51 protein-coding genes and 1 pseudogene (2 of these 52 only partly in view) are annotated in these 57247 nt (G+C 57.4%); 15 read left to right on the top strand and 37 right to left on the bottom strand.

Translation table 11 applies throughout. From position 1 onward, the window contains the following. A protein-coding gene (locus B9Z48_RS17150) for a hypothetical protein (protein WP_108380016.1) crosses the window boundary here: on the bottom strand, positions 1 to 928 show its 5' portion. It extends 404 nt beyond the left edge of the window; the window shows 928 of its 1332 coding nt (coding positions 1–928); it begins with the start codon at positions 926 to 928; its stop codon lies beyond the left edge, outside the window. Between the two features lie 248 nt (positions 929 to 1176). Between B9Z48_RS17150 and B9Z48_RS17145 the strand changes: the two genes are divergently transcribed. Together B9Z48_RS17145 and B9Z48_RS17140 are read left to right on the top strand one after the other, a co-directional pair. After that, the gene (locus tag B9Z48_RS17145) at positions 1177 to 3396 is read left to right on the top strand and encodes a glycosyl hydrolase (RefSeq protein WP_158273306.1); all 2220 of its coding nucleotides are present in this window, start codon (positions 1177 to 1179) and stop codon (positions 3394 to 3396) included. A 76-nt stretch (positions 3397 to 3472) separates the two neighbouring features. Next, positions 3473 to 4795, top strand: a complete 1323-nt coding sequence (locus B9Z48_RS17140; protein WP_108380012.1) for a hypothetical protein — start codon at positions 3473 to 3475, stop codon at positions 4793 to 4795. A 360-nt stretch (positions 4796 to 5155) separates the two neighbouring features. Here B9Z48_RS17140 and B9Z48_RS21590 read toward each other — a convergent pair whose 3' ends face one another. The 16 genes from B9Z48_RS21590 to B9Z48_RS17070 all read right to left on the bottom strand — a co-directional run bounded on the left by B9Z48_RS21590 (position 5156) and on the right by B9Z48_RS17070 (position 19912). Beyond that, entirely contained in the window at positions 5156 to 5293 is a 138-nt protein-coding gene (locus B9Z48_RS21590) for a hypothetical protein (protein ID WP_158273305.1), read from the bottom strand. 192 nt (positions 5294 to 5485) lie between these two features. Next, positions 5486 to 5695 (bottom strand): hypothetical protein, encoded by a 210-nt coding sequence (locus tag B9Z48_RS17135; RefSeq protein WP_108380010.1) that lies wholly within the window; start codon positions 5693 to 5695, stop codon positions 5486 to 5488. An 83-nt stretch (positions 5696 to 5778) separates the two neighbouring features. Further along, entirely contained in the window at positions 5779 to 6864 is a 1086-nt protein-coding gene (locus B9Z48_RS17130) for an ABC transporter ATP-binding protein (RefSeq protein ID WP_108380008.1), read from the bottom strand. 1 nt (position 6865) lies between these two features. Continuing rightward, the gene (locus B9Z48_RS17125; protein WP_108380048.1) at positions 6866 to 8182 is read right to left on the bottom strand and encodes a GH1 family beta-glucosidase; all 1317 of its coding nucleotides are present in this window, start codon (positions 8180 to 8182) and stop codon (positions 6866 to 6868) included. A gap of 25 nt (positions 8183 to 8207) precedes the next feature. Further along, positions 8208 to 9050: a carbohydrate ABC transporter permease gene (locus B9Z48_RS17120; protein ID WP_233261173.1), complete on the bottom strand. Its 843-nt coding sequence runs from the start codon at positions 9048 to 9050 to the stop codon at positions 8208 to 8210. Then, on the bottom strand, positions 9047 to 9970 hold the full coding sequence (locus B9Z48_RS17115) for a carbohydrate ABC transporter permease (protein ID WP_108380006.1): 924 nt from the start codon (positions 9968 to 9970) through the stop codon (positions 9047 to 9049). The genes B9Z48_RS17120 and B9Z48_RS17115 overlap by 4 nt, the downstream gene beginning before the upstream one ends. Further along, positions 9970 to 11211 (bottom strand): ABC transporter substrate-binding protein, encoded by a 1242-nt coding sequence (locus B9Z48_RS17110; RefSeq protein ID WP_108380004.1) that lies wholly within the window; start codon positions 11209 to 11211, stop codon positions 9970 to 9972. Before B9Z48_RS17110 ends, B9Z48_RS17115 begins: the two co-directional genes overlap by 1 nt. A gap of 226 nt (positions 11212 to 11437) precedes the next feature. Next, positions 11438 to 12190, bottom strand: a complete 753-nt coding sequence (locus B9Z48_RS17105; protein WP_108380002.1) for an SDR family oxidoreductase — start codon at positions 12188 to 12190, stop codon at positions 11438 to 11440. A gap of 4 nt (positions 12191 to 12194) precedes the next feature. After that, positions 12195 to 12968 carry a tripartite tricarboxylate transporter substrate binding protein gene (locus B9Z48_RS17100; protein WP_146186319.1) on the bottom strand — a complete coding sequence of 258 codons (774 nt, stop codon included), beginning with the start codon at positions 12966 to 12968 and terminating at the stop codon, positions 12195 to 12197. A gap of 235 nt (positions 12969 to 13203) precedes the next feature. Further along, complete coding sequence (locus B9Z48_RS17095; protein WP_108379998.1) at positions 13204 to 13521, bottom strand: hypothetical protein; 318 nt, start codon at positions 13519 to 13521, stop codon at positions 13204 to 13206. Beyond that, complete coding sequence (locus B9Z48_RS17090; protein WP_108379996.1) at positions 13518 to 14882, bottom strand: acyclic terpene utilization AtuA family protein; 1365 nt, start codon at positions 14880 to 14882, stop codon at positions 13518 to 13520. The genes B9Z48_RS17095 and B9Z48_RS17090 overlap by 4 nt, the downstream gene beginning before the upstream one ends. A 191-nt stretch (positions 14883 to 15073) precedes the next feature. Beyond that, positions 15074 to 15301, bottom strand: coding sequence for a hypothetical protein (locus tag B9Z48_RS21585; RefSeq protein WP_158273304.1), 228 nt, complete (start codon positions 15299 to 15301; stop codon positions 15074 to 15076). 80 nt (positions 15302 to 15381) lie between these two features. Continuing rightward, positions 15382 to 16086, bottom strand: coding sequence for an ABC transporter ATP-binding protein (locus B9Z48_RS17085; RefSeq protein WP_089953789.1), 705 nt, complete (start codon positions 16084 to 16086; stop codon positions 15382 to 15384). Positions 16087 to 16088: 2 nt separating this feature from the next. Continuing rightward, positions 16089 to 17873: a branched-chain amino acid ABC transporter ATP-binding protein/permease gene (locus B9Z48_RS17080; RefSeq protein WP_089953786.1), complete on the bottom strand. Its 1785-nt coding sequence runs from the start codon at positions 17871 to 17873 to the stop codon at positions 16089 to 16091. Continuing rightward, a complete protein-coding gene (locus tag B9Z48_RS17075; protein ID WP_089953783.1) occupies positions 17866 to 18717 on the bottom strand; it encodes a branched-chain amino acid ABC transporter permease in 852 nt (283 codons plus the stop codon). Before B9Z48_RS17075 ends, B9Z48_RS17080 begins: the two co-directional genes overlap by 8 nt. A gap of 1 nt (position 18718) precedes the next feature. Then, the gene (locus B9Z48_RS17070; protein ID WP_108379994.1) at positions 18719 to 19912 is read right to left on the bottom strand and encodes an amino acid ABC transporter substrate-binding protein; all 1194 of its coding nucleotides are present in this window, start codon (positions 19910 to 19912) and stop codon (positions 18719 to 18721) included. Between the two features lie 214 nt (positions 19913 to 20126). Here B9Z48_RS17070 and B9Z48_RS17065 point away from each other — a divergent pair, with 214 nt between their 5' ends. Genes B9Z48_RS17065 through B9Z48_RS17050 form a run of 4 tightly spaced genes read left to right on the top strand, consistent with a single transcriptional unit; the run spans position 20127 to position 23827 of the window. Further along, positions 20127 to 20936: a citryl-CoA lyase gene (locus B9Z48_RS17065; protein WP_108379992.1), complete on the top strand. Its 810-nt coding sequence runs from the start codon at positions 20127 to 20129 to the stop codon at positions 20934 to 20936. Between the two features lie 18 nt (positions 20937 to 20954). Then, positions 20955 to 22586, top strand: a complete 1632-nt coding sequence (locus tag B9Z48_RS17060; RefSeq protein WP_108379990.1) for a class I adenylate-forming enzyme family protein — start codon at positions 20955 to 20957, stop codon at positions 22584 to 22586. Then, positions 22583 to 23479 (top strand): dioxygenase, encoded by an 897-nt coding sequence (locus tag B9Z48_RS17055; RefSeq protein WP_108379988.1) that lies wholly within the window; start codon positions 22583 to 22585, stop codon positions 23477 to 23479. Before B9Z48_RS17060 ends, B9Z48_RS17055 begins: the two co-directional genes overlap by 4 nt. Before the next feature lie 42 nt (positions 23480 to 23521). Next, positions 23522 to 23827 carry a YciI family protein gene (locus B9Z48_RS17050; protein ID WP_108379986.1) on the top strand — a complete coding sequence of 102 codons (306 nt, stop codon included), beginning with the start codon at positions 23522 to 23524 and terminating at the stop codon, positions 23825 to 23827. A 21-nt stretch (positions 23828 to 23848) separates the two neighbouring features. Here B9Z48_RS17050 and B9Z48_RS17045 read toward each other — a convergent pair whose 3' ends face one another. After that, complete coding sequence (locus B9Z48_RS17045) at positions 23849 to 24469, bottom strand: response regulator (RefSeq protein WP_089953768.1); 621 nt, start codon at positions 24467 to 24469, stop codon at positions 23849 to 23851. A 190-nt stretch (positions 24470 to 24659) separates the two neighbouring features. Here B9Z48_RS17045 and B9Z48_RS17040 point away from each other — a divergent pair, with 190 nt between their 5' ends. The 4 genes from B9Z48_RS17040 (at position 24660) to B9Z48_RS17025 (ending at position 29325) form a co-directional block, all read left to right on the top strand. Next, the gene (locus B9Z48_RS17040; protein ID WP_108379984.1) at positions 24660 to 26375 is read left to right on the top strand and encodes a long-chain fatty acid--CoA ligase; all 1716 of its coding nucleotides are present in this window, start codon (positions 24660 to 24662) and stop codon (positions 26373 to 26375) included. Positions 26376 to 26416: 41 nt separating this feature from the next. Then, positions 26417 to 27430, top strand: coding sequence for an LLM class flavin-dependent oxidoreductase (locus B9Z48_RS17035; protein WP_199233541.1), 1014 nt, complete (start codon positions 26417 to 26419; stop codon positions 27428 to 27430). A gap of 31 nt (positions 27431 to 27461) precedes the next feature. Next, on the top strand, positions 27462 to 28481 hold the full coding sequence (locus B9Z48_RS17030) for a methionine synthase (protein ID WP_108379982.1): 1020 nt from the start codon (positions 27462 to 27464) through the stop codon (positions 28479 to 28481). Between the two features lie 91 nt (positions 28482 to 28572). After that, positions 28573 to 29325 (top strand): 2OG-Fe dioxygenase family protein, encoded by a 753-nt coding sequence (locus tag B9Z48_RS17025; RefSeq protein WP_108380042.1) that lies wholly within the window; start codon positions 28573 to 28575, stop codon positions 29323 to 29325. A 767-nt stretch (positions 29326 to 30092) separates the two neighbouring features. Here the strand turns inward: B9Z48_RS17025 and B9Z48_RS17020 are convergent. The 3 genes from B9Z48_RS17020 to B9Z48_RS17010 are packed head-to-tail and all read right to left on the bottom strand — an operon-like array spanning position 30093 to position 33625. Next, entirely contained in the window at positions 30093 to 31085 is a 993-nt protein-coding gene (locus B9Z48_RS17020) for a glycerophosphodiester phosphodiesterase (protein ID WP_089953760.1), read from the bottom strand. A 26-nt stretch (positions 31086 to 31111) separates the two neighbouring features. Then, a complete protein-coding gene (locus B9Z48_RS17015) occupies positions 31112 to 33025 on the bottom strand; it encodes a PhoX family phosphatase (protein ID WP_089953757.1) in 1914 nt (637 codons plus the stop codon). A gap of 6 nt (positions 33026 to 33031) precedes the next feature. Continuing rightward, positions 33032 to 33625: a lysophospholipid acyltransferase family protein gene (locus tag B9Z48_RS17010; protein ID WP_089953755.1), complete on the bottom strand. Its 594-nt coding sequence runs from the start codon at positions 33623 to 33625 to the stop codon at positions 33032 to 33034. Between the two features lie 202 nt (positions 33626 to 33827). On the opposite strand from B9Z48_RS17010, the gene B9Z48_RS17005 reads away from it, so the two are divergent. Further along, on the top strand, positions 33828 to 35027 hold the full coding sequence (locus tag B9Z48_RS17005; protein WP_089953752.1) for a CaiB/BaiF CoA-transferase family protein: 1200 nt from the start codon (positions 33828 to 33830) through the stop codon (positions 35025 to 35027). Between the two features lie 373 nt (positions 35028 to 35400). Here the strand turns inward: B9Z48_RS17005 and B9Z48_RS17000 are convergent, their stop codons facing one another. The 6 genes from B9Z48_RS17000 to B9Z48_RS16975 all read right to left on the bottom strand — a co-directional run bounded on the left by B9Z48_RS17000 (position 35401) and on the right by B9Z48_RS16975 (position 44330). Then, complete coding sequence (locus B9Z48_RS17000) at positions 35401 to 36366, bottom strand: tripartite tricarboxylate transporter substrate binding protein (RefSeq protein WP_089953750.1); 966 nt, start codon at positions 36364 to 36366, stop codon at positions 35401 to 35403. A gap of 11 nt (positions 36367 to 36377) precedes the next feature. Further along, positions 36378 to 38066, bottom strand: a complete 1689-nt coding sequence (locus B9Z48_RS16995; protein ID WP_108379980.1) for an amidohydrolase family protein — start codon at positions 38064 to 38066, stop codon at positions 36378 to 36380. A gap of 378 nt (positions 38067 to 38444) precedes the next feature. Beyond that, positions 38445 to 39485: a S1C family serine protease gene (locus B9Z48_RS16990; RefSeq protein WP_158273303.1), complete on the bottom strand. Its 1041-nt coding sequence runs from the start codon at positions 39483 to 39485 to the stop codon at positions 38445 to 38447. A 731-nt stretch (positions 39486 to 40216) separates the two neighbouring features. Further along, a complete protein-coding gene (locus B9Z48_RS16985) occupies positions 40217 to 41878 on the bottom strand; it encodes a long-chain fatty acid--CoA ligase (RefSeq protein ID WP_089963408.1) in 1662 nt (553 codons plus the stop codon). A gap of 637 nt (positions 41879 to 42515) precedes the next feature. Next, positions 42516 to 43151 carry a flavin reductase family protein gene (locus B9Z48_RS16980; protein ID WP_089963409.1) on the bottom strand — a complete coding sequence of 212 codons (636 nt, stop codon included), beginning with the start codon at positions 43149 to 43151 and terminating at the stop codon, positions 42516 to 42518. Positions 43152 to 43562: 411 nt separating this feature from the next. Continuing rightward, positions 43563 to 44330, bottom strand: coding sequence for an SDR family oxidoreductase (locus tag B9Z48_RS16975; protein WP_089963411.1), 768 nt, complete (start codon positions 44328 to 44330; stop codon positions 43563 to 43565). 175 nt (positions 44331 to 44505) lie between these two features. Here B9Z48_RS16975 and B9Z48_RS16970 point away from each other — a divergent pair. Further along, positions 44506 to 45379, top strand: a pseudogene (locus B9Z48_RS16970) (acetamidase/formamidase family protein); the annotation flags it as partial. 56 nt (positions 45380 to 45435) lie between these two features. Next, entirely contained in the window at positions 45436 to 46197 is a 762-nt protein-coding gene (locus B9Z48_RS16965) for an SDR family NAD(P)-dependent oxidoreductase (RefSeq protein ID WP_108379976.1), read from the top strand. A 100-nt stretch (positions 46198 to 46297) separates the two neighbouring features. On the opposite strand, the gene B9Z48_RS16960 is transcribed toward B9Z48_RS16965, so the two are convergent. From B9Z48_RS16960 to B9Z48_RS16940, 5 genes are read right to left on the bottom strand one after another with little or no spacing between them, the layout of a single operon-like run. Continuing rightward, positions 46298 to 47338, bottom strand: coding sequence for an aldo/keto reductase (locus B9Z48_RS16960; protein WP_108379974.1), 1041 nt, complete (start codon positions 47336 to 47338; stop codon positions 46298 to 46300). After that, entirely contained in the window at positions 47335 to 47706 is a 372-nt protein-coding gene (locus tag B9Z48_RS16955) for a TIGR04076 family protein (protein WP_108379972.1), read from the bottom strand. Before B9Z48_RS16955 ends, B9Z48_RS16960 begins: the two co-directional genes overlap by 4 nt. Then, entirely contained in the window at positions 47703 to 48743 is a 1041-nt protein-coding gene (locus tag B9Z48_RS16950) for a TRAP transporter substrate-binding protein (protein ID WP_089963422.1), read from the bottom strand. Before B9Z48_RS16950 ends, B9Z48_RS16955 begins: the two co-directional genes overlap by 4 nt. 55 nt (positions 48744 to 48798) lie before the next feature. Further along, positions 48799 to 50088, bottom strand: coding sequence for a TRAP transporter large permease (locus B9Z48_RS16945; protein WP_108379970.1), 1290 nt, complete (start codon positions 50086 to 50088; stop codon positions 48799 to 48801). Further along, on the bottom strand, positions 50085 to 50582 hold the full coding sequence (locus B9Z48_RS16940; protein WP_089963427.1) for a TRAP transporter small permease: 498 nt from the start codon (positions 50580 to 50582) through the stop codon (positions 50085 to 50087). Before B9Z48_RS16940 ends, B9Z48_RS16945 begins: the two co-directional genes overlap by 4 nt. Before the next feature lie 70 nt (positions 50583 to 50652). Between B9Z48_RS16940 and B9Z48_RS16935 the strand changes: the two genes are divergently transcribed. After that, positions 50653 to 51393: a GntR family transcriptional regulator gene (locus B9Z48_RS16935; RefSeq protein ID WP_089963428.1), complete on the top strand. Its 741-nt coding sequence runs from the start codon at positions 50653 to 50655 to the stop codon at positions 51391 to 51393. A gap of 60 nt (positions 51394 to 51453) precedes the next feature. On the opposite strand, the gene B9Z48_RS16930 is transcribed toward B9Z48_RS16935, so the two are convergent. From B9Z48_RS16930 to B9Z48_RS16910, 5 genes are read right to left on the bottom strand one after another with little or no spacing between them, the layout of a single operon-like run. Continuing rightward, positions 51454 to 52224, bottom strand: coding sequence for an SDR family NAD(P)-dependent oxidoreductase (locus tag B9Z48_RS16930; protein ID WP_108379968.1), 771 nt, complete (start codon positions 52222 to 52224; stop codon positions 51454 to 51456). Between the two features lie 12 nt (positions 52225 to 52236). Continuing rightward, a complete protein-coding gene (locus B9Z48_RS16925) occupies positions 52237 to 52743 on the bottom strand; it encodes a TRAP transporter small permease (protein WP_089963431.1) in 507 nt (168 codons plus the stop codon). After that, on the bottom strand, positions 52740 to 54038 hold the full coding sequence (locus B9Z48_RS16920) for a TRAP transporter large permease (protein WP_108379966.1): 1299 nt from the start codon (positions 54036 to 54038) through the stop codon (positions 52740 to 52742). Before B9Z48_RS16920 ends, B9Z48_RS16925 begins: the two co-directional genes overlap by 4 nt. 17 nt (positions 54039 to 54055) lie before the next feature. Then, the gene (locus tag B9Z48_RS16915; protein WP_089963435.1) at positions 54056 to 55108 is read right to left on the bottom strand and encodes a TRAP transporter substrate-binding protein; all 1053 of its coding nucleotides are present in this window, start codon (positions 55106 to 55108) and stop codon (positions 54056 to 54058) included. 15 nt (positions 55109 to 55123) lie between these two features. Then, positions 55124 to 55885: a GntR family transcriptional regulator gene (locus B9Z48_RS16910; protein WP_108379964.1), complete on the bottom strand. Its 762-nt coding sequence runs from the start codon at positions 55883 to 55885 to the stop codon at positions 55124 to 55126. 48 nt (positions 55886 to 55933) lie between these two features. On the opposite strand from B9Z48_RS16910, the gene B9Z48_RS16905 reads away from it, so the two are divergent. Then, positions 55934 to 57247 carry the 5' portion of a flagellar biosynthesis protein FlgA gene (locus B9Z48_RS16905; RefSeq protein ID WP_158273302.1) on the top strand. The gene runs 81 nt beyond the window's last position, so 1314 of the gene's 1395 nt are visible here — the first part of the coding sequence; its start codon is at positions 55934 to 55936; its stop codon lies beyond the right edge, outside the window.

Here is a 57247-nt window from a genome sequence, read left to right as displayed (position 1 = left end):
ACCCTGTGACAACGGCTTTTGTGCCGCTCCATCGGTTGTGTCGGATACCGCCATATAAGTCTGTTTTGGCATTGAGTTGGTAACGAGCCATTAACATCACAATTGATTGATGATTGCCATCTACCAACAATGGCTTATTGTCTTGTCCTATAAATGGCTGTTGGGTTGTTGTGGCCACAAACGGTGCGTGACCCCATGAAAGGGCTTGTCCATTTTTGGCTGATTGGGCAACGGCATCCAATACCAATGGCCCTTTCACATATTTTGCGTACAGCTCATAAAACTCAGGCTTGTTGACTTGCCACTTTGAATCACCTGCGTCGTAAGTGGCCTCCAAATGAAGATCACCATTGGCCACATCCATCAAGGGTAAACCCAGGCGTATTGCGCGCTGTAGCAAACCATAACCAGCGCCGCTTGAAGCCCATGAATCAGCAATACCGACGTTGGTTCCGTAGGGGTAGTCCGCCAAACTCCAGCTGCGGGTTGGAAATGCGCCAATTTGGACACTGCCGTAATTCTCATGAAGCAATGTTCCGTTTTGCTCGTACCAAATGCCTGGAATGTCTTCTTTGCCATCTCGCCAGCGTTGACTGAACAAACCCTTCACTTTGAAACCGTGGCCTAAATCAAATTCCTTGGTGCCCAAGTATGGTTGGAACAATGTGACATTGCCCTGTTTGGTACCAAATGGCTTTCCGGGAGCCAAAGCATCCGCCCAGGGCCGGTGCCGCGATTCACCGGCGTTCAATTGGCAATCCGCACACTGGTTGCTGGCTCTTGAAACCTCTGCTTTGGCAAAGCCCGTCAAAGTGAACGGGCCAAAGTCAACGGCCATGGCATTTGTTGACAAAGTCATGCTCAATCCCATGGCAGTGAGTACCAATGAAAAACGCAAGGGAGAGTTGGGTTCGGATTTTGGGTTCATTTGTCGGTTCCTTTTGAAAGCGCTTTCATTAGCTTATCCATCGAAAGTCAGAGTGTCAAATTTTTTTTGTTCGGGGTAAACCCTTGGCATATGATTTATTTTCGATTTATTAATGGAAAACCCCTAATTGTCTTGAAAGCGCTTTCATTAAGATGGCTGATAACTCATCATTTGAATCAATAGAAATGACGAAAATCATCAAACACTTGTGCTTGGTCGCATCAGGCTTGTTGGTCTGCAGCGCAAGCATGGCTCAATCCACAATGCCTTTTGGCGCGGGTCAAGTGTTGCTTGCGCCTCGTACAGCTGACAACGCTGCGCCCAAAGCGATCGGGCTGGCCGACTCGATGAAAGGCCAAGCTGTACCCACCAACCAGTGGTACTCGGGCCTTGTATTCAGTCCCAAAGCTGAAGTGCTTTTTGCACAACCCTACACCGTACGTGCTGCGGCAACTGGTTTTGAGTTGGCATTGCCCAAGCGGCAAGTCATTTCAACTGAACGCAAAGACACAGAGATCCATTACCCCCACCGTGCGCCGTTGGTTATCACACCTCTAGATTTCAAGGCCTCTCAGGGTAAGTTGGCTAAAGCCAGTGATTGGGCCATTGACATCAGTATGGGTGTTGGATCTGATCGCTTTGACTTCACTGTGGCGCACGGTAGCCCTTACGTATATGGCCGCATCAGTCGTGGCTCCGTATCCTTTCAAACCTCAGCAGCAGCGCAGCGTACCCAACTCAGCTCAGACCAGCGCGTTCTCACTTTGCTCAGCGAAGGTCAAACCTATGCCATTTTTGGACCAAGTGGTGTGCGATGGGAGCAATTGGGTCAACAGTGGGTGGCCCACTTGCCTATGGACAAAGGCTATTTCTCGGCTGCAGTGCTGCCCGACAATTCGCCCGAGACTCTCGCGATATTTATCCGCCATGCACATGCTCACATCACCCAAACCCAAGTGTCATGGCATTACACCGAAACCAACAATTCACTGCGGACTGATTACAGCGTCACCACACAAGCCATGGAAGGCACTGAGACGAAGACGTTGTTAGGCCTTTACCCACATCACTGGCACCAAAACCAATCTGTTATCGGAAAACTTAAGGGTCAATACCAGACCATTCGCGGTGCCATCCGCTTGTTGCCCGCTAACCAGTTTTCCACCGAGCTGACCTATCGCGGTTTTGTTCCTTTTTGGCCAGGCCTCAAAGATCATCCACGCAACGACGAACTCAAGGCCGTCTTGAAAGCAGACGTCAGCAATGCCCGGCGCAACATGCTTCAGATTGGCAATGGCCCCTATTGGCAGGGCAAAGGGCTGCAACGAATCAGCAAAGTCCTGGATGTAGCCGAACAACAAGGCGATACCGAAGCCGCCAAGCGTTTACAGAACTTGCTCAAGGGCCGCATTGAGCAATGGTTCTCGGGCAAGGACAGGCAAACCTACTTCCATTTGGACAAAACATTGGGCACGGTGCTGGCCTATCCCGAGGAGTATTTCGCGGTCGAACAAATGAACGACCACCACTTTCACTACGGCTACTGGATACGCACCATGGCCGACTTGGCGCTGCGCGATCCCGAGTGGGCCTCAGATACCCAATGGGGCGCAATGACCAACTTGCTCATTCAAGACATTGCAACTGCGGAACGGGGTAAAAAAGACTTTCCTTTCCTTCGCACCTTTGATATTTACGAAGGGCACTCCTGGGCCTCGGGCATTGGCTTGGGCGACTTGGGCAACAACCAGGAATCATCATCCGAAGCCATCAATGCTTGGTCAGCACTGATCTTGTGGGCGGAAATTCGAGGCGACAAAGCGCTGCGCGATTTGGGAATCTACCTGTACACCACCGAAATTGAAGCCATACGCCACTACTGGTTTGATGTGCACAACCTGGTTTTTGCACCCGAATACATGAACAAAGAAGTCAGCATGCTCTTTGGTGGGGCTTACAAACACAACACCTGGTGGACAGATGAACCCCGCCAGATCAAAGGCATCAACTTGCTGCCGATCTCGACATCTTCCACATACCTGGGCTTAGACCCAGCACATACCAAGCGAAGCCTAGCGACTTTGCCGGAAGACACACGCATTTACGAGTCCCGCGGCAAACGCGCCAACCCCACCGACATGTGGCAAGACTTGTTTGCCAAGTACATGGCCCTGACCGACCCCAAGGCCGCCTTGGCCATGTGGGACCGCTGGGGCGCTGTGGAACTGGGCGATACCCGCACCCATGCACTGCACTTCATGTTGAGTCTGGAAAAAATGGGCGTGCCCGATTTCAGCGTCAGCGCCAACCACGCTTTGTATTCGGTCTTCAAACGCTCAGATGGCCTGAGGACCTACCTGGCCTACAACGCTGGCTCGCAAGCCAAGACCGTGACCTTCAGTGATGGGCAAGTTCTGCAAGTGCCACCCCGAAGCCTGGCGCAGGCCAGCAAAAAAGTTTCCCCCTGATCCCCTTTTTCAACCCCCAGCGCAATCTATTCATCAAAAATGAAAGCGCTTTCAATTAAACCTAAAGGAGACCTTCATGCGATCATTCCCCACCAAAATTTCCGCTTGCGCCATCGCAGCAGCCGCATTGCTTTCAGCGTGCGGCGGGGGTGGCACCACACCAGGCGCCAACAACAACTCAGCGGTAAGCGGCAGCACAGGTGCATGCACGGCAGCACCTTGCATCAACTTTGCAGAGACCACATTGGGTATGGTCGACTTTGGCACTTTGGGCATTGCAGTTGCAAATGATCCAGCAGATGCCACCAACAAGGTCGCGAAGTTGACAAAAACCACTGGTTCCGAGACATGGGCTGGTGTAACTGTTCACCTCGGCGGAGCAGGCAACTCCGTGACTCGCATAGACCCCGCTCTGGGTATCACCTTGCGTGTTTATTCTCCTGCAGTGGGTAAAACCATCATGGTGAAAATTGAAGATGCATCCAATGACACTCTGAATGTTGAAGCAAACGCTACCAGCACCAAGGCGGGCGAATGGGAAACCCTGACGTTCACCTATGCATCAGCAAACCCTGCAATCACATACAACAAGGTCAGCGTCTTCCCTGGTTTCAATACGAAATTAAACGAGGTCTATTACATCGACGAATTGAAGTACACAGCGAAGGCCGCAGATGTTGTGACACCCCCAACAACCGGCGGAACAGTATTGACCTTATCTTCTGGATTTACCAGCGCTGTACTCACCGCAGAGGGCGGGGCCATCAAATCAGCAGGTGGCAGCAACTTTGACGGTTTTAGTTGCAATGGCAACGTTGAGTCGTGCGGCACTTTTGCAGGTGGGTCTGGTGCTGACAGTTATATGGGCTTTTACTATCAAACATCTAGCGCGGCATCTGCTCTTTACAGCCAAATTGAAGTATTTGCACCCAACATCACTGCTTTGAGTACAACTGCCGATACAGACGGGGTCACCGTCACCAACCAAACAAAAGTCAATTTCACCTTCAACCAAAACCCCGAATGGTTCAGCGGTGCCAACAATAAATTTGGCGTTGTCATCACTTTGGGTAAACGTTATGCCGTAGGAGAGGGTTGCCATATTGAGCTTCATGGGGTGAAAACACCGACCTCGGTGGATGCCACAGCCTATACGATGAACCTTCGTGATGACTTCCGCGTTGCGCAGGACTGCGGTACGGGCATTGCACAAACCGATGTTGCTGCAGCTTTGTCGGCATCACCTGTTATCAGCAGCGTTAAGTTCCTTGGGGCTGGTGGTGGTGCGGCAATCATTGGCCGTAACAGCGTGTCCAGCGGTGCCAACTTGACAACCGCAACAGGCGGTGGTGTTTATCCCACAACCGTTGTTCTCAAAGGTGGCATCACCATTGATTGATTTTTATTGATGGATAAACTGGGCTGATGACAGCCCCGTTTGTTTCACCGTTAGAAACCGCAATGGCCAATTGGACATTGCGGTTTTTTTAGTTTTTGCGATACACCCGAATGTCATCCACCTCCATGGTCGCAGGCAAATTGGCGTTCGCCACTGGACCACCCAACACACCGCCAACGGCCACATTGAGCAACAGATATTGGTCTCGGTCAAAGGGCCATTGGGCTCAGTTGCGATTGCGTGGGTTGTTGTAGGTGAAGGAGTACACGCCGTTCACACACACGACCACCTTGTCCGCGTCCCTGGTCATTTGGTAAGTGTTGAAGTCGGTGCAGGTTGTGGGCTAAGGGGTGGTTTGTCCTATACTGCCGCCGCCGCGTTGTTAGCCGCTGTGTGCACGGTGCCCAACACTTGCTGTTTGTCTGTGATCGAAAAAACCTTTTGTTCCATGATCTCGATCTCACCGTCGGCGGGCCATGCGCCTCCGGTGCCCAGCATCCAGATGGCGGGCCAAGTGCCATGGTGCAGAGCAGTTTGGACCGCATTTCAAAACAGCCACAGGTCCAACTGGCTTTGCCGCGTGTCACGAGGCGGGCCGAGCTGAAGTTTTGATTGCCGTAATCCGTAGCATTGGTCAGGCGCTCTTGGCGGGCGGTGATGAGCAGTTTGCCGTCAACCACGCGGTAGTTTTCAAGCCTTTTGCGCGCTGTAGTACTGCAACTCCCCGCTCCACCAACCACGTTGGTTGTAGTCGGTGTCATAACCCCATTTGCTGCTGTCGGGCAGGCCAGGCGTGTTGAACTCGTCTTGCCAGACCAAGGTCCAGCCTGACAAAGCGGTGGTGGTGTTGCCCGTGTCGGGATTGGACGGGCTGTTTGGGGCGTTGGTGCTTGTTTCCAAACCACCGCTACACGCTGCAAGCGTCGACAGCAGGCCTCCAAAAAAATAGCGTTTGGCGGCTGTACTGCACACTGAAATGCATTTTATGTCGGTGTCAGTCGCCTGTTTTGGGCGTCGAACAGATGCACTTGTGTGGGGTCTAAATGCAGGCCAATGGTTTCGCCCATGCGGTGGCTGATTTGCTGTTGTGTCAACTTGACCGTGATCAGCTCAGAGTGCCATGGCAGCCTCACATAGACGATGGATGAATCGCCCAATTGTTCGGCGAACTCGATCACGCCTTGCAGCCCCATCCCGGGCTCGCACAGACGAATAGCCTCTGGACGAACACCCAATAAGACACCAGACAAGGCTTGCGTGATGTTCAAACCCGCATCGCTGCAGGCCATGCTGGTTTTGCTGTCAAATTGGATGCGGCTGAGGGGTGCATCCACGGTGTAGCGCAAGAGGTTGATTTTGGGAGAGCCCAAGAACTGCGCCACAAAGGTATTGACCGGCTTGCGGTACAAATCCATCGGCGCACCCACCTGCTCAATCTGCCCTTGGTTGAACACCGCAATGCGGTTGCCCAACGTCATGGCCTCGGTCTGGTCATGCGTGACGTAGATCATGGTGGTTTTCAGATCGGCGTGCAGCTTGGCCAGTTCAATGCGCATTTGCACGCGCAATGAGGCGTCCAGATTGGATAAAGGCTCGTCAAACAAAAACACTTTCGGTCGGCGCACGATGGCACGGCCAATGGCCACGCGTTGTCGTTGGCCGCCCGACAATTGTTTGGGGTAACGCTTGAGCAAAGCGGTCAGCTGCAAGCGCTCTGCCGTGTCTTGAACGAGCTTGGCGGTTTCGCCTTTGGAGGTGCCTGACATCCGCAGGCCAAAGCCCATGTTTTCTTCGACAGTCATGTGCGGGTAAAGCGCATAACTTTGGAACACCATTGCCGCACCACGTTCAGAAGGGCCTTTGGTGCTGACGTCTTCGCCGCCGATGTGGATGCTACCGCCGGTCATGGTTTCAAGTCCGGCAATCATGCGCAGCATGGTGGATTTGCCGCAGCCCGACGGGCCTACAAACACCATGAATTCTCCATCCTGGACTTGCAAATCCAGGCCTGGAATGACCACGGTTTCACCAAAGTGTTTGGTGACGCCTTTGAGTTCGATCGATGCCACGTTATGTCCTACTCAAAAAATTTCGATACCAGAGTGCACTGTTTTTGAGTGTTCGTTGCTGTGTCTCAAAGTCCACGTGAACCAAGCCAAAGCGCTTGGCGTAGCCGCTGGCCCATTCAAAGTTGTCCATCAGGCTCCAGGCAAAGTAAGCACCCACCGGTACACCTTGCACCATGGCATCGTGAGTAGCGGCAATGTGGTCGCGGATATAGGCCAATCGCTGCGCGTCATCCACCACGCCGTTGACCAATTGGTCTTTGAAGGCCGCACCGTTTTCTGTGACCCACAGGCGTTTCGGTTGGTAATCGTGATGCAAACGGCACAGCAATTCGGTCAGTCCGTGGGGATATACCTCCCAGCCCATGTCGGTGACGGTGTTCCCAGTGCTGGCCACATCCCAAGGATTGCCACACGAGGAAAAATTGCGAGTGTAGTAGTTGACGCCCAAAAAATCGTTGTTTTGAGCAATGGTTGCCAAATCACCGGGTTGCGATTGCGGCGCGTCGGCACCCAAATGTTCGATCACGTCCTGTGGGTAGACGCCTTTGTACAAAGCATCCATGTACAGGCGCAGGATCAGGCCATCATCCAATCGCGCCTTGGCCACATCCTGAGGATCGTCACTGGCGGGGTAAATGGGTGACAGGTTCAGCACAATGCCCATCGCGGTGGTGAGCCCCAGTTCACGCATAGCTTGCAATGCCATGCCATGGCTGAGCAACAGATGGTGCATCGCTTGCATGGCTTGTTTTCTGGACTGAATGCCTGGCGCAAAAATTCCTTGCTCGTAACCCAAGATGGCAATGACCCAAGGCTCGTTGTGCGTACAAATGCTGTGCACGCGGCGGCCAAATCTGCGGGCCACTTCTGTCGCGTAGCGTGTGAAATGTGCGCAGATCTCTCGGTTGTCCCAGCCGCCTTGGTCTTGTAGCGATTGCGGCAAATCCCAATGGTTCAGTGTCAAGTGCAACTCAATGCCGCGTTTTTCAAGTGCCGCAATCAACTGGTCATAAAAGGCAAAGCCTGCTTCATTCCAAGCGCCTTGACCATCGGGTTGTACGCGTGGCCAGGACATCGAAAATCGATATGCATTGACGCCCAAACTGGTGATCAACTCAACGTCCTCTGGCCACCTTGTGTAATGTTCGCAGGCTACGTGGCCATTGCTGGCATCTGCTATTTTTCCTTCAATGTCACAAAAGGTGTCCCAGATCGATGGGCCTTTGCCATCGCTGTCGTGCGCGCCTTCTATTTGAAAAGAGGATGTGGCGACACCCCACTTGAAGTCTTGAGGGAAATGGTCACGAGAGACGGTCATGGTGCTCATGTTCAGAGTGGTTGATTTAGCCGCGCACAGCGCCTGAAGTCAGGCCTTCGATCAGTCGGCGCGATGAAAATATGAAGATGATCAGCAATGGGATGACTGCAATGGCCGATCCCGCCATCAATGCACCCCATTCGGTGTCGACCGGACTTTGCACGCTGCGCAGCGCCAACGGAAATGTGTACATCTCGGGTGAGCGCATCACGACCAAGGGACCAATGAAGTTATTCCACGAGGCAATGAATGCAATCAGGCCCAGCGTGCCGAATGCAGGTCCTAGCAAAGGCACGACCACACTCCAGTAAATTCTGAATTCACCACAGTTGTCCATGCGGGCCGCTTCAATCAGCTCTTTGGGAATGGCTGAACTGATGTACTGCCGCATCAAGAAGATACCCATGGCAGGGGCTGCACCCGGCAGATACAACGCACGAGGCTGATCGATCCAGTTGAGCGCATCCATGATCAAGAAGGTGGGGATCATGCCCAGAAACGATGGCACCAACATCGTGCCCATGACCAGTGCAAATAACAGTTTTTTATAACGGAACTCGTACACGGCAAAGGCAAAACCGGCCATGGAGCAAAACAAAAGGGTCAGTGCCGTCCCCATCAAGCCCACATACAGCGACCACCCCAAGTTTTTCCAAAATGGAATTTTGGCCATCAAAATCTTCATGTTTTCAAAAAAGTGATCACCAAAAAACAAGGGGGGTGGAACACTGAAAATGTCCGACCGCGATTGCGTGGCAAACACGAACATGAAGTAAAAAGGGCCCAGCATCAACAAGGCACCCAGCACAATGAAGATCCAACCCGTCACACCCAGTGTGGATTTGGCTTCTGACATGGCTTGGCTCATGCTTGCCCTTCTTTGTTTTTGAATACTTTGTTCGTGACCAAGGTCATAACCAAGATGATGACGAACAGCATCCATGAAATCGCGCTGGCCAAACCAAAGTCATTGAAATCAAATGCCGTTCGGTACATGTACATGGCGGTGGTCATGCCGGCATATTCAGGACCACCTTTGCCACCCGTCAAAATGAATGGCTCTTCAAAAAGCTGCAGTCCACCAATGACGGTCAAAGTGACCCCGAAGAACATCATGGGCTTGAGCTGGGGCAGGGTGATGTAGAAAAATTGTTGCCAGTTTTTAGCCCCATCCATGCGGGCTGCTTCATACAAATCGCGTGGAATACTTTGCATGGCCGCCACGTACAAGATGACGTTGAAACCCAAATAACGCCAGAACACCACGGCGGAGACGACGGGTTTGACGGCTTCTGGACTGCCCAGCCAATCAATGTTTTTCTCGGGCATGACTGCGCTCAGCCATGGCCATTTCGCCATTTCAGCCAAGGCTGCATTGACCATGCCGTAGTCGGTTGAAAACAAGGTGCTGAACATGATGGCGATCGCCACCGTCGATGTGATGTAGGGCAGGAAATACGCGCCCATGGCGGCATTGCGCCAGCGACCCATTTTTTCGTTGATCAAATAAGCCAAGGGAATGGCGACAAGGTGTTGCGGCATTCCCGATACGAGAGCCATCCACAAGGTGTTGCCCAAGGAGGTCCACACCAAAGGGTCCTCGATGGCAAATATCAAATTTTCCAGGCCCACATATTTCATTGATTCGAGTCCCTGCACCGGATCCCACATGTGAAACATCAGCACGAAGGAAAAAACAATGGGAAACAGTCCGAATACCAAAAACAGCAACAAAAATGGGCTGATCAGCACATAAGGTGCCAACGCGGGTGTCAGCACGGGCTTCATCAACGACTCGCTCGTCTTTGCACCAAGCGGTGTGCGTCTTTAAGCGCTTGGTCTATGGGCTTGTTTTTGGTCAATACCAAATCCAATTCAGCATTGACTATTTCTTCAGCCAAGCTGTCGTTTTTAAAGACCATGGTTGGCTTGATTTGCGACGCGGTGTTTCTCCATTCGGTTCGGGCTTTTTGCCCGCCCAAAAAAGCCACGGGTTGATTGAAAAATTCTCCGTTTTGGGCTTCAATCAAGGCTGGGAATGCATTGAATTTTTCAAAAGCCATTTGCTGCTGCTTGCTGTTCAAAGTCAGGTGTTGGATCAAATCCCAAGCCAATTCCTTGTTCACCGCTTTCTTGGGAACTGCATAGAAGGTCCCACCCCATGAAGTGGCAATGCGTTCAGGCAACACCGTGGAACGCCAAAGTCCACTGGTGTTGGGGGCCAACCAATTTTGCAAATGGCCACCCAACCAGGCCCCCATCATTTGAACAGACACGGTACCGCGTTTGAGCGACTCACCCCACTCGTTGGACCAAGCATTGATTTTGGCGTCTAAACCTTGCGCTCTGATTTGTTGAGCGATCTCGAACCCGCGTTTAAATCGAGGTGCTGTATCGATGACGGATTTGCCTTGGTCATCAAAGTAAACACCATGTCCTGCGGGGATGCCTGTTCTGATCACGATGTCTTTGACATCACGTGCATGTGCTACCAGATAAGCACCACTGTCTTTTTTGATTTTTTGACCGCTTTGGATAAAGCTATCCCAAGTCTGAGTCAGGTCCGATTCTTTGACATTTGCCTTGGTCAATAAATCATGTCGGTAAAACATGGCCCCTGGACCAATGTCGGTCGGAACGGCCACTTGCCCGAGGGAGGCAGAGCGGCCTTGAGCCAGGGCGTAGGGCACCATTTTTGACGCATACTGACCCAGTTGAAAAGGTGCTTTGTTCAAGTCCTCGAGTCCGCCACTTTGGGTGAATCGACCCAAGTAGCCATATTCAATGGTCATGACATCGGGCAAGCCTGTCGATGTTGCCAGCGCAGTCGTCATGGCTGTGTGGTGGTCTGCATACTCGCGGCTAACCACTTTTACTTCCACATTGGGGTTTTTCTTTTGCCACTCTTGAAGTGACGCTTTGATGATGTCATCTACTGCTGGAAATGCTGCAACCGTGATGCTCGTTTTTTGTGCCATCGCCATGCCCATCGACAAGACGCAAAGCACAAAAATTGCTGTTCTTTTCATGAAAACCTTTCTTTATGAAAGCGCTTTCATTTTTAAATACAACATCTGAGATGTCAAGTCGATCAAGGGTTTCCACTGTGTTTCTTTCAGCTTACTCACTTGTGAGTCGCTGTTTCAATTTGGAGCGTGATGGATCTATATTCCGATGTTCATCACGACCCTTTACAAGCAAATGAGACCGTGTATGGGTGGTCCTTGAACGGATCATTTGCACGAGCAGGTGAATTTAAAGCCCACCCGCCACATCCACGATGCTGCCGTCGACGTAGCTGGCATCCGGGCCGGCAAGCCACATGGCCACCTTGGCCACTTCTTGCGCAGTGCCGGATCGCCCCATGGGGACGGCCGTTTTGGCCATGTTTTGCATTTGCGCTACGCCGCCGTGCACATTGTGAATCTCCGTTTCAATGAGACCGGGGCGAATGGCATTGACGCGTATGCCCTGTGTGCCCACCTCTTTGGCCAATGCAAGGTTAAAACTGTCCAGTGCGCCTTTGGAGCCGGCGTAAGCTCTACCGCCCGATAAACCACCCAGGCGGGCTGCTACCGATGACATGTTCACAATGGCACCTCCAGTGCCGCCGTTCGCAGTGGACATGCGAAGCACCGCTTCACGCGCACAGAAATAGGCACTGAAGACGTTGGCACCATAAAGTTGATGGAGATTTGTTTCATCGACTTGCGTGATCAAAAAACTGGCCAGGATGCCTGCATTGTTGATGAGCGCATGCAGTGGCCTCAGGGCCTCGTCGAACTCACGAAACATGCGCTGAACTTCCGATTGTTGGCTCACATCAGCCAGCAAACAGACGACTTTCACGCCCCTTGCCTGCAGCTCTTCGGCCAAGTCCATGGCCTCGGTTTGGCTTTGCTTGTAATTGAGGCCAATGGACCAGCCTTGTTGTGCAGCCTGTTCGGCGATGGCCCGCCCAATGCCCCGACTGGCACCCGTGATCAAGATGTTTTGGGGATGGCTCATCGTGTCACTCCGGTTGTATGTTGGCTTCTTTGACCAGGCGAGTCCATTTGTTGACTTCGCTGCCCATGAATGTCTTGAGTTGATCAGGTGTCATCACCATGGCTTGAATGCAAATATTGGACAGCTTGTCCTGAGACTCCTTGGTTTTGAGTGCTTGACCCATGGTGGCGTTCAATTTGTCTACCACATCTTTGGGCATGCCGGCTGGCCCCAAGAGGGCGAACCAGGCCGTGATGTCAAAAACCGGCATGGATTCGGCCAGGGATGGCCAATCGGGCACCAGCGGGGAGCGCTTGAGGGCTGTGATGCCCAAGGGGCGTAATTTGCCGCCCTTGGCTTGAGCCATTGAATTGCCCAAATCCACAAAGGTGTAGTCCACCACGCCTGCCATGACGTCGTTCATGGCCAAAGGAATGCCCTTGTAGGCCACACCCAAGGAGTCCACTTTGCCCAACTTGTTGAGCACAGCAATGCTCACTTGCGAACTCGAAGAGCCATAACTCGCGTTGACTTTGCCCGGACGCTGTGTGGCGTACTGGATGAATTCCTGGATATTTTTGGCTGGATGATCGGCCTTGACCATCAAGACCAGCATGTTTTCGCCGACGGCAGCGATGGGGGAGAAGTCCTTGAGGGGATCATAGGGAATGCTTTTGAGCAAGGCGACGTTGGAGGCGGCCGCCGAATTGGATGAAAACAACAAGGTGTAGCCATCGGGTGCAGATCGGATGACCTCCATGGCGGCTATGGAGCCACCGGCCCCCAGGTTTGTTTTCAACAACAAAAGCCTGGCCCAGTAAATTTTGCATTTGCAAAGCCATCAGCCGTGCAGCTTGGTCCGTGGCGCTGCCCTCAGGCAATGGCACCACAAATTTGACAGGTTTGAAAGGTTTAAAAAGTTAAGTCTGATGCCAAGCAGATCCAGATGCAAGCCAAAACGCCAGACCCAGCGTGACCATTTTTATGAAACTGCGTGTTTTCACCATGTCTGCTCAATATTTTTAAAAAGGTTTTTATGGTCGAAGAATTTGCAGGGTCAGCAAGTGAAAAGACAAAGATTTGCCATGCATGTCGAGGTTCAAAGAGTCGTTGACACCCCCATCCAACACGTTGTCGAGCACAAAATTCATGGCACCCAAGTTGGGCAAAACATAGCGGCGCACTTGACTGGGCTTGCGAGCCCCGAAATGAAGTGCCACTTTTTCTGCAGTGACCTGATGGACCAACCAATCAAAGTCTTCCTCCTTGTAAGCAATCAAGCTGATGTTGGCATGGTTGCCTTTGTCACCCGTTCGAGCATGGGCCAGGTCGTAAAGCGCAATGTGGGTCATAGGGCAATGTGGGGCAGAGATGAGATCAATTGAAAACTGGCAGGAATTTTTTCACGTGGAATCAGGCAGGCCAAATTGGACAATCTTTGGCGTTTGGCGACCCGAACACCCCCACCTCCAGCAGGCCCACCTGTCCACAGGGCGGTCAGCTCTTGCAACAACAACTCAATCATGGGCAGGGATTCGTGTCTGGATGCGACCCGCAAACGGACATCCATGGAGCGGGCCACGGGGGCTTGAGCCAACATGCTGCCTGCGTCATCGCCCAAGATGCTGGTGATGCCAATCAAGTCAAAGCGCAGTGGCAACTGAAGGCCCATGCGTTGTTGCATGACTTGCATGGCCAACCGAGCCCTCCCTTCGGCATTGGGTCCTGCATATGAAATTTCACCTTCACCGAGCCAGCCACCCTCAAAATAGGCCAGTACTTTGAGGGTGCTGGTTCGGGCATGGCCTTTTACACCAGAGAGTCGAACACGATCAGGTCCTACTTGTTCAACTTTGGCTTGGGTGATGTCAGCAACCACATCGGGGGTGATGTATTGGGCTGGGTCATGCACTTCGTACAGCAGTTGTTCTTTGACGGTGCGGCAATCGACCAAGCCACCGGTGTGATCTGCTTTGCTGATCACACAGGAGCCATCCGCAAAGATCTCTGCAATTGGAAACCCGACATTTTCCAGACCCGGAACTTCTTTTTTGCCCGGATCGGCAAAGTAACCGCCAGTGACCTGCGCCCCGCACTCCAGCAGATGCCCGGCCATGGTGGCCCCCGCCAGTTTGTCCCAATCGTGTTCATGCCACCGATAGTGGGCAATGGCAGGCCCCAGCAACAAGGAGGGGTCGGCTACACGGCCCGTGACCACGATTTGAGCGCCTTGTTGGAGGGCTGCAGCAATTTCGAAGGCTCCCAGATAAGCGTTGGCGCAGACAAAACGAGCTTCTTCAAAGGCGGTGTCTAAATGCTGTTTGACCAGGTCGCGGCCCTCGGGTGTGGACAGGTCATCGCCCATGACCACCGCAATCTGAGGTTTGGGCAAGCCCAGTTTTTCGGCCAATCTCAGGATGCACAAGGCTGCACCCTGCGGATTGGCAGCACCGAAGTTGCCAATGATGGGAATGCGGTGATGCAAACAATCGGCCAGGATGGGCCCCAACTCCAATTCAAGCAAGGGCTCATAACCCAAATTGGGATGGGCTCGGCGAATCAGGTGTTGATGGGCCAAAGTACGCTCTGCCAGATTTTCAAACATCAAGGCAGCAGGCCCACCGCGGGCGATCAGCGTTTTGACCACAGGAATAGCCGCATCAACACGATCACCTGAAAAACCTGCGCCACAGCCCACTGCCAATGTTTGCATTCGAAGACCTGTTGTGTTGAAAAGTGGAATGATTTTGCAAAGGTCCGCAGGGCTTGTAAAACTAAATTTCTACCTTGAGCTTGAACCATTGTTCAAATGAAGTCTACGCTTGTGTGTGGTGCAAAGCTCAAGACAAATTTGCCATCCAGGCGGTTGAATTTGGAGCGTTGACCTCAACAAAACGATTCACATCAACGCACATCAAGGTCATAATGAATTCTCTTGAATGGAAATGAATGATGAACAAACTCAAAATCACCAAGATCAGAAATCTCTCTGCTGGCTATTACGCTGTAGGCATCGGCATTTTCTCTGCAGTTTTTTTCGTGCTGGCGCTCATTGTCGAATTGGTCCAAAGAAACAGTTGACGTGTTGGCCTTGGCGCCAACTTGTGCACAGCCCATTGCTAAATCAATCACATCAGTAGGGGCCTTCGGCCCAACTTTTGGATGGGGACACGCTGGTCATGAACGGCAGCAATTCCTGTTGAGACGACAGATCAAATCCCCAAGTAAGCCTTGCGGATTTCGTCCCTCCGGCTCAACTCGGATGAGACACCCGAGGTGACCACGCGACCGTTTTCGAGCACATAGGTGCGCTGAGAAATCGCCAAAGCGCGGCTGACGTTTTGCTCCACCAGCATCACGGCCGTGCCACTTTGGTGGATGGCTTCGATGGCCCGGAACATCTCGCCCACGATGCTGGGGGCCAAGCCCAAAGAGGGCTCGTCCAGCAAAAGCAGACGGGGCAAGGCCATCATGGCCCGGCCAATGGCGACCATTTGCTGCTGACCGCCCGACAAAGTCCCGGAAACTTGGCCCAGCTTGGCGCGGACGGCTGGAAAAAGTTCACACACCTTCTCAAAAGTTTGCTCACGCACGGCGCGGGCAGCTGGGTGCATGGCTCCGAGTTCCAGGTTTTCCCGCACCGTCATGCCCGTGAACAATCTGCGGCTTTCGGGTACCAAGGCCAAGCCTTTTTCACACAGCCGGTGCGACGGCAGTGACGAGACGGTCTGGCCTTCCCAGACGATCTGGCCGGATTTCAGCGGGCTCAGGCCCATGATGGCATTGATCAATGTGGTCTTGCCCGCGCCATTGGGCCCAATGACCGAGACCAACTCTCCGGAATTGACCTGCATGGACACATCCCAAAGTGCCGGGGCCGCACCGTAATTGACTTGAATTTGTTCTATTTGGAGCATGTTTAAACCGCCGCCTCATCACCCAGATAAGCCCTGACCACCTCGGGGCGGGACATGACATCCTGCGGATGGCCTTCGGCAATGACTTCACCTTGATTGAGCACCACCAGCCGATCAGACAAGGCCAGCACGGCGCTCATGACGTGTTCAACAAACACAATGGAAGTGCCACGCTCACGGATGCGTCGGATGGTCTGGACTGCAGCGCTCATCTCGGAAGGTGTCAAACCCGACAAGACCTCATCGAGCAAAAGCACTTGGGGCCGCGCTGCCAGCGCTCGAGCCAACTCCAAGAACTTGCGCTGGTGCAAATTGAGTTCATCCGGAAAATGATCCCCCTTGTCTTGCAGGCCGGTGAACAGCATCCACTCACGGGCCTCGGCCAGAGCCTGTGCGTCAGTTAAACGTGCGCCGCCGTAATGCGCTGCCAGGGTGACGTTTTGCAACACGGTCAAACCGTTGAATGGACGGGGAATTTGGTAGGTGCGCGATAAGCCCTGACGACGGATGCGGTGGGCAGCCCAGCCCGCGCAGGACTGGCCACGCAGGAGCACCGATCCCGCAGTGGGGCGGTAATGGCCTGTGACCACGTTGATGAAGGTGGATTTGCCTGAGCCGTTGGGTCCGAGCAGCCCCAAAATTTCGCCACGGTACAAATCGAGGTCAACCTGATTCAAGGCTCGGATGCCAGAAAAGTGTTTGCTCAGACCGCGCACTTCTAGCACTTTTTGACGGTCTGGCGAGTCGGCTGGTCGCGATAAAGGACGTTCAATCACCAAGCTGTCTTCGCTGGTATGTTCTGACGCATGCACATCGCCAGACAAGTCTTGGGTCCGTTGAATCAGTCGTTTGTGCTGGCGTAACTGCCATGTGCCTAAAATGCCCCTCGGCATGATCAGCACTGCGCCCGCTAACACCAAGCCAATGATGACTTTGCCAATCAGCGCACTTTCACCGGCAGTGAACGCGTGAAGCAAAAGTGTGATCAAGATGCCGCCCAACATGGGGCCTGCCCAGTGGCGGCTTCCACCCAGCACACTCATGAGCACCACGGTCAAGGGTACGGTGATGTTGAAGGTCTCGCCCACCGTGACGTAAGAAACATACAAAGCATGGATGGCACCCATGACGCCGGCAAAGAAACTCGACAAGGCAAAAGCACCCATCTTGAGCCAAAAGGTAGGAACACCGTTGACCTCAGCGGCGTCCTCATCGTCGTGGATGGCCAGCAAGCCCAAACCAGCGCGGGCATGGAACAACCACCATGCAGCCAACACGCACAAGACCGTCAGTACCAGACTGGCGTAATAAAAAGTGGAGGCCGGTTTGGGACCCCACTGTGGCAAATTGATTCCCATCAGGTACACACCTGGGCCACCATCGATGGGCGTGTTCACCACCACGGTGGCCAAAACAAAGCCCACCGCCAACGTGATCAGGGCAAAGGATTCACCACGGATTTTGCGCACATTGAACACCAGCGCCCCAATGGCCAATGCCAGCAGCGAGGCCAGTACACCACTGCCCAGCGCAGCGGGCACCACAGGCCAGTCAGCCTTGGTGGCCAACGTGGCCATACCGTACATGCCTACACCAAAAAACGCTCCATGGCCAAATGAAAAATAGCCGGAGTAGCCCGAAAGCATGTTCCAGGAGGTGGCCAGCGTCATCCAGAAAAAGATCACGTACAACAAGGACTGCAGGTGCACGGGCAAGCCCATGTAAGGTGCCGCAAAAAGCACCACCAACAACACGAATAAAAGGGTAAATCGCTGAATCTTATTCATCACCACGCCTGAGTAAAAGAATCAGGATCAACACCGTGAACGCCACCAAGGGTGCCCAAGTGGGGGCAATCAAAGCCTGGGTCATGGACTCGCTGATGCCAATGGCCAAGCCACCGAGCAAGGGCGTCAAAGCCGAACCCAGCCGCCCAATCATGACCACCGCAAACACCACACCCACCCAAGCAAATATCTGCGAGGGGGCTAAAGTGAAAGTCAAGGCCACGCAAACACCCGCACACGCGGCCAGTGCTGCACACAAACCCGCCATCAAAATAGCCAAGCGCTTGGCATTGATGCCAAAAGCCGTGGCAATTGCAGGATCCTCGGCACTGGCACGCACAGACTTGCCCATGTCGGTGCGGTGCAGCATCCACCACACCAGGCCCACAGCGGTCAAAGACATGGCCAAGGTCAAGGCTTCAGAGTAGGTCACCACCACGCTGCCCAGACGGAATTTATGCTCATCGTAGACAGAGGCCATGCGGCGAAAATCGGCGCTCCAGATCCACTGCAGCAAAGCCTCCACGGACACGGTGATGCCAAAAGTCACCAGCAATGAGTTGAAGGGCGTGATGGCAAATCGAGCGAACACAGCCTGCAAACCCATGCCCAATAAGGTAAAAAGCGGCACCAAAACCAGCAACGAGATCAAGGGGTCAACGCCCAACCGGGTCTTGAGCTCGTAGGTGATGTAGGCCGACAAAAACACCCAGGCGAAGTGCGCCAAGTTGATTTGCCGCAGCAAGCCCCAGCCCAAGCCGATGCCCAGACCGATCAGGCCATACAGGGCACCAAGAAAGACGCCGGAGGCGAGCGCTTGAAGTAAAAGCCCAGCGCTGGGCATGTTAGAAATTCATCTTGCTGCCAGGCAGAGCAACGTCTTTGGGGTGAATCACGACCCATTTGCCACCTTGCAATTGCTTGATCCGGTTCAAGTCATCGCCATAGTTGTTAGGTCCATCAAATCGGACTTTGCCCACGATGGTGTCCACGCGGTTTTTCTTGAGCCATGCAGAAATTTTGGCGTCTTCCAGGCTGCCTGAACCTTTGACACCGGCTTCCAGAAATTGCCAGCCAGTGAACGCGTTGGCCGCTTGCAACTCGAACACGGTGTCGGGTAAATTGGCTTTGGCTGCACGCTCGTTGTACAACTTGATCGCTTCGGCGTAAGCAGGGTTGTTGGTGAAGGGCGCATGCTGCTCGAAAGTGGTCAAGGTCAGCGCATTGGCAGCCAGCGGTGATTGCGCCAGAGGGCCTGGAGTGGGATAGACATGGAAATGGATCTTTGGTTTGTAATCGATCTTGTTCATCGCCTCGAGCAACTGAAGGCTTTCTGCTCCGATCGAGCCGATCCAAACCACATCGGCATTGGCCTCTTTCAAGCGTGACGCAATCGGCCCAAAGTCGCGGTTGCCAAACTCCCATTCCAGCCACAAGGCTTCACGCAGCCCCCGCTTTTTGAACACTTCACGCGCACCTACCGATAAAAAAACCACCGAGGGGAATTTGCTGCTGACCATGGCCACAGATTGCGGTTTTGCACCACTGGCCGCAATCGCATCGAGCAAGGTGTTGGGCACCGTGGTGCCCGGGTCGATGCCCATGACATACGCAGGAAAGTGCATGTCGTATTTGGCCAGCGATGGGATACCAAACGAATTGGTGATCAAGACTTTGCCGTTGCGTTGGGCCACGCCCATGGCCGCCAGCGAGTTGGCTGTGGCATAGGGCCCCATCAGCAAGTCAACTTTCTCACCTGAAATCAACTGCTCATACAAGGTGCGTGCGAGGTCGGGTTTGGATTGGTCATCTTTGACCACCCATTCGACGGGGCGGCCCAACAAGCCGCCACGCTTATTCAATTGTTCTATGAAGATTTCACCGGCAATTTTGTGCATCACCGCCGTCCCTGCCAATGGGCCCGTCAAGGACAAGGTGCTGCCCACCCGGATCGGTTTGGTCTGCGCATGCAGCCATGTCGAAGTCGATGCGAGCAACAAGGACGAACCCAGTGCTTTCAAAAGAGGCCGCTTTTGCATGTTTGATTCCTCAAAACTGTGTAGATGAAAATCGCAAAAATTGAAAATCCATTATGGAATCCGGCGCTCATTCGCCCATTGGGAATAACCCGCTGACGTGCTGTCGCCAACGCGCTTGCGAACTAGCGCTCCTGCAATTCACAGTGCACCGAAGTGCGGCGAGATCGCACCAAGCCAATTCGTTTGTTTGATTATTCACAAGAGCCCACCACCCATGAGCACACCCCCCGCCTCCAGCGCCTTCACGCCCTCGGGCTCCACACACATGGCGATTGCCGAAGTGGACCGGATCGTGGTGCGCGGCAAAGACCTCTGCCGCGATGTGATTGGCCAGCAATCGTTCACCGCCTATTTTTTGTTTTTGTTGACGGGCGAGACACCCAGCGACAACTTGGTGCGTGTGGCCGATGCCACCATGGTGTCCTTGGCCGAACACGGCTTGGTGCCCTCGGTTCAAGCCGCACGCATGACCTTGGCGGCAGCACCCGAGTCGGTGCAAGGCGCAGTGGCTGCAGGTCTGCTGGGCTGCGGAGCTGTGATCTTGGGTGCTTCTGAAACAGCCGGACACCTGTTGATCGAAATGCTCGCCCAGTCAACGCAACAAGGCCAAACCTTAGAGGTTGTGGCTCGCGAACGCCTGCAAGCCTTTCGCACCGCCAAGCAAGCCCTGCCTGGCTTTGGGCACCCAGTGCACAAACTCGGCGATCCACGCGCGACCAAACTGATTGAACTGGCTCGGCAATGGGGTGTGGCAGGTGCGCATGTACGCGCTCTCGAGGCGCTCGCCTCTCAAGTCGAAGGCGTGTATGGCCGGCCCTTTCCCATGAACGTGTCGGCGGCGATCCCCGCTGTCTTGCTGGATGCGGGCTACCCGGCCGGTGCACTCAAAGGCATTCCCTTGCTGGCCCGCACCGCCTCTCTGGTGGCACACATTCTGGAAGAGCAAACCCGACCTATTGGCTTCAAACTCGCCAGTGCGGCCGAGCATGCCATGACTTACGACGGCCCACCCGTGGCCCGTTGAATTTTGCAAGTACACACCATGGCTACGCCCACACTCTTGTCGCCACTGGAAGTCTTGCGCCAATTCGATGCGCATGACTTCTCGATCGATCAATTCTTTCAGGCACGACTTCGCCGATTGAGCGAGCAGCCCATGGTGGAGTACCAGGGTAGCGTCACCACCTGGCAATCATGCGCCGAACAAGCCGACCACGCTGTGGGCTGGTTGTTGGGCAGGGGCGTGCAAGCGGGTGACCGCATCGGGCTGATGGCCTACAACCATCCAGCGACGGTGGTTTTACTCATCGCCTGCGCACGCGTGGGTGCCATCCTGGTGCCCTGCAACCCCGAATTTGAAGCGCGTGAAGCCCAATATATTTTTGAACACGCAGGCGTGCGGGGGGTCATCTGCTCGACCGAAGCACTGAGCAAAGTCCAAGAGGCTACCTGTCTGATGAGCCCTGCGCCCTGGCAAGTCGTGATCGAGCAAGACCAGCCCGACGGTGAAATGTCCTTGCTGCTGCAGTGGCAGTGCAGTCCCCCAGACCTGCTCACGCGCACAGGCACCGCCGACAGTACTTGCATGATCATCTACACCTCAGGGACCACAGGATTTCCCAAAGGGGTGATGCACAGCCAGCGCAGTTATTTGCTCACGGCCGAAGCGTTTGTGCACCGCATGTACCTGCAGCCCGATGAGCGCCTCATGTGTGTGCTGCCCCTGTTTCACATCAATGCCTTGATGTACTCGCTGGGCGGCGCCATGGCGTGTGGTGGCACTTTGATTTTGATCCGCCGCTTCTCGGCATCCACCTTCTGGCAACAGGCCGCCCAAACCCGCGCCACCGAAGTCAATGTGATCATGTCCGCAGCGGCCATTCTGGCCCGCAGGCCCATCCAAGAATTTGACGCACAACACAGCATCCGCAAGATGTTTTTGGCACCGCTGAACCGCGATTTGCTGGACACCTTCCAACAACGCTTTCATGTGCCAGTGCTGATTGAGTGTTATGGCATGACCGAAATTCCCGGCGTGCTGAGCAACCCTTTCATGGGACCTCACAAACTGGGCAGCATGGGCTGCATATCTGCCCATCCCGATCCCGCCATTGAGCGTCCACAGGTCCGGGTGATCGATGAGGACGGCCAGGATCTGCCCATGGGTGAAGTGGGTGAGCTGGCCGTCAAGACGCCCACCCTGATGCAGGGCTACTTCAAAGACCCCGAACAGACAACGGCCAGCTTCAAGGATGGCTGGTTCCTCACTGGCGATCTTGTGCGCCGCGATGCCGACGATTTTCTGTTTTTCTTCACCCGCAAGAAAGACATCATCCGCCGCCGCGGCGAAAACATCTCGGGGGCCGAAATCGATTCGGCCATCGGCAGCCACCCGGACATCCTCGAATGCGCATCAATTGGTGTGGCGTCTGACCTGGGCGAAGAAGAAATTTTGTTGGCCGTGGTGCCTCGCCCTGGCACCACCATCACGCCCGAAGCAGTGCATGCCTATGCCCAATTGCAGCTGTCGCCCATCAAGCGGCCCCGATACATCGTCATGGTCGAGAGCTTGCCCCACACTGGCTCCATGAAGATTGCCAAATTCAGACTCAAACCCGCAGACCACTTGCGCCGACAAGCCACCGATTTTTCATTGCAGGAAGTTCAACCATGAGCGACACCCCCAACACCACCGAACAGCGCTACGACGCTTTGCACCTGATCACGGATGAAGTGCTGGCACGATACGCCAAAACGCCCGACCCGCGATTGCGCGAATTGATGCTCTCTTTGATCAAACACATTCACAGCTTTGCCAAAGAGGTCAAACTCACTTCTGAGGAGTGGGCCTTCACCATGAATTTTCTTGAGCAGACAGGCCAATGGTGTTCTCCCGGTCGCAACGAGTTCATGATTTTTTCAGACGCTTTGGGTCTGTCCATGTTGACCGTGACGCAAGACTACCCCCGCCCTGAACACGCCACAGAACCCACGCTGGTGGGCCCCTTTTTGCTGGAAAATGCGCCTGAATTTGCCATGGGCGAAAACATCAGCGCAGGCGCAGCAGGTACGCCCATGTATGCACAAGGGCAGATCCTGGACATGCACGGCCAGCCCGTGGCCCATGCCGTGATCGATGTCTGGCACTCCGACGATCGGGGTTTGTACGACGTGCAAGACGGCATGGAAGAAAAAGGCCCCTGGGCTCGCGCACAATTGACCACCGGCGCCGATGGTCGCTACAGCTTCTGGTCTGTGTTGCCCGTGGACTATCCCGTTCCGCAAGACGGCACCGCCATTCAGATGCTCCAAGCCACCACCGGCAGAAGCTGGCGTCCTGCACATCTGCACTTTCGCATTCAGGCCCCGGGTCAACGGCCCCTGATCACCCACATCTTTGACCGCAACAGCAAGAACCTGGACAGCGATGCCGTATTTGGCGTCCGCCCATCTTTGATTGCCGACTTCAAACCCCAAACGCCGGGGCAGGCACCGGACGGCAAACGCATGGACCGGGACTTCTTCACGCTGGATTACAACTTCATCATGACCGACGCCCTGGCTTGATCGAATTTCTGGCCCCACTCATTCTCGAGACAGAAACAAGCCATGTTGTTTACATTCATCTTGATTGACAAACCTGAAAGTGCCGATCTGCGTCAACGCGTTCGACCCGAGCACAAGGCCTATTTGTCAGACATGGCGGACTGCATCGCCTTTGCCGGGCCTTTGACCCATGATGACGGACGGACCATGCTGGGCAGCCTGCTGGTCATTGATTTTCCCGACCGAGACGCTGCGCACGCCTGGATTGCCCAAGAGCCTTTCACCAAAGCCGGGCTTTACGGCAGCACTGCCGTGCACGCATTTGTCAATCTATGGCCTCAAAAGGTGGGTTTTCCAAAACCAAGTTGAACCCCAAAGTCGCCTGAGGCATCAGGCAGGGTGATGGTCAAATTTTCGCCCGGCAATGAGGGCGGTGAAGAAGCCATTGAACCATTGCATGTTCACGGGCTTGGCCATGAAGATGGTGCCTTCAGGCAGGCCACCCTTGGCGGCAATTTCTTCTTGTGACAAGGCAGAAATGACCAAGCAAGTCATGCGTTGGAACTGGGCCGAATGTTTGAGGGTGCGCAACAACTCAAACCCATCGACGCCGGGCATGTTCAAGTCGGCGATCAGGACATCGGGCTGGATGCTGGCCATGTCGATCAGGGCTTCGAGCCCCGAAGACATGGCGGTGCAATCGACGGGCATTTCGCAACGGTTGCAAAAGTCCCGCACCATGTCACGCGTGACCGGGTCGTCTTCGACCAACAACACCCTGAGCCGGTATTCACGGCTTTCAATCGGGCTCATCAGCATGTTGTGCTTTTTTTGGTAGTCCCGAATGGAGGGCATGGAGATGCGGCGATGACCCCCTTGGGTTTTCCAAGCCTGCAGCTCGTTTTTTTCGACCAAAGTCTGGATGGTCCCCACGGACAAACCGAGCAATTTGGCTGCATAGGTGGTGCCGCAGTAGTCTTCTGGCGTGTCGGGCGTGTGGTGTGTTTGCATGACTTTATTTTAATGATAAAAGTGTGAAACAAGATTAAAAATAGTACTTTAATACGGACTTTAAAACAAATAGACACAATTTAAACGAGGTGGGGCCAGATTTCTGTGATGGTCCCGCCTGTGACAAAGGACTGTGCGGCGCGGCGCAAGGTGACGATTAACATTGCGCACCAACTCAAGGAGACCTTCAATGTCTGCACATGCTGCCGTTTGGCCAGCGCGTCTGCCCGCCAGAATCAACGCGCCCGCCACGTCTTTGTGGATGAACCTGGCAGTCAGTGCCCTGCGTTATCCCGACAAGGCTGCACTGGTCTTCATGGGGCGGGTCTGGACTTACCGTCAATTGATGGCCAGTGCCGAACAATTGGCCGGGCAGCTCAAGGCTTTGGGGGTGCAGGCCGGGGACCGTGTGGTCCTGGACATGCAAAACTGCCCGCAGTTGGTCATCACCCACTTTGCGATTTTGCGCATCGATGCGGTGGTGGTGCCGGTCAATCCGATGAACCGGGCCGAAGAACTCAAGCACTACATCACCGACCCTGACACCCAAGTCGCTGTGACCACCGCTGACTTGGCTCCTGACCTGGCGCTGGCCAGTGAAGCCTTGCCCGCTGAGCAGCGGCTGAAACACCTGGTGGTCACGCAATTCACCGATGTCTTTGATCCGGCAACGGTCGGGCCCGATGAAATGCCCGAGGCTTGGCGGCCGTGGTTGTTGCCAATCCGGGCCTTGCCCGTTTTGACTTCAGGGCCGGTGCACGCCTGGGCCGACCTGATGGCAGCGCCTGCGGTGGACCTGCCGCCGCCCCAGGCCAAGCCCGAGGATCTGGCCATCTTGCCCTACACCAGCGGTACCACCGGTCTGCCCAAGGGTTGCATGCACACACATGGCACCATCATGCACAACGCCATGTCCAGCGGTTTGTGGGGCAATGGCACCCCCGAAAACGTGACCTTGTGTGTGGTACCCATGTTCCACATCACCGGCATGGTCAGTGTGATGCACACCAGCATTTTGTTGGGGGCCAGCTTGGTGATCATGCCGCGTTGGGACCGCGATGTGGCCGGGCATTTGATCTCCAAATGGCGTGTCACCCACTGGACCAACATCCCGACCATGGTGATTGACCTGCTGGGCAGTCCTCACATGGACCGTTATGACTTGAACAGCTTGACCTACATCGGCGGTGGTGGTGCCGCCATGCCCGAAGCTGTGGCGCAACGTTTGCTGGACCAGTTTGGCCTGCGCTATGTGGAGGGTTATGGCCTGACCGAAACGGCGGCACCTTCGCACACCAACCCGCCCGACGCACCCAAAAAACAGTGCTTGGGCATTCCGTTCATGAGCGTTGAATCGCGCATTGTTGACCCTGACACCTTGGTGGAGTTGCCCGTGGGCGAGTCAGGCGAGATCGTGATTTGTGGCCCGCAAGTGTTCAAAGGCTACTGGAAGCGTCCTGAGGCCACTGCGGCGGCTTTTTTTGAGCGCGATGGCTACAGCTTTTTCCGTTCTGGCGACATGGGCCGGGTGGATCAAGAGGGTTACTTTTTCATGACCGACCGTTTGAAGCGCATGATCAACGCCAGCGGCTTCAAGGTCTGGCCCGCCGAGGTCGAGGCCCTGATGTTCCGCCATCCGGCCATTCAAGAGGCCTGCATCATCGCCACGCGTGACGCCTACCGGGGGGAGTCGGTCAAGGCCGTGGTGGTTTTGCGGCAAGACCACAAGGGTCAAGTGAGTGAGCAGGACATCATCGACTGGTGCCGTGAGAACATGGCGGTTTACAAAATGCCCCGCGCTGTGAGTTTTGTCGATGCGCTGCCCAAGAGCGGCAGTGGCAAAGTCATGTGGCGGGCCCTGCAAGAGGCCGAAATGGCCGCTTTGGGCGCACCTGCGAAGGGCTGAGTCCGAGCCGCCGCCAAAGCCCATCCCAGAAAAATTGCCGAATGAGCTTGAAACTTTCCATCCTTGACCAGTCTGCCGCTGCCTCCGGGCGCGGCCAAGACGCGACCATTCGCCAGACCCTGGCGCTGGCGCAAAAGGCCGAGGCCTGGGGCTATGACCGTTTTTGGGTGAGCGAGCACCACAGCCACCCCAGCATCGTGGGCAGTGCCCCCGAGGTCCTGATGGCCGCCATAGCCGCCCGCACCCAGCGCATCCGCATCGGCAGCGCAGGGGTGATGCTGCCGCACTACGCGCCCCTGAAAGTGGCTGAGCAGTTTCGGGTGCTGGATGCGCTGGCCCCCGGTCGCATCGACCTGGGCGTGGGCCGCGCCCCCGGCAGCGACGGGCGCACCGCACAGTTGCTCAACCCCGACCGCAGTGCCTCGGAACGTTTTCCGCAGCAGGTCATGGAAATGCAAGCCTGGGTGAGTGGCCGCAACCTGCCGCCCGGCCACCCGGGCCACAACGTGTTCGCCTACCCGCAGTCGGACACTGCACCCAACGTGTGGATGCTGGGCAGCTCGGACTATGGTGCCCAATTGGCCGCACACTTGGGTCTGCCGTATGCGTTTGCTTACTTCATCACCGATGGGCAGGGCGCAGACGAAGCCCTGCAGATCTACCGCGAAACCTTCCGCCCCAGTGCAGGCTTGGCCAAGCCTCATGCTGCCTTGTGTGTCTGGGCACTGGCCGCTGACACCGACGAAGAAGCGCTGCGTCTGTTTGAAAGCCGCGCCCGCTGGAAGATGGACCGCAACCTGGGTCGCATTGGGGTGCTGTTGCCACCCGAAGAAGCAGCGCGTGACTACAGCCCGGCCGAAGAGTTCGCACTCCAACGCCTGCGTGATGGGGCCTTGATCGGCTCGGCCGCCACCGTGGGCCGCAAGCTGCGCCAATTGGCGGCGCGTCTGGAGGTCGATGAGCTGGTCGTCATCACCTGGACCCATGACCCTGCAGCGCAAATGCGTTCTTACGAGCTGCTCGCCCAAGAGTTTGGATTGTCGGCACACTGCTGAACTTTGAATTTTTTACCCAAGGACTTTTGACATGTTCACCACAGCAATCGCTGGCAGCTTGCCCAAACCCGCCTGGCTGGCCGAAACCGAAAAACTCTGGCCCCAGTGGACCACCCAGGGCCCCGAGCTGCAGCAAGCCAAAGCCGACGCCACGCTGCTGTGGATCAAGGCGCAAGAAGACGCAGGCCTGGACGTAATCGGTGACGGCGAACAGGCCCGTCAGCACTTTGTGCATGGTTTTGTCGAGCAGGTCGAGGGCATCGACTTTGTGAACAAAGTCACCATGGGCATCCGCAACAACCGCTACGACGCGCAGGTGCCGCAAGTCATTGCGCCGCTGCGCCTGAAGGGCCGTGTGCACGCTTTCGAAGCCCAGTTGGCCCGTGCCCACACCAAAAAGAAACTCAAATTCACCTTGCCTGGCCCCATGACCATTGTGGACACCGTGGCCGACCGCTTTTACGGCGACAAGGTCAAGATGGCCATGGCCTTTGCCGAGTTGCTCAACCAAGAAGCGCTGGCGCTGCAAGCCGATGGCGTGGACATCATCCAGTTCGACGAGCCCGCCTTCAACGTCTACATGGACGATGCGGCCGACTGGGGTGTGAAGGCACTCGAGGTGGCCGCCCGGGGTCTGACCTGCACCACCGCCGTGCACATTTGCTACGGCTACGGCATCGAAGCCAACAACAAGTGGAAAGAAACCCTGGGCCATGAGTGGCGTCAGTACGAAAAAGTCTTTCCGGCCTTGGCCAAGAGCAGCATTCAACAGGTCAGCCTGGAGTGTATGCACTCACATGTGCCGATGGAGATGATGAAGTTGCTCGAAGGCAAGGACGTCATGGTGGGTGTGATCGACGTGGCCAACCCGGCCATTGAAACGCCCGAAGAAATCGCCGACACCATTGGCCGTGCCCTGCAGTTCGTGCCCAAGAACCGCCTGATTGCCTGCACCAACTGCGGCCTGGCCCCGATGAGCCGCGCTGTGGCCGAGGCCAAGCTCAAGGCCCTGGCCGAGGGCGCCAAGCTGGCCAGCCAGCGCTACGCCTGAGCGCAGTCAGTGGCGAGACCCAGTTCACCCCCCTGGGCTGGGCTTGAGGGCGTTATGCTTGCACTCTTTGCCTGATTGCACGGACGTTTTCATGCCTCAAAACTCACTGCCGCCGCCACTGACCGCCCCCGAACAACTCAAAGCCACCTTGCAAGCGCAGGGTTTCGCCGTCCTGGGGGCTGACGCTGTGTGCGCTTTGGCCGGGGTCGAGCCTCAGGACCTGCAGGCTTTGGAGTCGAGCTGGAACGATTTACCACCCGATCAGCACCTCAAAGATGGTGGACGCTATCGCCGCAGGCGTCATGCGAGTTTTGAAGTGACGGCACAGGCTTCGCAGCCCGTGCCGCACCGTGCTCACTGGCAGCCGCTGTCTTACAACGCCTTGCACGGCGGCATGCAGCGCTGGTTCGACCCCATGGCTGCCGAGGTGGTGCAACAAACGGCCTGGTCGGCCTTGCTGCAATGGCTGGCGCGTGTGGCATCGGCGGCGCAAGGGCCGCAGACCTGGTTCACCGAGGCGCACCAATTTCGCATCGACACCACCGATGGCATTGGCCGACCCACACCGGAAGGGGCGCACCGTGATGGCGTCAATTGGGTGGCGGTTTTTTTGATTGGCCGCCATGGCATCAAAGGCGGCGAAACTCGGGTCTTTGATGTGGACAGTCCACGAGGTCAGCGCTTTACCCTGAGCGAGCCTTGGTCCTTGCTGTTGATGGACGACACCCGCGTGATCCACGAAACCACGCCCATTCAGCCTGAGCAGGCGGGCGGTTGGCGCGATACGCTGGTGATCACTTTGCGTTCGGGCAGTTTTCTGGACGATCCGGTGGCGAGGTCATGAGACAGCACGTCTTAAAGCGGTTGGTCAATGGCTTCAGCCCCGACGCAGGCATCCCTCTGTAGGAGCGACGCCCTCGTCGCGATCACCCTCGCAGACCACCAAGAATCGCCCCGAGGGCGGGGCTCCCACAAACGCAGATATCTGCTACTGGGCAGGGCTCTCACAAAGGCAGGGCACTGCCCATTGGGCGGGGCTCGCAAAAATCCTGGGTATCCCCCTGTAGGAGCGACGCCCTCGTCGCGATCGCCCTCGCAGACCACCAAGAATCGCCCCGAGGGCGGGGCTCCCACAAACGCAGGTATCTGCGACTGGGCAGGGCTCCCACAAAGGCAGGTCACTGCCCATTGGGCAGGGCTCTCACAAAGGCAGGGCACTGCCCATTGGGCGGGGCTCGCAAAAATCCTGGGTATCTCACTGTAGGAGCGACGCCCTCGTCTCGATCACCCTCGCAGACCACCAAGAATCGCCCCGAGGGCGGGGCTCCCACAAAGGCAGGTAACTGCCACTGGGCAGGGCTCCCACAAAGGCAGGTCACTGTCCATTGGGCGGGGCTCGCAAAAATCCTGGGTATCCCCCTGTAGGAGCTAAGCCCTCGTCGCGATCGCCCTCGCAGACCACCAAGAATCGCCCCGAGGGCAGGGCTCCCACAAAGGCAGGTATCTGCGACTGGGCAGGGCTTCCACAAATGCGGGGCATTGCCTCATGGGCAGGGCTCCCACAAAGGCAGGTATTCAAACTTCACAGGGCCGGGATCAATCAACGGCCTTTCAACGCGGGCTAGTCCAGCGGATGCCGCGTTCCTTGAGCAGCTCAGCGGCGATGTCCGGGCGGTCGGTCACCAGGCCGTCCACGCCCAGGTCCAGCATCTGGCCCATGCTCTGGCGGTCGTTCACCGTCCAGGCCAGCACCTTGAGGCCCAGGCTTTGCGCCTCGCGTACTTTTTGTGCATCGAGTTCGCGCCAAAACGACGACCAATGCGAGCCGCCTGCAGCTTGGATCATGCGCGGCACCGAGCCGTGTTGGGCATGTTGAAAGCCTGCCGTCCAGGCCGAAGCCTGTCCGGACCGGATGCCCAGGTTGTCCAGCGTGGGCAACTGCGCGGTGAGGTACACCGTGGGCATGCCGGGGGCGAGTTTTTGCACCGCTTGCAGGGTGCGCCAGTCAAACGACAGGATTTGCACCCGGCCTTGCAGGCCGTGCTCACGCACCTCCTGCAGCAGCAGCTGCACAAAGCGCTCGGGGTCGGGTGTTTGGTCCGGGCGTTGTGGCGTGATTTTGGTTTCGATGGCGAACTGGACTTGCGTGTCGCCCTGGGCGTTGACGAGCGCAAACAGGTCCTTGAGCCGGGGAATGCGCACGCCGTCGTGGCCCTTTTGCGCTGAAAAAGTCTGGGCGTAGCGCGAGCCGGGCTTGATGCGCCCGACATCGTAGCTTTGCAGTTGTTCAAACGTGAGCTGCCGGATGTCGGGGCCTTTGTCGCGCAGAAACTGGCCTTGCGCGTCGCGGGTGATGTCGGGGTTCAAGGCCGGGTCGTGGCTGATGACCAGCACATCGTCACGCGTGACCACCACGTCCAGCTCCAGCGTGCTCACGCCCGTTTGCAGCGCCAGAGCAAAGGAGGGCAGGGTGTTTTCGGCCAGCAGGCCCCGTGCCCCTCGGTGGCCTTGCAGGTCAACGGTGCGTTGCGCCAGGCTGGGCACACCCGCCAGCAGCAAGGCCCAGCACAGAAGGGCTCGGCCCCCGATTCGTTGGAAATTCATCCTCAGCCTTGGCATGTGTAACAGGGTCAGGTGCCGATCACACCACCATCGAGTTTGCGGATGACCACCGTGGCCGAGCGTGGACGGCCGCCCGCTGCGTAGTCAGGCCAGTTGGAGTATTTGGCAGGCTGGGCCGGGTCGCTGCGGTCAGAAGGGGTTTCGCCCGGGTGCTGGATGCTCACGAACATGGTGGTGCCGTCCGGTGTCAGGGCCACGCCTGTGACTTCGCAGTTGGTGGGGCCGGTGAGAAAGCGGCGGGTCTCGCCTGTGGCGGGGTCGCAGGCCAGCATTTGGTTGTTGCCAATGCGGGCCAACTCGCCTTGGTACATCTGGGTGGCGTGGGCGTCGGTCTGGATCCAGAGCACGCCGCGCTGGTCAAAGGTGATGCCGTCAGGGCAGGCGTACATGTCGCCCTTGATGTTGCCTTTGGCTTCGGCGCGTTCGTTGGCAGGGTCGCCCGCGAGCACCATCAGGTTCCATTCGAAGCGGCGGCCGTCAAAATCGCCTTCATCTTTCCAGCGGATGATTTGGCCCATGACGTTGTTGGCGCGGGGGTTGGCCGCGTCCACGCCCGGCTTGCCGGCGGTGCCGCGCTGGCTGTTGTTGGTCAGGGTGCAATACACCCAGCCATTGGCCGGATCGATGGTGAGCCACTCGGGGCGGTCCATTTTGGTGCCACCCAACAGGTCGCTGGCCTGGCGGGCCTTGATGACGACCTCGCCCTGGTCGGCAAAGCCATTGGCGGCCGTCAGCGGCCCCTGGCCATGCACCAGCGGCAGCCATTGGCCCCGGCCATCGGCGTCGAAGCGGGCCACGTACAAGGTGCCGTGGTCCAGCAGTTCGCGATTGGCTTGGGCTTGTGTCAGGCCGTTGCCAGCGGGCGCGATTTTGTCGCGGCTGACAAATTTGTAGATGTATTCAAAGCGGGCGTCTTCGCCCGAATAGACCACGGCCCGGCCATCGCGCGTCACCCCCACCCAGGCGCCTTCGTGCGCCGCGCGGCCCAGTGCGGTGCGTTTGACAGGGGTGCTGGTGGGGTCCATGGGGTCGAGTTCGACGACCCAGCCAAAGCGGTGGTATTCGTTGGGGTTTTGTTTCAGATCGAAACGGGCATCGTGTTTGTCCCAAGCGTAAAAGCCATCTTTGCGGGCACCCCAGCGGCTTTGGTCGGGTGTGGGCTTGTCGGCTCCGCCAAAGTAAAAGGCAAAATTTTCTTCGCCCGACAGGTAGGTGCCCCATGGGGTTTTGCTGCTGGCGCAGTTGTTCAGGGTGCCGAGCACGGTGCGGCCTTCGGGGTCGGCAGCCGTGCGCATCAGGGGGTGGCCAGCGGCTGGGCCGCCCACGCTGAAAGGGGCGCTCATGGGCAGGCGGCGGGCATAGCGCGAGGGGCGCACCATCTGCCACTGCTGGTTTTTCAGCTCGACTTCGATGACCGACAGGCCGTGCGCGTTTTGTGATTTGCGCACTTTCTCGGGGTTCATGGCGTTGAAGCCGCCCACATGCAGCAAGCCATCGTCGGTGTATTCGTGGTTGATGGCCAGCAGGCCTCGGCGCGAGCCGTCCAGCGCAAAGTAGGCCAGCCCGTCGTGGTGCATGCCCATTTGTGCGGCTTGTTCGTCGGCGGTGTTGGAGCCGTCCATCTTGAAGGCGGGCATGTTGCCCGCAATCCCCACCGGTTCACCCCAGGCGGCCAGGGCGCTGGCCACATAGCCCTCGGGCACGACCAGCCGGTCGCCCATGCCCACCGGGATGCCTTTGAAGCCGAGTTTGGGCTGCCCCTGGCCCAAGGCCGCACATCCGGCCAAGGGGGCCAACACTGAGGCCAGCGTCACGGCCGCACCGCCTTGCAAGAAACGGCGGCGCGAGGCGGCAATCACCTGGTGGATGTCGGGGTTGGTCGAGCGGTTGCTGTCTTCCAGGGTGCTGAAGTCTTTGGCCATGATGCTTTACTCCTTGCTGTTGAATTGGTCAGGGTTTTTGCCTTTGAATGGCGCATAAAAGGCTTTGATGCTCGCCATGTCGGCCTCCACATCCCCCGTTGGGGTGAACACGGGCCCGAGGCCACTGCGGCGGGTGCTGTAGTCCATGTACGCCAGCACGATGGGCACTTGCGCTTGCAGGGCAATGTAATAAAAGCCGGTTTTCCAATAGCGGGTTTTGCTGCGTGTGCCCTCGGGGGGCACGATCAGTTGCACAGGCCCTTGTGCTTGCACCAGGGCTTGCGCAGAAGCGGCGACCAAATTGGTCGATTGTTCGCGGTTGACCGCAATGCCGCCCAGCCAGCGCATGAGGGGTCCAAATGGGAACATAAAAATGCTTTTTTTGCCCATCCAGTAAGGGGTCAGGCGCAGGGCAAAGGCCACCATCAGGGTGTAGGGCAGGTCCCAGTTGCTGGTGTGCGGTGCCGCAATCAGCACGCTTTTGTGGCCGGCGGGCGGCAAGGCCCCTTCGACACGCCAACCTTTGAGGCGTAAAAAACCGATGGAAAACCACCTCAGCAAGGTGTTGACGACCGGAGTGGTGAAGATGGTTCTTTGCATGCTTGGGAGTATCGCCCAAGCCTGTGGGTCTTCGGTGACCCGCGAGCGTCAAGTGGCGAGGGTTGTCTGTTTTTTGCCGCTGCAGTGGCACTGTGCGTGACAGCCCTGGGCGCTTGTGGCAGACATAATCATGGATCAATCAAGGGGGCAGCGTGGGGTGCACTGCCTGGTTTTTTCAACCGATCATTGTGAAGGAAGATCCATGGCTGGTGCCCTGAGTGGATTGCGCGTTTTGGACTTGACCAGTGTGTTGATGGGGCCTTACGCCACCCAACTCATGGCCGACATGGGCGCCGATGTGGTGAAAATCGAGCCACCCACAGGCGACACGGTGCGCGGCATTGGACCCATGCGCAACCCCGGCATGGGCTCGGGTTTCATGCATGTCAACCGAAACAAACGCAGCGTGGTGCTGGACCTGAAAAAGCCCGAGGGCCTGGCGGCGTTTTTTAAACTGGCGGAAACCGCCGATGTGGTGGTCTACAACATTCGGCCGCAGGCCATGCAGCGCTTGGGCATCGATCATGAGCGCCTCAAGGCCATCAACCCGCGCATCATTTATGCCGGGCTCTATGGGTACAGCGAAAAAGGCCCCTACGCGGGCAAACCGGCCTACGACGACTTGATTCAAGGCGTGGCTGCAGTGCCCAGTTTGATGAGCCGCGCCAGTGGTGGTGCACCGCGTTATGTGCCGCTGACCTTGGCCGATCGCACTGTGGGACTGATGGCCTGCAACGCCATTTTGGCGGCGGTGCTGTCCCGTTACCAAACGGGCTTGGGGCAGGCGGTGGAGGTGCCCATGTTTGAAACCATGGCGCAGTATGTGTTGGGCGAGCACATGGCGGGTGCCACTTTCGAGCCACCGCTGGGGCCGACCGGCTACGCCCGACTGCTGGTGCAAGAGCGCAGGCCTTATCCCACCACGGACGGCCATTTGTGCGTGTTGATTTACACCGACCGCCATTGGCAAAAATTTCTGGAACTTCTGGGCCAGGGCCATTTGTTCACGCAAGATCCGCGCTTTGGCAGCATTGGGGTCAGGACCCGGCACATCAACGACCTGTACCGCATGGTGGCCGATGCCATGGCCACGCAAAGCACCGCACACTGGATGGCGCTGCTCGATCAGGCCGATATCCCGTGCATGCCCATGCACGATGTCGAGAGTTTGTTGCAGGACCCGCATTTGCGGGCGGTGGGCATGCTGCAGGAAGTGGACCACCCCAGTGAGGGGCGGGTGCATGAGATTGGAGTGCCCGTGAGTTTTTCTGGTACGCCTGGATTGCGCGTGCAAAAACCAGCCCCACGTCTGGGCCAGCACAGCGCCGAGGTGCTGCGTGAGGCGGGTCTGAGCGAAGAGGCGGTGCAAGCGCTGTTGGCGATGGGACCCGCCCCTTTGTAGGAGCCCTGCCCTCGGGGCGATTCTTGGCGGTTTGCGGAGCTTATCGCGACGAGGGCGTCGCTCCTACAGGGGAATGCCCTGCATTTTGTAGGAGCCCCGCCCTCGGGGCGATGGGTGGTGGTCTGCGAGGCTTATCGCGACGGGGGCGTCGCTCCTACAGGGGAATGCCCTGCATTTTGTAAGAGCCCGCCCTCGGGGCGATGGGTGGTGGTCTGCGGGGCTGATCGCGACGGGGGCGTCGCTCCTACTGGGGAATGCCCTGCATTTTGTAGGAGCCCCGCCCTCGGGGCGATGGGTGGTGGTCTGCGAGGCTTTTCGCGACGGGGGCGTCGCTCCTACGGGGGAATGCCCTGTATTTGGCTGGCCCCGAGGGTCACTCGGCTTTGGCGCCCGAGTCTTTCACGGCCTTGGCCCAACGCGGCATTTCGGTGCGCAGGTGGGCCGCGTATTCGGCGGGCGTGCCGCCCAGAATTTCAGCGCCTTGTGCGGCCAAGCGGGCGCGTAAATCGGGGTGGGCCAGCGCCTTGTTCACTTCGGTGTTGAGCTTTTGAATGATGTCGGCCGGGGTGCCGGTGGGCACCACGATGCCTTGCCAGGCGGCGGCATCAAAACCGGGCATGCCCGATTCAGCCAGCGTGGGCAGGTCCGGCAAGAGGCTGGAGCGCTTGATGCTGGTCACCGCCAGACCGCGCAGGCGGTTGTCACGCACATAAGGCAAGACCGTGTTGATGGTGTCGATCATGAATTGCGTTTGGCCCGCAGCCAGATCCACCAAGCCCGGGGCGCTGCCTTTGTAGGGGATGTGCTGGGTCAACACGCCGGTTTGGGTGGACATCATGGCGCTGGCCAAATGCGTGATGGTGCCGGTGCCGGATGAGCTGTAGTTCAGTGCACCGGGGCGCGATTTGGCCAGGTCCAGAAACTCCTTGACGCTGCGCGCTGGAAGTTGCGGGTTAACCACCAGCACCATGGGCACGCTGGCCGTCAGGGCCACGGGCGCAAAGTCTTTCAGGGTGTCGTAGTTCACTTTGCCGTACAAGGCTGGGCCAATCACGATGGCCGATGTGTTGTAGAAAATCGTGTAGCCATCGGGTGTGGCTCTGGCGGCCAGTTCGGCCGCCAGGTTGCCACCCGCGCCGGGCTTGTTGTCGACGATGACTTGTTGACCCAGTTGTTCAGACAGGCGTTGTGCCAGCACCCTTGAGACCAGGTCGGTGGGGCCGCCGGGCGGGAAAGCGATGATCATGCGCACGGGCTTGTTGGGCCAGCTTTGGGCCCAGATGCTGCTGGCCATGAAGGCCAGCAAGAGGCCGGTCAAGATACGACGTTGGATGGACATGAACACACTCCTTATGAATTGAATTGGTCGAGCACTTGGCCGGGCCCGTGTGAATGGTCCACATAGTCTTGGCCGTCGTGCACTTTCACACCATTGACCCAGACGCCGTGCACGCCTGTGGCCTCGCGCACCATGCGCGTGCCGCCGCCAGGCAAGTCCTGGCGCGGCAAGGGTTTGGAGATGCCCACGCTGGCCGGGTCGAACAGCAACAGGTCGGCGGGCAGGCCCACTTGCAAACGGCCTCGGTCGGGAATGCGAAAGCGGTCAGCGGGCTCGCTGGTCAGGCGGCGCACGCCTTCGGCCAGGCTGAAGTGTCCGGTGTCGCGCACCCAGTGCGCCAGAAAATACAGGCCAAAGCCCGCGTCGCACATGTAGGTGAGGTGGGCACCGGCATCTGACAGCGTGATGACGCTGGCGGTGTGCTTGAGCGAAGGGGCCACACCGTCGTCGTTGTTGTTGAAAAACTTGCCCACAAAATGTGTGCCCAGGTTTTCAGACAAGGCCAGGTCAAAGAACACGTCGACCGGGTCCAGGCCGCGCTGATCGGCCAGGGCCTGAATGCTCACGCCTTCGAGTGCCTGGTTTTCCGAATGCACAGTGGCACCCACTTCGATGTGTCGCCAGTTGCCCAGAAACAAAATGCCCGCCTTGGGCTGGCGCAGGTTCTGGCGAAAGGCTTCGCGGAATTCGGGCGATCGGTACAGCGCTGGCAATTGATCTGGCGTCGCGGTCTTCACCGCATCAAAGGCCGAGTGGCTGAGCAGCACATAGGGGTCGGTCAAGGTGAAGTCAAACGACAGCGGCTGGCAGCTGGTCAGCACATACAGCTCGTTGCCGCGCGCCAGGGCTTGGGCGCAGCGCTCGTAATAGGTGGCCCCCAAGCCGGGGTTGCCTTCGTTGTACATGGTCAGTACCGTAGAGATGTAGCCGGGCCGTCCCGTGTCTTGAACGATGGACTCCATCACGTCGGGGCTGGCGCGGGTGCCGGTGGCCATCATGAACACGCCCTTGTTTTTTTCGCCCAGCACACCGGCCAAAGCCCGAAGCTCATTTTCGGAGGCGATGGTGGACGGCATGGGGATGCCGCCGAAACCACTGTGGTTGGGCGAAAACGAAGACGCAAACCCAATGGCACCGTGGTCCATGGCATCGCGCACCAAGGCTTGCATGGTCTGCAGTTGATCCTCTGTGGGATCGACCCGGGCAGAGCCGTCTGCACCCATCACGGCGGTGCGGATGACCGAGTGGCCTGCGAACACGGCGGTGTTGACGTAAGGGCCGATGCGGCGCAGCTGGTCCATGTATTGGCCAAAGGACTCAAACTGCCAGTCCACACCGGTGAGCAAGGATTGCAAGTCCATGCCTTCGACCACCGACAAGTTTTTCAGCATGGTCTCGCGCAGCGGCGCAGGGCAGGGCGCGATGCCAAAACCGCAATTGCCAATCACCGCCGTGGTCACGCCCAGTGCGGGAGAAGGCGACATGGTGCGGTCCCAGGTGACCTGCGCGTCGTAGTGGGTGTGCAGGTCCACGATGCCGGGCATCAGCGCCAAGCCTTGGGCATCGACGGTTTCCTGTGCCGGACCTTCGACGGTGCCGATGTGGGTGATGCGGCCTTGTGAGACGGCGACATCGGCTTGCACCGGGGGCGCACCGGAGCCGTCATAAACCTGAGCGTTGCGGATGATCAAATCGTGCATCTGTCAAAAACCTTGCTGCAGTGAAAGCCAGACGTGTGGGGGATGCCCAACGTTTTGGGGACTATAGGCAGTTGCTCGCCTGAGCCTGTCGCGCAGTGGATATCAGGGTTTTCCAGACGCAAGGCATGTTCGCTGTAGGAGCGACGCCCCCGTCGCGAAAAGCCTCGCAGACCACCACCCATCGCCCCGAGGGCGGGGCTCCCACAAAATGAAGGGGCCCTCAAAAAAAGCTGGGCCTTCCCCTGTAGGAGTGACGCCCCCGTCGCGAAAAGCCTCACAGACCACCACCCATCGCCCCGATGGCGGAGCTCCCACAAAATGCAAAGCCCCAAAATGGCGGCCCCAAAAAAATGCAGGGCTTTCAAACCCCAAACGCCGTTAAATCCCGCTGGGTCGTTTCAAAGCTGTTGCACGGTCGGTGCTGAGCAAATCCACATCGCGGCTTTGGCCATCGCTGCGCACCGTGAGGGTCAAGGGGCTGCCTGCAGGCCCTAAGGCCCGCAGGCGGCGATAAAAGTCGGGCAAGTCCTGCAGCGTTTGGCCTTGCAGGGCCAGCAAGGTGTCGCCCACTGCAATGCCCGCCAGCGCTGCGGGACTGCCTGGCGAGACGCGCAAAACGGCCAAGCCGCCGCTGGGCAGGCGCTGGCTGGTGATGCCCAGCCAGGGCGTGCCGGGGCCGGGACGCTTGCCGCTGCGCAGCAAGTCGGGCAGAGGGTCTTTGAGCAGGTTCACCGGCACAAACAAATTGCCCGGCAGCGGCACTTGGTCGCCGTAGACGTCTTGCACCAACAAAGAGCCAATGCCCACCAGTCGGCCCTGATCATCAAACAGACCGGAACCACTCCAGTTGTTCACTGCTGGCATCGTCATCAAAGGCGCTTCCAGCAAATATTCCCAGCCGCCCGCAAAGAACTTTCTGGAGACCAGTTCCAGGGCCGTCGGGGCGGTTTCGTTTTGACCCAGGGTCCAGAGCTTGCCGGGGGTGGGCAGGCTGTCCGAGTCGCCCAGCGGCACCGATTCCAGGCGCAGTGGCACCAAGGCGCGGATCAGGCCCAGACCACTGAGGTTGTCCACCGCCCGCACTTGCCCTGGAATGCGGCGGCCCTGGTGGTCGATCAGGTCCACGCTTTCGGCTTCGAGCAGCAGATAGCCGATGGTCAGCACCAGGTCGGGGCCGATCACCACGCCCGAGCCTTCGCGGCGCTGACCCAGGGTGCGGCTGGTGTTGGCCTGCGCATGGCTTCGGCTTTGCACCGTGACCACCGACTGCAGCACCCGCTGCAGTGGCTCGGGCGGCAAGGCTTGGTGGGTGTGATCGGTATTGTTTTGTGACGAAGCCGTCTGCCTGGCAGCTTGCGCCCAGGCCAAGCTGCAAGACAACAGGCAGGCACACAAAGCCATGACAAACGGGTGGCGCATGGTCATCCCCTTGAAAAAAGGTGCGCTCAAGCAGCGCCACCTGATTGTGGGCTGTGCCCCTTAACCCCATGCCCTGGGAGCCTACTGTTGATCTTGCCCAATGATGTTGGCACGAAGCTTAAGCAGGGCTTTCCCTTGTAGGAGCGACGCCCCCGCCGCGAAAAGCCTCGCAGACCACGACCCATCGCCTCAAGGGCGGGGCTCCCACAAAATGAAGGGGCTCTCACAAAAACAGGGCCTTCCCTTGTAGGAGCGACGCCCTCGTCGCGAAAAGCCTCGCAGACCACTAGCCATCGTCCCGAGGGCGGGGCACCCACAAAATGAAGGGGCGCTCACAAAAGCGGGGCCTTCCCTTGTAGGAGCGACGCCCTCGTCGCGAAAAGCCTCGCAGACCACCACCCATCGCCCCGAGGGCGGGGCTCCCACAAAATGAAGGGGCGCTCACAAAAGCAGGGCCTTCCCTTGTAGGAGCGGCACCCTCGTCGCAAAAAGCCTCGCAGACCACCACCCATCGCCCCGAGGGCGGGGCACCCACAAAATGAAGGGGCGCTCACAAAAGCAGGGCCTTCCCTTGTAGGAGCGGCGCCCCCGCCGCGAAAAGCCTCGCAGACCACTACCCATCGTCCCGAGGGCGGGGCTCCCACAAAATGAAGGGGCCCTCACAAAAGCAGGGCCTTCTACAAAAGCAATGACTCCCACAGTCAGTGCTGAGCAAAGCGCAGTCTGCGGCCTCAGGCCGGAAAGCGTTCGCGCAGTTTGAGCTTGTAGAACTTGCCCGTGGAGGTTCGGGGCACGGCGTCGATGAACTCGTAGCGGTCGGGCACTTGCCATTTGGCAAAGCCGTGCTGCAGCAAGTGCGCGGCAAAGTCTCCGGGCCGTGGTGCTTTGCCAGGTTTGAGCACGATGCAAGCCAGCGGCCGCTCGCTCCACTTGGGGTCGGGGATGGCAATGACGGCCGCTTCAGCCACGTCGGGGTGGGCCATCAGGGCGTTTTCCAGATCGACCGAGCTGATCCACTCGCCGCCCGACTTGATCAGGTCTTTGGTGCGGTCGGTGATGCGCACAAAACCCAAGGCGTCCAGGCTGGCCACATCGCCCGTGCGCAGCCAACCGTCGGCGCTGAACTTGTCTTCGCTCACGGGCACCTGGTGGTAGCTGCCGGTGATGAAGGGTCCGCGCACCTGGATTTCGCCCACATGCTGGCCGTCCCAAGGCGCATCGAGTCCGTCTTCGCCCCGGATGCGCAATTCGGTCAAGGGCACGGGCACGCCCGCCATGGCAGCGCGGCGGTAACGCTCGTCCATGGGCGCATCTTTCAGCTCCGACTTAGGGTAAGACACGGTGCACAAAGGCGAGGTTTCGGTCATGCCCCACCCTTGCAAAATCCAGATGCCGTGCCGGTCAAAGGCGCGAATCAGCGCCTCGGGCACGGCCGCACCACCCACCAATGAGCGCATGCCAGCGGGCAGTTTCCAGCGGTCCGGTTGGGTAGTTTGTGCGGCCTCAAAAGCCTGGATCAGGCCCATCCAGATGGTGGGCACGCCCAGCGAGAGTGTGGGGGGCTCGGCCGTCATCAGGTCCAACAGGTCTTCCGGGTGCAGGTGCGGGCCGGGAAACACGAGCTTGACGCCCATCATCACCGCGCCATACGGAATGCCCCAGCTGTTGGCGTGGAACATGGGCGTGACGGGCAAGATGACGTCGCTGCCTTTCAAGCCCCAAAAGTCTCCCAAGCAGCCCACCAGCGTGTGCAAGATGGTGGAGCGGTGCGAGTACACCACGCCTTTGGGGCGGCCCGTGGTGCCCGAGGTGTAGCACATGGACACAGCATCGTCTTCGGCGTGCGGGGCGTATTGAAAAGCCTGTGTGTCGGTGCTGGCGAGCAACTGCTCGTAATCGGTGAAGGGTGCGGGCACCGCTGCCCCGGAAAACGGGAACACGATCACGCGCTCGAAACGGTAGAGGTGCGCAAACTGCTGGTACAGCGGCAGCAACACGTCGTCGATGATCAGCACCTTGTCTTGCGCGTCGTTGGCGATCCAAGCGATCTCTTCGGGCGACAGGCGCAGGTTGAGGGTGTGCATCACGCCGCCCGCGGCCGGGATGCCGAAATAGCACTCCAGGTGCGCATGGTGGTTCCAGCACAGCGTGGCCACGCGTTCACCCTTTTGCAAGCCCAGGTTTTGCAGGGCTTGTGCCAACTGGCGCGTGCGTTGGTAAAACGCGCCGTAGCTGTGCCGCACCAGCGACTTGTCGGGCAGGCGCGAGACGATCTCGTTGCGGGCAAACAAAGTGCCCGCCCGTTCGAGCAAGTGGTTCAGCGACAAGGGCATCTGCATCATGGTGCTGCAGATGGTGGCCTGGGCGGGGGATGCAGAAGAAGGTGAGGTCATGACGGGCTGGGGTTGAACTTGTCTGCCCAAATCATGCGGCCCACAGTACACAGTGCAGGCTAGGGAAAACCCAAGGCCCGTGTCACTTGTTGGTCCGGCACGCTGAAGTTTGCATGAACGCTTTTTGGGAGGAGCGATGCCCCCGTCGCGAAAAGCCTCGCAGACCAACAAGAATTGCCCCGAGGGCGGGGCTCCTACAAAATGCAGTGCATTCCTTGTAGGTGCGACGCCCCCGTCGCGATCACCCTCGCAAACCACCAAGAATCGCCCCGAGGGCGGGGCTCCCACAAAATGCAGGGCATCCCCTTGTAGGAGCGACGCCCTCGTCGCGATCACCGTCGCAGACCACCAACAATCGCCCCGAGGGCGGGGCTCCCACAAAATGCAGGGCATCCCCTTGTAGGAGCGACGCCCTCGTCGCGATCACCCTCGCAGACCACCAAGAATCGCCCCGAGGGCGGGGCTCCCACAAAATGCAGGGCATCCCCTGTAGGAGCGACGCCCTCGTCGCGATCACCGTCACAGACCACCAAGAATCGCCGCTAGGGCGGGGCTCCTACATTGTTCACATGGCTGGTCGCTGTGCCCAAGACAAGCCTTCACTTCAGACTTCATTAGGCGGGATCCACTGTTCAACTCACTTGGGCAGGTCGCGTGCGCCGCTTTCAGGTCGGTACATCTTGAACAGCTGCTCGGGGCCGATGCTGAAGTAATCGGCTGGGCCGCCCCCGCGCAGGATGTGCCCGGCGTTGGCCGTGTCGTAGACCCCGTTGGCAATCAGGCGCTCGTCGATGTGCACCCCAATCACCTGGCCAAACACCATCCATGTGTCCACTTTTTCGCCCTGCAGGTTTTGCATTTGCAAAATTTGGGTGCAGCGGCATTCAAAGCTGACCGGGCTCTCGGCCACCCGGGGCACGCTCAGCAAGCGGGATGGGGCGGGGGTCAGACCGGCCAGGGCAAATTCGTCCACCTCGGGGGGCACGCCCTCGCAGGTCTGGTTCATGGCTTCGGCCAGGGGGCGCGTGACCAAGTTCCACACAAATTCGCCATTGGCTTCAATGTTATTGAGCGAGTCCTTGCGCCCGATGCTGGAAAAACCAATCAGCGGGGGCACGTAGTTGAAGGCATTGAAAAAACTGTAGGGGGCCAAATTGAGCACGCCGCTGTCGCTGCGGCTGGACACCCAGCCAATGGGGCGGGGACCCACGATGGCGTTGAAGGGGTCGTGCTTGAGGCCGTGGCCCAGGTGGGGTTCGTAAAAATGAGTCATCGGCAAACTATAAGCAAGCCATTCAAGCAGCACTGTCTTGCGCCGGACAAGGCCCCAAGAAGCGTGGCGGCAAGGGTCAAGCTGAAAGGGTAAAGTTCTGAGCGCCCAGTTTGACTGAACAAACCCGGTGATGTTGACATGAGCGCTTTCTGGTGGAACCGGTGTCTTCACCACGATGGCGCTTGCATACCATCCCACAAAATGCAGGGCATTGCCCCTGTAGGAGCGACGCCCTCGTCGCGAAAAGCCTCGCAGACCACCAAGAATCGCCCCGAGGGCGGGGGTCCTACATTCATCACAGAGCTTATCGCTGTGCCCAAAACCAGTCTTTCACTTCATACTAGTCAGAGCCGAATCCAAAGCCCCTTGGCCTGCCGCCCTCTTGGGGTCGACAAGCTTTTAGGCCCAAGCTCAGCTGCGCTTGGGCGTCTCCAGGCCGCCGGTGTAAAACCGGTTGTAGGTGGGCGAGATGACGAGTTCGTTGATGCAGGTTCGGGCGGGCATTTGGGCCAGGAACAAGATGGCCTGCCCCATGTCTTCGGCTTGCACCATGAGATCGCGCTGCGCTTGTGACGGGGGCACGGGGCGTTTGTCCAGTATGGGGGTGGCCACCTCGCCGGGCAGCAGCGAACTGGCCCGGATGCCGTGGGTGCACTCTTCCATGTTGATGGATTCGGTCAGGGCCAAAACCGCGCGTTTGGTGGCGTTGTAGGCTGGCCCCGTGAGTTTGGAAGCGTACAAGCCCGCCCACGACGACACGTTGATGATCAAGCCCCCTTGCTGCTGGCGCATGGCGGGCAGGACCGCGTGCACGCAATAAAAAAGGCCCGACAAATTGATGGCCACCACATCGTCCCAAGCCTCAGGCGTGACGACGTCGAAATTGCGCTGCGTGGCATTGGTGCCCGCGCTGGTCACCAAGATGTCGATGCGACCATGCCGGGCCAGAATGTCTTGCGCCGCTGCCTTGACCGCATGCTTGTCGGCCACGTCGAGCAAAATCGCCTCGGCACTGCCCAAGGCTTGCAGCGTGGCCAAAGCGCTGGCGTTGGTGCTGGCCGTGCGGCCAGAAATCACCACATGGGCCCCGGCCTTGACGAGTGCGATGGCCCCCGCCAAACCAATGCCGCTGCCCCCGCCGGTGATCCAGGCAATCTGGCCTTGGAGTGAAGAGGTCATGGAGGGCTCCTGTGTGGGGGGTTGAGGGTGCAGGCTTTCAAAGCGGCCTGTTGAGGGTGGGTCGAATTTAAGCAGTCTTGTGCTGCTGGCCTGCTGCTCAGGTGACAGGCGGGTCCACATCGCCCCAGGGTGTGCCTCTTGCGCGGGGAACGTTGGGGCAAGACCCAAGGTGTAGCCCTTATTGCCCGTGGTCCGGCCTGGCGACTGCGTCGTGGTGGAAACCCGCGACGCTTTTGAGGGCCATCAAGACCGAGCAAGACCTGCCGTCTCGTGTGTTGACCATGCCCTTTGTCAACCCGCAAAACGGCCCCATCATGGTCGAAGGGGCAGAAAAAGGCGATGTCATCGCGGTGCACATCAAGTCCATCCGCCCACGCGGCCCCAACCCCCGAGGCACCTGCTGCATGATTCCGCAATTTGGCGCGCTCAGCGGCACCTCCTTGACCGCTTTGTTGTCCGATTCATTGCCCGAAATTGTCCGCAAAATCGATGTCGATGAAGACGGTGTTTACTGGAGCAAACGCGTCACCTTGCCCTACAAACCGCACATTGGCACCTTGAGTTGCTCGCCCGAGATCGACTCCATCAACACCCTCACGCCCGATGCCCATGGCGGCAACATGGACCTGCCCGACATGGGGCCGGGCAGCATCACTTATTTGCCGGTGCAAACGGCAGGCGGCAGGCTTTTTATTGGCGATGCCCATGCTTGTCAGGGCGATGGTGAGGTATGTGGCACGGCCGTGGAGTTTGCCAGCACCACCACCATCGAGGTGGACCTGATCAAGGGCTGGCAAATCGACTGGCCCCGGCTGGAAAACGAAGCCGTCATCATGGCCATTGGCAGTGCACGCCCACTTGAAGACGCCACCCGCATCGCTTACCGCGAGTTGGTGTTGTGGATGGAGGCTGAATATGGCTACGACCGCTGGGATGCCTACATGATGCTCAGCCAATGCGGCCAAGTTCGGTTGGGCAATTTTGTCGATCCCAAATACACCGTGGGTGCGGCCATCACCAAAAAATACCTCGCGCCTGAGGGCGTTTGAGCGCCATCAAAACAGCGCCTTGCACTGCCAATTTTTTCAACTGAAAGGGGAACCCCATGGATTTAGGACTCAAAGGCCGCACCGCATTGATCACGGGCGGCACCAAAGGCATTGGCCAAGCCATTGCACAAACCTTGGCCGCCGATGGTGCGCATGTGGCCATTTGTGCCCGCAATGCAGCCGAGGTTGAGCAAAGCGTTCAAGAGTTGGCCCGCCATGGCGTCAAGGCCTTTGGCCGCGCAGTGGATGTGGGCGATGGTGCGGCTTTGCAAGCCTGGGTGACCGATGCGGCGGCCGCTTTGGGCGGCATCGACATTGTGGTGGCCAACGTCAGTGCCCTGGCCATCAGCAACGATGAAAACGGTTGGCAACAAGGCTTTCAGGTGGACATGATGGGCACCGTGCGCTTGGTCAATGCCGCCATGCCTTTTTTGGAGCAAAGCAGCCACGCCTCCATCGTCACCATCTCCAGTGTTTCAGGCCGTGAGATCGATTTTGCGGCGGGCCCTTACGGCGCGTTCAAGGCGGCCATCGTGCACTACACCCAAGGCCTGGCTTACCACTTGGCGGGCAAGCACATCCGCGCCAACAGCGTATCGCCCGGGAACACCTATTTCGCGGGAGGCGTGTGGAACCAGATCGAGGTGGGCAACCCAGAGCTGTACAAACAAGCCTTGGCCATGAACCCGACAGGCCGCATGGCCACGCCCCAAGAAATCGCCAACGCTGTGGCTTTCCTGGCCAGCCCGGCGGCCAGCTTTGTGACGGGCACCAACTTGGTGGTGGACGGTGCCTTGACCAAAGGCGTTCAGTTGTGAAGGCGGGCTTGTGCCGCTGGGCGGCCTAAGACTTGCAGACCTGCACAACACGGCCCTTGACTGAGGGCCTGCAAGTTCTGGCCTACAAGGGCAAGCGTTTTCAGTGACGCCCTTCGTTTTGGTTGTAGCGCATGATGCGCCCGTGTCGGCCTTCTTTGTCGCGCTCGATGTCGTAGCAGTCACCTGCAGGCCCGGTGCGCCTTGCCAGCAAGGGCGCTAAAAGGGCGTGGTCCTGCGCATCCAATCGCAAGGCTTCAATGCGTTGCGTGGCTGGCAGGTGGCGCGTGGAGGTGAAGCCCATGATGGCGCTGCCCACTTGGGGGCGGTCAATCACCCAGCGCGTGGCCACATCACCCAGGCCCACGCCATGGCGCACAGCGATGGCCTGCAAGGCTTGCAGCAGTTCCTGAAACAGGTCCCAGCCGCCAAAATCTTCGATGATCAGTTTGTACTTGGTGTGTGAACGGTTGGCCAGAGGCTCGGTGGGCTCGGCTTGGCTCAGCCAGGTTTCGCTCAGCAGGCCGCCAGCCAAGGTGCCGTAGCACAGCAGTTGCACACCGCGCTTTTGGCACAGCGCGACCAGGCCTTGGTCGGGGCGGCTGTCCAGCAAGGAGTACTGCACCTGCGTGCTGATCAAAGGAATGCCCGCGTCCAGAATTTCCCGGGTCAGGGCGGTGTTGAAGTTGGTCAGTCCCAGGTGCGCGATTTTGCCTTCGCGGCGCAGATCGCTCAGGATGCCCAAGGCTTCGACATAGCCCGGTTGGGCCAGGTTCCACCAGTGAAACTGCACCAGGTCCAGCTGATCCACGCCCAGACGTTCCAGCGAGCGGTCGATGATCCCGGTGAGGTAGGCGCGGTCGCAAGACGTCAGCCGGTCGTAGTCGGGCACACATTTGGTGTGCACCTGAAGCTGGGTTGCCAGCGCAGGGTGTTCACGCCGAAACTGGCCAATCAAGGCTTCCACGCCGATGTAGTGGTCAGCGCAGTCAAAGGTGGTGAGCCCGGCCTCTACGAAGGCGGCCATGTCTTGCACGGCTTGCGCCTGATTGACCTCACCGTGTCCGCCCGCCAGGTGCCAGCAGCCTTTGATCAGTCGGGACGCACGGTAATTCGGTGCCAGCTCGGTGGTGGAAATGCTCATGGTTTTTTTTGGGGGTCTTGTGGAGATGTGGCCAAAGGCTCTGCAGTGACGGCCGCATGGTTGAACGACCGAGTGCCGCAGCGCTTGATGACAAAGCGGGCCTTGCAATTCGGATCGGGGCAGGCCACGCGGGCGTCGGTGCTCATCCAGTCGTTGGGGTGGCAGGGGCGCTGCTTGGCGGGCAAGATGGGCAGCAACGCCGCCAGGGTGTAGATAGACCAGCTTTGCCCCGGCGGAAAATGCAGCTGCTCGCCATGCAGCTCGAAGTGGTCGCCGGCTTTGGCCTTGCACCAGCAAGGACCATCGCCTTCCCACTCCACCCGCAGGTCGAACAATTCAAATGAGTCGTTGCCTGCGGGCTGGCTCATTTGCTCACGCCCAACTCGCGCGACACGCTGGTGATGAGGCCACGGTATTCGTCCAGCGCTTGTTTGGCGGCAGGCGATTTCTTGCCAGCCTCTGCCAGCCATTCGTCCTGCACAAAAGCCAGCTTGGTGCGCAGCTCTTGCAGCAGAGGGCCTTGCACGGGTGTCACCTTGACCCCGGCAGCGGCCAGTTGGCGGTCGGCGTCGTCTTCCTTGGCCTGCCAGACGGTGGCAAAGCGGCGCACCATGGCTTCACCCGAGAGCTTTTCGATCGCAGCGCGGTCGCGCGCCTCCAAAGCTGCCCACTTGGCGGCGTTCACCACCACGAACTGGCTGGAGTGCGCAAAGCCGCCCGGCACATAAGATGCCGTGGGCATGTGCTGGGTCATCTTGAAGGCCACCACGGTCTCTTTTTGCTGGAACATGCCCTGGATCACGCCCCGCGAGATTTGTTCGTAGGCTTCAGACAGCGGCGAGGAGATGGGCGTCATGCCCAGCGAACGGGTGATTTTTTCGACCGTGGTGCCGGGCACGCGGATCTTGATGCCACTGACCGCGTTCATGGAGGTCAAGGCATTGGCCTTGGTGAACAGCTGGTAAGAGCCATTGGTCCACAGGCCGAGTAAGACGGTGCCTTCGTGTTCGTTGGCTTGTGCAAAGTGTTTTTGGTAGGTGCGCCAGTAAGCCAGCGAGTTGACCACCGCGTGGTCGGTGGTAAAGGGCAGCTCGCCCATTTCGGTGAACTTGAAACGGTTGGGCGTGTAGGCATGCACGCTGAAGGCGATGTCGGCCACGCCGTTTTTGACCAAGTCAAAGTGAGCTGGCGGCGCACCCAGTGCGGGCAGCACCTGGATCTTGACGCGGCCCTCGGTGGCCTTTTCGACATCGGCCGCCCAAGGCTGGATCATTTCGGTGACCACATGGTGGGTCGGTGGCAGCCAGTTGGAAAAGCGCCAGACGGTTTGGGCTTGCGCTGCCAGGGCAAGGCTGCCCAGTGCAGTGATGAGCAAGGACTGGCGCAGAAAACGAGGGGTGACCATGGGAAAGCTCCTTGGGTTGAGGGTGATGGAGGGGACGAAGGATTTTGGGAAAAAATCAGGTGATGGAGGGCAGCCACAGCGCAATGGCGGGCACGGTGAGCAAGATGCCCAAACGGATCACGTCTGCCGCCACAAAGGCGCTGGCACCGCGAAACACCACATTCAGCGGGACCGATGGAATCTGGCTGGCGAGCATGTACACGTTCATGCCCACGGGTGGGGTGATCAGGGCCACTTCGATGAGGGTGACGATCAGCACACCGAACCAGATCGGGTCAATGCCGTAGCTCACCACCAAGGGGAACACAATGGGCAGCGTCAGCAACAGCATGGACATGCTTTCCAAAAAGCAGCCCAGTACCAGGTACATGGCACAAATGATGAGCAGAAACTGCATGGCCGACAGGTCCATGCCCTGAAACACGCCGCCCAACCAGGGCGTGAAGCCCGAGATGGTGATGTACTTGGACAAGACCAGGGCCCCGATCAGAATGAAAAACAAGCTGGTGGTGGTGACGGCGGTCTCGCGCAGCACCTGGGCCAGCAGTTTGCGCGTCAGTCGCCCGCGTGCAATCACCATCGCAAAGGCGCCTGCAGCGCCGATGCCCGCTGCTTCGGTCGGGGTGAACCAGCCGCCATAAAGCCCACCAATCACCAAGCCGAACAACAGGACCACGCTGCCAATGCCGCGCAAGGAATGCAAGCGTTCTGTCCAGGTGCTGCGCTCGCCTGCCGGACCCGATTCAGGGTGCCGCCATGTGTACACCATGACCGCGCCCACATACAACAAGGCCCCCAGCAGGCCGGGCAGCACACCGGCGATGAACAGCTTGCCGATGTCGGTCTGGGTCATGATGCCGTAGACCATGAGGGCCACACTGGGCGGAATCATGATGCCCAAAGTCCCGGCCGATGCGATGCAACCCGTGGCCAGCGCATCGCTGTAGCCGTAGCGTTTCATCTCCGGGTAGGCCACCCGCGTCATGGCGGCCGATGTGGCCAAGCTGCTGCCACAAATGGCCGCAAAACCCGCGCAGGCCAGGACGGTGGCAATCGCCAGGCCGCCACGCAAATGCCCTACAAAACGGTAGGTGGCGCGGTACAGCTCGCGCGAGATGTCTGCTTCGTTGATCAGGTTGCCCATCAGGATGAACAAAGGCACCACCGTGAGCGAATAGTTGTTGACGGTGCTGAAGGCCGTTTCACCCACCATGAACAAGGTAGGGCTCCAACCCAGGACACTCAGGCACCCGACCACGCCCGTGACCAGCATGGTCACGGCAATGGGCACTTCCAAGGCAATCAGGCCCAGCATCACGGCCATGGCGATCAAGGTGGCGCTCATGACGATTCCCCCACACTGCGCTTGGACCACAAGGCCATCACCGCAGAAAGCGCCATGCTCACCGCCCCAAATCCGGCCACCCACGACAGGGGCACTTCGATGTAGGGCGCCCGGTCACCTGCTGCGCCGACCCGCAGCATGTACTGAAACAGGGCCCAGGCCAAATAAGCCAAGGCCACGCAGGACAAGATTTTGCGCAGTTCACGCAGCACGCGCTCCAAGCCTTTTGGCGCACTTCGCCACATTTGCAAAATACCAGCGCGCACATGTTCGTCTTGCGCGGTCACCAGGGGCAAGGTGGCATACACCAGCAAGCCCATGAGCAAGGCCGTTAACTCGTAAGCCCCGGTGATGGGGCGGCCTGCGATGCGCAAAACCACATCCAGAAAGGCCACAGCGGCCATGGCCGCGAGCACCCATGAAGCCACATGGACAAACCACAAAGCAGGTCGCGGTGCTGCTGCGGGCAGGGGTTCGGATGGGTCTGATTTCATGCGTTCACCATAATGTGATCACATAATACGGCACACCTCATGAACAAAGCAAGCGTGGATATACTGCCCCATGGCCCGACCCCGACGTGATGCCCCCAGCCCAGAATCCCTGCGATCCCCGATGCCGGTGTTGCGTCCGGTCTCGCGCGACTCGGTGCAGGACCGCATTTATGCCGAACTGTCAGACGCCTTGATTTGTGGTCGTTTGCAGGGCGGGCAAACCCTTCAGATCAGGGACTTGGCCGAGGCCTTTCACACCAGTGTGATGCCGGTGCGCGAGGCTTTGCGGCGCTTGGTGGCCGAGGGGGCTTTGGAGTCCGCCACGCAGCGCCCCGTGCGCGTGCCACACCTGTCGGTTCAGCGGCTGGACGATATCCACCAGGCCCGGCTTTTGGTGGAAGGGCACGCGGCCGAAATGGCGGCCGTGCGTGCGGATGATCATTTGTTGGCCGCACTGGAAGTGGCCGATGCCGAGTTTTCACGCGCGCTGCAAACGGGGGATGTGGAGGCTGAATTGCAGGCCAATCGGCGCTTTCATTTCACCTTGTATGAGGCGGCTCAGTCACCCACCTTGCTGTCCATGATTCGCAGTTTGTGGTTGCAAAGCGGTCCTTATGTGCGGGTGGCCGTGGCCCATCACAAGCCAGAGCACGGCGCTCCACGGACTTTGCACCACCATGGCCTGATGCAGGCCTTGGCGCAGCGCGATGCAAAAGCCGCTCGCCGCGAATTGGAGGCGGACCTCGATTGGGCTTGGCGACTGATGCAGGACAAAGTGGGCACGCCTGTCGAGGGTTCTGGGAGCGTTTGAAGTGCAAAAAAAAGCCCACCTTGTGGGTGGGCTTTTTTGTCAATGGATGACTCTGTATTTTTAACCTAAGGTGCCTGCATCTGCCATGAGGCAGCTGCCTGTGATGAATGACGCTTCTGATGACGCCAACCAAAGTATGGGGTATGCAATTTCGAGAGGGTCAGCCCAGCGCTTCAGCAAATTTTGTTCGTAACGCTGGTGGTCGATTTCAATGCCAGATTTTCGCGCCTCTGCAGCACGCTTGATGTGAAAGGGCGTAAGGGTGGCACCAGGACAAATGGCGTTCACACGAACTTGATGCTGTGCTTCTTCATAGGCCAAGGTTTTGGTCAATGAAACAATGCCAGCTTTGGTCACATCGTATTGACCCATGCCGACCCTGGGATGGAATGCATGTGTTGAAGACACATTCACAATGCAGCCAGTTTTACTTTTTCGCAAACTGGGTAATGCCTCCCTTGCCATGTACACATAACTGAGCAAATTGACCGCAAGGATTTGATTCCAAACATCAGCCGTTGAGTCCGCCAGTGGCTCATATGAGCGCATGCCTGCGTTGTTGACCAAAATGTCCAACTGGCCCCACTTTTCGATGACAAGCGAGACAACTTCCGCTGCAGACGCCTCATTGGCAAGATTGACAGGGATACAAATGACTTCGGCGCCAGGGATGGCTTCTTGAAGCGATTTGGAAACTTCATTCAAGGGGGAATCTGGCAAATCGACCAGTACCACTTTGGCCCCATGCTCACAAAAAAGTTTGGCGGTGGCCGCGCCAATACCGCCAGCGCCCCCAGTCACAATGGCTACTTGATTGGCAAGTCTTTTCATATGGATGGACACCTATCCTAAGGTACTGATTTCTTGATGCTCAACGAAATCTGGGTTTCGACAAATTCGCAAAATTGCGACCATGCTGTACACACTCATGAGCAAGGCATTCAAGGGTATGGCCACATACCAGTAAATTTTGTTGGCTTGCAGATAGGGCGTGGTCTCGCCTGAGTTAAAGCCAAAATCTGCACCGAAATACACCAAGATCCAAAGCAAAAAAAGCATGGCCACATGGATGGCGATGGAAATCAAGCGCCTGAGGGCTGGACGCCAGATTTTGTCAAATGCCCCAACCCTGTACAGCGAACCCTCACGCCAAAGCGCTGCCGTTCCAGCAAACGTCAGCCAAACGAACAGAAGGTCAATGAGCTCGTCGTAACCCGAGACGCTGATGGCAGGAAAACTTCTTTGGACAATGCCAAAAGCCAATAGCAAAAACAGACCCAAGAAACATGCAATGACGGTCCATTTCAACAAATAGGCGATCGTTTTATCGAGCTGAATGAGGTACGTCATTTGATGAGACCAAAACCGAACAATTGCGGCAACCACATAGAGAAACCAGGGATGTACGTGACAAGTCCCAGCACCACCACCATGGCGAATAAATATGGCGCTAGCTCGCTCACAATTTCTGCAATGGGCACCTTTGCAATTCCTGATACCACAAACAAGCAAAGTCCAACGGGGGGTGTGACCAAACCAATCATCATGTTGACGACCATGATCACACCAAAATGGATGGGGTCAATTCCTATCGCTCCAATCACAGGTGCAAGGATTGGGTACGTGATGATCATGATGGCAATTGTTTCTAGAAACATGCCCAAAAACAGCAGTACCAAATTGATGATCAGCAAAATCATGATGGGATCTGCAGACAGCTTCATGAGGGCCTGCAAAATTTGATTGGGTACTTGCTGCTGAATCAGAACCCAACCAAATGGGGCTGACATGGCAATGATGAACAGCACTTGAGCTGTTTGCCTGCCTGACTCCCACACGGTGTCAATCAAAGCTTGCCAGGTGAGTTCGCGATACACAAATTGGCCCAACACAAAGGCATAAGCCGTTGCCAAAACAGCCGCTTCAGTGGGCGTGACAACACCTGAAAAGATGGCAATCAGAATGGCGGGTGGAAGGGCCAGTGCAGGAATTGCTTTTAAGACAGTGTTCCATGCTTCACTGCCAAATTTCACGCCTTGAGAGACTGGTAAATTCAATTTTTTGGCTTGCAGACCAATGGCAATCATCAACCCAATGCCCATCAAAAGGCCCGGAATGATGCCAGCTAAAAACAAAGCACCCACAGAAACATTGGCCAAGCTGCCATAAATCACAAATGGAATGCTGGGAGGAATGATGGGTCCAATGGTGGCCGATACTGCAGAGATGGTGGCTGCAAATTTGGCTTTGTACCCCTCCTTGACCATGGCTCGAATTTCAATAACGCCCAACCCTGCTGCGTCTGCAACGGCTGAGCCGGACATGCCCGCAAAAATCATGCTGCCAATGACATTGACATAGGCTAGACCACCTCTAACGCGTCCCACCAAGAGTTTGGCCACTTCAAAAATGCGTTCGGTGGTGCCACCCACATTCATCAAGTTGCCGGCCAATATGAAAAATGGAATGGCCAGCAGCGGAAATGAAGTGGTGGCTGCGTAAGTTCGCTGAATAAAAATTAAAAGTAAGTCTGTGCCGCTTGTGGCAATCATGATGACGCCAGCGATCAGACCCAATGCGCCTGCAATCGGAAATCCTAAAAGAATGGTGATGCAGGTCGCAACAAGTATGTACGCTACAAGCATTGCAGAACTTACTTCAATCAGGTTTTAGCTGCTGCTACTGCGCGTGACCAATTGTTCCAATTTTCATCACCGATGCTCTTGCGTAAAACATCGTATGCAGGAGCCATTTTGTCGCGGAAGGGCGCCACCTCGGGTCGGGTAATCGCAATGCCAGCCTTTTGCATCGTTGCAATTTGCTCTTCTTCTTTTTCGCGAACTGCTTTGCGTGCAGCTTGCCCAGCAACTGTAGCCTCCTCAGAAATAATTTTGCGTTGGGCTTCATTGAGCTTGTTTTGCCAAGCACGCTGGTTGGCTACCAGCATGATGGACGTGTAGATGTGTTTTGTCAGTGCAATATGGCTTTGCACTTCAAAGAACTTGGCCGCAAACGTGGTGCCAATTGGATTGTCTTGGCCATCGACCGTTTTGTTGGCAAGCGCCAGGTAGACCTCTTGGAAGGCAATGGTTTGGGTGTTGGCGCCCAAGGCTTCAAAGGCAGACTTGATGGCCAATTCGGGCGGCACCCGCAACTTCAGGCCTTTGATGTCGTCTGGGGTACGGATGGCTTTTCGGCTGTTGGAAAGAGCGCGGAAGCCCCACTCAAAGTTGGCAATCCAGCTGAAACCCACAGCAGAAAATTGTTGGGTAAGCCAAGCTCGGCCAGTGACATCGAGTGCTTTATGGGCGTGCTCATAGCTGTCGAACTGGTAAGGAATGTTGATGACGCCAAGTGGCTTGGAAATGGACTCGATGTTGGAGGGGTTCATCAAAATCATGTCGATGGCCCCAAGCCTTGTTTGCTGTGCGGTTTCGACGGGTGAGCCCAGTGCGTTGTTGGGAAAAATTGTAATTTTGACTTCGCCATTGGTGCGATCGCTGATGCGTTTCACCATTTTTTCGGCTTCGATGTGCACAGGGTGCGAGGGGTCGGCAGGGTGGGTGAGCCTCAGTTCAACGGCTGCTTTTGCCGGTATCCAGATAGAACCTATGGACGCGGCAGCCCCTGCTTGCAAAACGCTGCGCCTGTTGATGGAAAAAGTTTGTTTCGTCGAGTCGGTCATGTCTGTCTCCTTTTCAAATAATTCTTGCATACAAGATTTTGATCGTCAAGTGGTCTTCGAGCGGACACTTATTTTCTTTTTGACGGGGTTGGATTGGTCGCGAATCGACTTCACAACAATAGAAAGTCCATTTTGAACATGCGACTTCATGGCCTTTGCAGCGCCCAAACTGTCGTGCTGTTTGATGCATTCCAGAATGGCGCCGTGCTCAACCATGGCTTTATCCCAGCGTTCAGGCCACAAGTTGGAGGCATATCGTGCGCGATCGATTCGAAGTGCCAACAAATCCCAGACCCACAGCAAAACAGGGTTGCCTGAGTATTCCAATATCAAGCGGTGAAAAGCTTTGTTGGCTTTGAAATAATCTGGCAGCTGATCTTGGGCACGATGCTTCAGCATGGTGTAGTGAAGAATGCCCAATTCGGCTGTTTCTGCCTCTGTAATTCGGGCTGCAGCCAATTCGCCTGCAAGTGCCTCAATGGCCGAAACAACATCAATCAAAGCGGCAGTTTCTTCTGCATCCAGTCGTGTGACGGTGGGGGATCGATTGGGGTTTACATCGAGTAAGCCTTCCTGTGCCAAAGTTTTGATCGCTTCACGCACAGGCGTTCTGGAAACATTGAGGCGCTCGCACAATTCACGCTCATTTAATTTTTCACCGGGGCCAATGGCACCAGCAATGATCAAGTTGCGCAGGGTCTGTGCGGTGCTGGCATGCATGTCCCCTTTGCGCAAAGTGGCGCTCTTATTCGTTTCAGCCGACAGGCTGTCCAGTGGGGTAGGGGTGTTGACTTTATTTTTCTTCATGGTTTGTTTCAGTTTGACAGACTTTATTCTTGTATGCAAGAATTAAGCATGAACATTGAGTCTGTCTTTCACAAATTTTCTACGAACAACTCCACTGAATCTGGCGTGGGACTCGTCGGTGCTGGTGAATTTGGGGCCACCTTTGTTTCTCAAATTCATCGAATGAAGGGGGTGAGGGTGGTGGCCATCTGCGACCAACAACCTGAAAAAGCCTTCCAAGTGGCACTTCAGTCTGGCATCGATCAGGCGCAAATTTTTGTAGCCCACGATCTTGAATCCGCTAAAAATGCCATCTCTCAGAACCGATGTGTTGTTCTCAATCAGGCCGAGTGGCTTGCGCAACTGCCCTTGCAGGCGGTCCTCGAAGCCACGGGTGATCCAGAGAGTGCAGCGGCCACTGCATTGGCGTGCATCAAGTCTGGCAAGCATGTGGTCATGGCCACCAAGGAGGCTGAGATTGTCGTGGGTGCTGAGTTGGCCAGGCTGGCCAAGCAACACAATGTAGTGGTCTCTCCAGTCGATGGTGATCAGCCCAGTTTGCTGATTGGACTGATTGAGTGGGCCCGGTTATTGGGTTTGCCGGTGATGGCCGCAGGCAAATCCAGCGAATCAGATTTTGTATGGACGCCAGCAACCAATGAGGTGAAAGCCTGGGGCCAAACAGTGGTTTCCACTGAAATAGGTCAAAACTTTATTCGCAACGGCCCTTATTCATGGCAGGACGTTTTAGCCAACCGTGCCAGCGTTCCATTTGAACTGACAACAGTTCCGGACCTTTGCGAAATGGGCATCGTGGCCAACCACACAGGTTTGCTGCCCGATTGCGCAAGCCTGCATGCGCCACTGGCCAGAACCGTTGAATTGCCCAGTATTTTTAGGCCCAAGGAAGAGGGTGGCATTCTCAGTGGCCAAGGCCGCGTGGACATGTTCAACTGCTTGCGTCGTCCCGATGAGCTCAGTTTTGCAGGTGGTGTCTTTGTGGTGATCGAGGCACCCGATGTCGCAACTGGAAAGCTTTTTGCGGCCAAGGGCATTCCAACTTGCCCCAACGGAAAATACGTCCTGATTCACAACCCGGTTCATTTGCTAGGCGCTGAGGCGGCCATGTCTATCCTCTCTGCGGTCAAACTTGGGGCATCGTGTGGTGGCCGAGATGTTCGCCCCGTGGTCGATTTAATTGCAATGGCGCAGCGCCAAATTGAGGTAGGTGAGTTGTTTGAGATTGGCACTCGGCATGTCATACCAGGCCTAGGCCATCAACTCATGGGTGCCCAGCCAATGTCTCCAGACAATCCACTGCCATATTATTTGTGTGCTGGTGCAAAAGTGCTGCGCCCCATTCCAAAAGGCAAAATTGTCACT

The sequence above is a fragment of the Limnohabitans sp. WS1 genome, assembly GCF_003063265.1.
Classification (GTDB): Bacteria; Pseudomonadota; Gammaproteobacteria; order Burkholderiales; family Burkholderiaceae_C; genus Limnohabitans_A.
This window is presented reverse-complemented; position numbering and strand designations above follow the sequence as displayed.

Bases quoted from the DNA above. Each gene is read 5' to 3' on its own strand.
- B9Z48_RS17145 (WP_158273306.1), top strand. From the start codon at position 1,177: ATGGCTCAATCCACAATGCCTTTTGGCGCGGGTCAAGTGTTGCTTGCG.
- B9Z48_RS17140 (WP_108380012.1), top strand. From the start codon at position 3,473: ATGCGATCATTCCCCACCAAAATTTCCGCTTGCGCCATCGCAGCAGCC.
- B9Z48_RS21590 (WP_158273305.1), bottom strand. From the start codon at position 5,293: ATGCTGGGCACCGGAGGCGCATGGCCCGCCGACGGTGAGATCGAGATC.
- B9Z48_RS17125 (WP_108380048.1), bottom strand. From the start codon at position 8,182: ATGACCGTCTCTCGTGACCATTTCCCTCAAGACTTCAAGTGGGGTGTC.
- B9Z48_RS17120 (WP_233261173.1), bottom strand. From the start codon at position 9,050: ATGAGCCAAGCCATGTCAGAAGCCAAATCCACACTGGGTGTGACGGGT.
- B9Z48_RS17115 (WP_108380006.1), bottom strand. From the start codon at position 9,970: ATGAAGCCCGTGCTGACACCCGCGTTGGCACCTTATGTGCTGATCAGC.
- B9Z48_RS17110 (WP_108380004.1), bottom strand. From the start codon at position 11,211: ATGAAAAGAACAGCAATTTTTGTGCTTTGCGTCTTGTCGATGGGCATG.
- B9Z48_RS17105 (WP_108380002.1), bottom strand. From the start codon at position 12,190: ATGAGCCATCCCCAAAACATCTTGATCACGGGTGCCAGTCGGGGCATT.
- B9Z48_RS17095 (WP_108379998.1), bottom strand. From the start codon at position 13,521: ATGACCCACATTGCGCTTTACGACCTGGCCCATGCTCGAACGGGTGAC.
- B9Z48_RS17090 (WP_108379996.1), bottom strand. From the start codon at position 14,882: ATGCAAACATTGGCAGTGGGCTGTGGCGCAGGTTTTTCAGGTGATCGT.
- B9Z48_RS17085 (WP_089953789.1), bottom strand. From the start codon at position 16,086: ATGCTCCAAATAGAACAAATTCAAGTCAATTACGGTGCGGCCCCGGCA.
- B9Z48_RS17080 (WP_089953786.1), bottom strand. From the start codon at position 17,873: ATGAATAAGATTCAGCGATTTACCCTTTTATTCGTGTTGTTGGTGGTG.
- B9Z48_RS17075 (WP_089953783.1), bottom strand. From the start codon at position 18,717: ATGCCCAGCGCTGGGCTTTTACTTCAAGCGCTCGCCTCCGGCGTCTTT.
- B9Z48_RS17070 (WP_108379994.1), bottom strand. From the start codon at position 19,912: ATGCAAAAGCGGCCTCTTTTGAAAGCACTGGGTTCGTCCTTGTTGCTC.
- B9Z48_RS17065 (WP_108379992.1), top strand. From the start codon at position 20,127: ATGAGCACACCCCCCGCCTCCAGCGCCTTCACGCCCTCGGGCTCCACA.
- B9Z48_RS17060 (WP_108379990.1), top strand. From the start codon at position 20,955: ATGGCTACGCCCACACTCTTGTCGCCACTGGAAGTCTTGCGCCAATTC.
- B9Z48_RS17055 (WP_108379988.1), top strand. From the start codon at position 22,583: ATGAGCGACACCCCCAACACCACCGAACAGCGCTACGACGCTTTGCAC.
- B9Z48_RS17050 (WP_108379986.1), top strand. From the start codon at position 23,522: ATGTTGTTTACATTCATCTTGATTGACAAACCTGAAAGTGCCGATCTG.
- B9Z48_RS17045 (WP_089953768.1), bottom strand. From the start codon at position 24,469: ATGCAAACACACCACACGCCCGACACGCCAGAAGACTACTGCGGCACC.
- B9Z48_RS17040 (WP_108379984.1), top strand. From the start codon at position 24,660: ATGTCTGCACATGCTGCCGTTTGGCCAGCGCGTCTGCCCGCCAGAATC.
- B9Z48_RS17035 (WP_199233541.1), top strand. From the start codon at position 26,417: ATGAGCTTGAAACTTTCCATCCTTGACCAGTCTGCCGCTGCCTCCGGG.
- B9Z48_RS17030 (WP_108379982.1), top strand. From the start codon at position 27,462: ATGTTCACCACAGCAATCGCTGGCAGCTTGCCCAAACCCGCCTGGCTG.
- B9Z48_RS17025 (WP_108380042.1), top strand. From the start codon at position 28,573: ATGCCTCAAAACTCACTGCCGCCGCCACTGACCGCCCCCGAACAACTC.
- B9Z48_RS17020 (WP_089953760.1), bottom strand. From the start codon at position 31,085: ATGAATTTCCAACGAATCGGGGGCCGAGCCCTTCTGTGCTGGGCCTTG.
- B9Z48_RS17015 (WP_089953757.1), bottom strand. From the start codon at position 33,025: ATGGCCAAAGACTTCAGCACCCTGGAAGACAGCAACCGCTCGACCAAC.
- B9Z48_RS17010 (WP_089953755.1), bottom strand. From the start codon at position 33,625: ATGCAAAGAACCATCTTCACCACTCCGGTCGTCAACACCTTGCTGAGG.
- B9Z48_RS17005 (WP_089953752.1), top strand. From the start codon at position 33,828: ATGGCTGGTGCCCTGAGTGGATTGCGCGTTTTGGACTTGACCAGTGTG.
- B9Z48_RS17000 (WP_089953750.1), bottom strand. From the start codon at position 36,366: ATGTCCATCCAACGTCGTATCTTGACCGGCCTCTTGCTGGCCTTCATG.
- B9Z48_RS16995 (WP_108379980.1), bottom strand. From the start codon at position 38,066: ATGCACGATTTGATCATCCGCAACGCTCAGGTTTATGACGGCTCCGGT.
- B9Z48_RS16990 (WP_158273303.1), bottom strand. From the start codon at position 39,485: ATGCGCCACCCGTTTGTCATGGCTTTGTGTGCCTGCCTGTTGTCTTGC.
- B9Z48_RS16985 (WP_089963408.1), bottom strand. From the start codon at position 41,878: ATGACCTCACCTTCTTCTGCATCCCCCGCCCAGGCCACCATCTGCAGC.
- B9Z48_RS16980 (WP_089963409.1), bottom strand. From the start codon at position 43,151: ATGACTCATTTTTACGAACCCCACCTGGGCCACGGCCTCAAGCACGAC.
- B9Z48_RS16975 (WP_089963411.1), bottom strand. From the start codon at position 44,330: ATGACCTCTTCACTCCAAGGCCAGATTGCCTGGATCACCGGCGGGGGC.
- B9Z48_RS16965 (WP_108379976.1), top strand. From the start codon at position 45,436: ATGGATTTAGGACTCAAAGGCCGCACCGCATTGATCACGGGCGGCACC.
- B9Z48_RS16960 (WP_108379974.1), bottom strand. From the start codon at position 47,338: ATGAGCATTTCCACCACCGAGCTGGCACCGAATTACCGTGCGTCCCGA.
- B9Z48_RS16955 (WP_108379972.1), bottom strand. From the start codon at position 47,706: ATGAGCCAGCCCGCAGGCAACGACTCATTTGAATTGTTCGACCTGCGG.
- B9Z48_RS16950 (WP_089963422.1), bottom strand. From the start codon at position 48,743: ATGGTCACCCCTCGTTTTCTGCGCCAGTCCTTGCTCATCACTGCACTG.
- B9Z48_RS16945 (WP_108379970.1), bottom strand. From the start codon at position 50,088: ATGAGCGCCACCTTGATCGCCATGGCCGTGATGCTGGGCCTGATTGCC.
- B9Z48_RS16940 (WP_089963427.1), bottom strand. From the start codon at position 50,582: ATGAAATCAGACCCATCCGAACCCCTGCCCGCAGCAGCACCGCGACCT.
- B9Z48_RS16935 (WP_089963428.1), top strand. From the start codon at position 50,653: ATGGCCCGACCCCGACGTGATGCCCCCAGCCCAGAATCCCTGCGATCC.
- B9Z48_RS16930 (WP_108379968.1), bottom strand. From the start codon at position 52,224: ATGAAAAGACTTGCCAATCAAGTAGCCATTGTGACTGGGGGCGCTGGC.
- B9Z48_RS16925 (WP_089963431.1), bottom strand. From the start codon at position 52,743: ATGACGTACCTCATTCAGCTCGATAAAACGATCGCCTATTTGTTGAAA.
- B9Z48_RS16920 (WP_108379966.1), bottom strand. From the start codon at position 54,038: ATGCTTGTAGCGTACATACTTGTTGCGACCTGCATCACCATTCTTTTA.
- B9Z48_RS16915 (WP_089963435.1), bottom strand. From the start codon at position 55,108: ATGCAAGAATTATTTGAAAAGGAGACAGACATGACCGACTCGACGAAA.
- B9Z48_RS16910 (WP_108379964.1), bottom strand. From the start codon at position 55,885: ATGAAGAAAAATAAAGTCAACACCCCTACCCCACTGGACAGCCTGTCG.